At 72.4% G+C, this 53,680-nt stretch carries 42 protein-coding genes (1 of these 42 only partly in view); 23 read left to right on the top strand and 19 right to left on the bottom strand.

What is annotated here, in order from left to right:
- Positions 1 to 306: 306 nt before the first annotated feature.
- The 3 genes from AB0C87_RS13275 to AB0C87_RS13265 form a co-directional block, all read right to left on the bottom strand.
- A complete protein-coding gene (locus AB0C87_RS13275; protein WP_345175961.1) occupies positions 307 to 789 on the bottom strand; it encodes an Asp23/Gls24 family envelope stress response protein in 483 nt (160 codons plus the stop codon).
- A 147-nt stretch (positions 790 to 936) separates the two neighbouring features.
- The gene (locus AB0C87_RS13270) at positions 937 to 2,112 is read right to left on the bottom strand and encodes an FxsB family cyclophane-forming radical SAM/SPASM peptide maturase (protein ID WP_353835935.1); all 1,176 of its coding nucleotides are present in this window, start codon (positions 2,110 to 2,112) and stop codon (positions 937 to 939) included.
- Positions 2,109 to 3,476, bottom strand: coding sequence for an HEXXH motif domain-containing protein (locus AB0C87_RS13265; RefSeq protein ID WP_360577574.1), 1,368 nt, complete (start codon positions 3,474 to 3,476; stop codon positions 2,109 to 2,111). Before AB0C87_RS13265 ends, AB0C87_RS13270 begins: the two co-directional genes overlap by 4 nt.
- A gap of 197 nt (positions 3,477 to 3,673) precedes the next feature.
- Between AB0C87_RS13265 and AB0C87_RS13260 the strand changes: the two genes are divergently transcribed.
- The 3 genes from AB0C87_RS13260 (at position 3,674) to AB0C87_RS13250 (ending at position 8,066) form a co-directional block, all read left to right on the top strand.
- Positions 3,674 to 4,606, top strand: a complete 933-nt coding sequence (locus AB0C87_RS13260) for a hypothetical protein (protein ID WP_360577572.1) — start codon at positions 3,674 to 3,676, stop codon at positions 4,604 to 4,606.
- Positions 4,607 to 4,731: 125 nt separating this feature from the next.
- Positions 4,732 to 5,610: a hypothetical protein gene (locus AB0C87_RS13255; protein ID WP_360577571.1), complete on the top strand. Its 879-nt coding sequence runs from the start codon at positions 4,732 to 4,734 to the stop codon at positions 5,608 to 5,610.
- A gap of 62 nt (positions 5,611 to 5,672) precedes the next feature.
- A complete protein-coding gene (locus AB0C87_RS13250) occupies positions 5,673 to 8,066 on the top strand; it encodes a hypothetical protein (RefSeq protein ID WP_345175952.1) in 2,394 nt (797 codons plus the stop codon).
- 22 nt (positions 8,067 to 8,088) lie between these two features.
- Here AB0C87_RS13250 and AB0C87_RS13245 read toward each other — a convergent pair whose 3' ends face one another.
- From AB0C87_RS13245 to AB0C87_RS13225, 5 genes are all read right to left on the bottom strand, one after another.
- Positions 8,089 to 9,027, bottom strand: coding sequence for a hypothetical protein (locus AB0C87_RS13245; protein WP_345175951.1), 939 nt, complete (start codon positions 9,025 to 9,027; stop codon positions 8,089 to 8,091).
- Positions 9,028 to 9,055: 28 nt separating this feature from the next.
- Positions 9,056 to 12,973 carry an FxSxx-COOH system tetratricopeptide repeat protein gene (fxsT, locus tag AB0C87_RS13240; protein ID WP_353831012.1) on the bottom strand — a complete coding sequence of 1,306 codons (3,918 nt, stop codon included), beginning with the start codon at positions 12,971 to 12,973 and terminating at the stop codon, positions 9,056 to 9,058.
- Between the two features lie 98 nt (positions 12,974 to 13,071).
- Positions 13,072 to 13,242, bottom strand: a complete 171-nt coding sequence (locus AB0C87_RS13235) for a hypothetical protein (RefSeq protein ID WP_345175947.1) — start codon at positions 13,240 to 13,242, stop codon at positions 13,072 to 13,074.
- Positions 13,243 to 13,441: 199 nt separating this feature from the next.
- Complete coding sequence (locus tag AB0C87_RS13230) at positions 13,442 to 14,713, bottom strand: hypothetical protein (RefSeq protein ID WP_360577570.1); 1,272 nt, start codon at positions 14,711 to 14,713, stop codon at positions 13,442 to 13,444.
- Between the two features lie 232 nt (positions 14,714 to 14,945).
- Positions 14,946 to 16,946 (bottom strand): ABC transporter ATP-binding protein, encoded by a 2,001-nt coding sequence (locus AB0C87_RS13225; RefSeq protein ID WP_360577568.1) that lies wholly within the window; start codon positions 16,944 to 16,946, stop codon positions 14,946 to 14,948.
- Positions 16,947 to 17,212: 266 nt separating this feature from the next.
- Here AB0C87_RS13225 and AB0C87_RS13220 point away from each other — a divergent pair, with 266 nt between their 5' ends.
- Positions 17,213 to 19,420 carry a hypothetical protein gene (locus AB0C87_RS13220; RefSeq protein WP_360577565.1) on the top strand — a complete coding sequence of 736 codons (2,208 nt, stop codon included), beginning with the start codon at positions 17,213 to 17,215 and terminating at the stop codon, positions 19,418 to 19,420.
- Here the strand turns inward: AB0C87_RS13220 and AB0C87_RS13215 are convergent.
- Positions 19,393 to 20,199 carry an SAM-dependent methyltransferase gene (locus AB0C87_RS13215; protein ID WP_353831008.1) on the bottom strand — a complete coding sequence of 269 codons (807 nt, stop codon included), beginning with the start codon at positions 20,197 to 20,199 and terminating at the stop codon, positions 19,393 to 19,395. The genes AB0C87_RS13220 and AB0C87_RS13215 overlap by 28 nt on opposite strands.
- Positions 20,200 to 20,341: 142 nt before the next feature.
- On the bottom strand, positions 20,342 to 21,211 hold the full coding sequence (locus AB0C87_RS13210; protein ID WP_360577563.1) for a hypothetical protein: 870 nt from the start codon (positions 21,209 to 21,211) through the stop codon (positions 20,342 to 20,344).
- A gap of 189 nt (positions 21,212 to 21,400) precedes the next feature.
- On the opposite strand from AB0C87_RS13210, the gene AB0C87_RS13205 reads away from it, so the two are divergent.
- A complete protein-coding gene (locus AB0C87_RS13205; RefSeq protein ID WP_345175935.1) occupies positions 21,401 to 21,766 on the top strand; it encodes a hypothetical protein in 366 nt (121 codons plus the stop codon).
- Between the two features lie 38 nt (positions 21,767 to 21,804).
- The gene (locus tag AB0C87_RS13200; protein ID WP_345175933.1) at positions 21,805 to 22,170 is read left to right on the top strand and encodes a roadblock/LC7 domain-containing protein; all 366 of its coding nucleotides are present in this window, start codon (positions 21,805 to 21,807) and stop codon (positions 22,168 to 22,170) included.
- 113 nt (positions 22,171 to 22,283) lie between these two features.
- On the opposite strand, the gene AB0C87_RS13195 is transcribed toward AB0C87_RS13200, so the two are convergent.
- Positions 22,284 to 22,961 (bottom strand): DUF4386 domain-containing protein, encoded by a 678-nt coding sequence (locus AB0C87_RS13195; protein ID WP_345175932.1) that lies wholly within the window; start codon positions 22,959 to 22,961, stop codon positions 22,284 to 22,286.
- Between the two features lie 230 nt (positions 22,962 to 23,191).
- Between AB0C87_RS13195 and AB0C87_RS13190 the strand changes: the two genes are divergently transcribed.
- Positions 23,192 to 23,632 carry an SRPBCC family protein gene (locus tag AB0C87_RS13190; RefSeq protein WP_360577561.1) on the top strand — a complete coding sequence of 147 codons (441 nt, stop codon included), beginning with the start codon at positions 23,192 to 23,194 and terminating at the stop codon, positions 23,630 to 23,632.
- Positions 23,629 to 24,141 carry an NUDIX domain-containing protein gene (locus tag AB0C87_RS13185; RefSeq protein ID WP_345175927.1) on the top strand — a complete coding sequence of 171 codons (513 nt, stop codon included), beginning with the start codon at positions 23,629 to 23,631 and terminating at the stop codon, positions 24,139 to 24,141. Before AB0C87_RS13190 ends, AB0C87_RS13185 begins: the two co-directional genes overlap by 4 nt.
- Positions 24,142 to 24,165: 24 nt before the next feature.
- Here the strand turns inward: AB0C87_RS13185 and AB0C87_RS13180 are convergent, their stop codons facing one another.
- The gene (locus AB0C87_RS13180) at positions 24,166 to 24,654 is read right to left on the bottom strand and encodes a hypothetical protein (RefSeq protein ID WP_345175926.1); all 489 of its coding nucleotides are present in this window, start codon (positions 24,652 to 24,654) and stop codon (positions 24,166 to 24,168) included.
- Positions 24,651 to 26,462 carry a glycoside hydrolase family 15 protein gene (locus tag AB0C87_RS13175; RefSeq protein WP_345175924.1) on the bottom strand — a complete coding sequence of 604 codons (1,812 nt, stop codon included), beginning with the start codon at positions 26,460 to 26,462 and terminating at the stop codon, positions 24,651 to 24,653. Before AB0C87_RS13175 ends, AB0C87_RS13180 begins: the two co-directional genes overlap by 4 nt.
- Positions 26,463 to 26,677: 215 nt before the next feature.
- Here AB0C87_RS13175 and AB0C87_RS13170 point away from each other — a divergent pair, with 215 nt between their 5' ends.
- Positions 26,678 to 27,922 carry an ATP-binding protein gene (locus tag AB0C87_RS13170; RefSeq protein WP_360577558.1) on the top strand — a complete coding sequence of 415 codons (1,245 nt, stop codon included), beginning with the start codon at positions 26,678 to 26,680 and terminating at the stop codon, positions 27,920 to 27,922.
- A gap of 101 nt (positions 27,923 to 28,023) precedes the next feature.
- On the opposite strand, the gene AB0C87_RS13165 is transcribed toward AB0C87_RS13170, so the two are convergent.
- The gene (locus tag AB0C87_RS13165) at positions 28,024 to 28,647 is read right to left on the bottom strand and encodes a glyoxalase (RefSeq protein WP_360577556.1); all 624 of its coding nucleotides are present in this window, start codon (positions 28,645 to 28,647) and stop codon (positions 28,024 to 28,026) included.
- Positions 28,648 to 28,696: 49 nt separating this feature from the next.
- Positions 28,697 to 29,053 (bottom strand): VOC family protein, encoded by a 357-nt coding sequence (locus tag AB0C87_RS13160; protein ID WP_345175917.1) that lies wholly within the window; start codon positions 29,051 to 29,053, stop codon positions 28,697 to 28,699.
- A gap of 236 nt (positions 29,054 to 29,289) precedes the next feature.
- On the opposite strand from AB0C87_RS13160, the gene AB0C87_RS13155 reads away from it, so the two are divergent.
- Positions 29,290 to 32,067 (top strand): LuxR C-terminal-related transcriptional regulator, encoded by a 2,778-nt coding sequence (locus tag AB0C87_RS13155; RefSeq protein ID WP_360577554.1) that lies wholly within the window; start codon positions 29,290 to 29,292, stop codon positions 32,065 to 32,067.
- Positions 32,068 to 32,185: 118 nt separating this feature from the next.
- On the opposite strand, the gene hisD (AB0C87_RS13150) is transcribed toward AB0C87_RS13155, so the two are convergent.
- Positions 32,186 to 33,493 (bottom strand): histidinol dehydrogenase, encoded by a 1,308-nt coding sequence (gene hisD / locus AB0C87_RS13150; RefSeq protein WP_360577552.1) that lies wholly within the window; start codon positions 33,491 to 33,493, stop codon positions 32,186 to 32,188.
- Between the two features lie 272 nt (positions 33,494 to 33,765).
- Between hisD (AB0C87_RS13150) and AB0C87_RS13145 the strand changes: the two genes are divergently transcribed.
- From AB0C87_RS13145 to AB0C87_RS13120, 6 genes are all read left to right on the top strand, one after another.
- Entirely contained in the window at positions 33,766 to 34,692 is a 927-nt protein-coding gene (locus tag AB0C87_RS13145) for a LysR substrate-binding domain-containing protein (RefSeq protein WP_360577550.1), read from the top strand.
- A gap of 267 nt (positions 34,693 to 34,959) precedes the next feature.
- Positions 34,960 to 35,733 carry an ATP-binding cassette domain-containing protein gene (locus tag AB0C87_RS13140; protein WP_353831000.1) on the top strand — a complete coding sequence of 258 codons (774 nt, stop codon included), beginning with the start codon at positions 34,960 to 34,962 and terminating at the stop codon, positions 35,731 to 35,733.
- Positions 35,730 to 36,821 carry an ABC transporter permease gene (locus AB0C87_RS13135; protein ID WP_353830999.1) on the top strand — a complete coding sequence of 364 codons (1,092 nt, stop codon included), beginning with the start codon at positions 35,730 to 35,732 and terminating at the stop codon, positions 36,819 to 36,821. The genes AB0C87_RS13140 and AB0C87_RS13135 overlap by 4 nt, the downstream gene beginning before the upstream one ends.
- 8 nt (positions 36,822 to 36,829) lie before the next feature.
- The gene (locus AB0C87_RS13130) at positions 36,830 to 37,807 is read left to right on the top strand and encodes an ABC transporter substrate-binding protein (RefSeq protein WP_345175904.1); all 978 of its coding nucleotides are present in this window, start codon (positions 36,830 to 36,832) and stop codon (positions 37,805 to 37,807) included.
- A complete protein-coding gene (locus AB0C87_RS13125) occupies positions 37,804 to 38,994 on the top strand; it encodes an ester cyclase (protein ID WP_360577547.1) in 1,191 nt (396 codons plus the stop codon). The genes AB0C87_RS13130 and AB0C87_RS13125 overlap by 4 nt, the downstream gene beginning before the upstream one ends.
- A 43-nt stretch (positions 38,995 to 39,037) precedes the next feature.
- Complete coding sequence (locus AB0C87_RS13120; protein WP_360577545.1) at positions 39,038 to 39,904, top strand: nitrilase-related carbon-nitrogen hydrolase; 867 nt, start codon at positions 39,038 to 39,040, stop codon at positions 39,902 to 39,904.
- Here AB0C87_RS13120 and AB0C87_RS13115 read toward each other — a convergent pair.
- Entirely contained in the window at positions 39,897 to 40,859 is a 963-nt protein-coding gene (locus tag AB0C87_RS13115; RefSeq protein ID WP_345175900.1) for a LysR family transcriptional regulator, read from the bottom strand. The two genes, AB0C87_RS13120 and AB0C87_RS13115, sit on opposite strands and share 8 nt — an antisense overlap.
- A 143-nt stretch (positions 40,860 to 41,002) precedes the next feature.
- On the opposite strand from AB0C87_RS13115, the gene hisD (AB0C87_RS13110) reads away from it, so the two are divergent.
- Genes hisD (AB0C87_RS13110) through AB0C87_RS13100 form a run of 3 tightly spaced genes read left to right on the top strand, consistent with a single transcriptional unit; the run spans position 41,003 to position 43,819 of the window.
- Positions 41,003 to 42,331, top strand: a complete 1,329-nt coding sequence (gene hisD / locus AB0C87_RS13110) for a histidinol dehydrogenase (RefSeq protein ID WP_353830996.1) — start codon at positions 41,003 to 41,005, stop codon at positions 42,329 to 42,331.
- Positions 42,324 to 43,118 (top strand): SDR family oxidoreductase, encoded by a 795-nt coding sequence (locus AB0C87_RS13105; protein WP_345175895.1) that lies wholly within the window; start codon positions 42,324 to 42,326, stop codon positions 43,116 to 43,118. Before hisD (AB0C87_RS13110) ends, AB0C87_RS13105 begins: the two co-directional genes overlap by 8 nt.
- Positions 43,115 to 43,819, top strand: coding sequence for an alpha/beta hydrolase (locus AB0C87_RS13100; protein WP_360577542.1), 705 nt, complete (start codon positions 43,115 to 43,117; stop codon positions 43,817 to 43,819). The genes AB0C87_RS13105 and AB0C87_RS13100 overlap by 4 nt, the downstream gene beginning before the upstream one ends.
- A 17-nt stretch (positions 43,820 to 43,836) precedes the next feature.
- On the opposite strand, the gene AB0C87_RS13095 is transcribed toward AB0C87_RS13100, so the two are convergent.
- Both AB0C87_RS13095 and AB0C87_RS13090 read right to left on the bottom strand, forming a co-directional pair.
- Positions 43,837 to 44,826: a LacI family DNA-binding transcriptional regulator gene (locus tag AB0C87_RS13095; protein ID WP_360577540.1), complete on the bottom strand. Its 990-nt coding sequence runs from the start codon at positions 44,824 to 44,826 to the stop codon at positions 43,837 to 43,839.
- 27 nt (positions 44,827 to 44,853) lie between these two features.
- The gene (locus AB0C87_RS13090; RefSeq protein WP_345175888.1) at positions 44,854 to 45,645 is read right to left on the bottom strand and encodes an aldolase/citrate lyase family protein; all 792 of its coding nucleotides are present in this window, start codon (positions 45,643 to 45,645) and stop codon (positions 44,854 to 44,856) included.
- Between the two features lie 112 nt (positions 45,646 to 45,757).
- On the opposite strand from AB0C87_RS13090, the gene AB0C87_RS13085 reads away from it, so the two are divergent.
- The 4 genes from AB0C87_RS13085 to AB0C87_RS13070 form a co-directional block, all read left to right on the top strand.
- Positions 45,758 to 46,876: a hypothetical protein gene (locus AB0C87_RS13085; RefSeq protein WP_360577538.1), complete on the top strand. Its 1,119-nt coding sequence runs from the start codon at positions 45,758 to 45,760 to the stop codon at positions 46,874 to 46,876.
- Positions 46,877 to 47,002: 126 nt separating this feature from the next.
- On the top strand, positions 47,003 to 48,187 hold the full coding sequence (locus tag AB0C87_RS13080) for a VWA domain-containing protein (RefSeq protein ID WP_360577536.1): 1,185 nt from the start codon (positions 47,003 to 47,005) through the stop codon (positions 48,185 to 48,187).
- Between the two features lie 477 nt (positions 48,188 to 48,664).
- Positions 48,665 to 52,729 carry a LamG-like jellyroll fold domain-containing protein gene (locus AB0C87_RS13075; protein ID WP_360577535.1) on the top strand — a complete coding sequence of 1,355 codons (4,065 nt, stop codon included), beginning with the start codon at positions 48,665 to 48,667 and terminating at the stop codon, positions 52,727 to 52,729.
- Positions 52,730 to 52,849: 120 nt separating this feature from the next.
- Positions 52,850 to 53,680, top strand: partial view of a polymorphic toxin-type HINT domain-containing protein gene (locus AB0C87_RS13070; protein WP_360577533.1) — the start only. It continues 6,222 nt past the right edge of the window; the window shows 831 of its 7,053 coding nt (coding positions 1-831); the start codon lies at positions 52,850 to 52,852; its stop codon lies beyond the right edge, outside the window.

Genomic DNA, 53,680 nt, shown 5'->3' with positions numbered 1-53,680 from the left:
GCGGTGTGGGGCGGGGGGGCGGGGGCGGGGGGGGGGGCCCGGGGGCGGCGGGGGGGTCACGCCGCGTGTGTGTGGGTGGTGGGGGTTGCTGCGCCCGCGGGACACGGGCCGCCCGGGGCGCCGCCGCGCCCGGCGCGCCCGCCGCGCCGGTCCCGGCGGACGTCCCCCCGCCCGGCAGGGCGTCCGGCCGCGACGCCTCGGCGGCGAACGCGGGCTCGCCCGGCCCCGTGCCGCCCGCCGGACCCGGCCGGCCGGCGGGGGCGGGTCCGGGCCGGCGGGACGCGCCCGCCACGTCCGTCCAGGAGATCATCGGACCCGGGACTCCTCGCGCCGCGGCTCCGGAGGCTCCTCGTCGGCCACGTGGACGTCGTCCACGGTGATGTTCACCTCGACGACCTCCAGGCCGCACATGTGCTCGATCTCGTTGGCGACGTTGGTGCGCACGGCGGCGGCCAGGTCCGGGATGGACAGGCCGTACTCCACGACGAGATCGATGTCGACGGCAGCCTGGCGCTCGCCGACCTGGACGGCCACGCCCTGCGTGCTGTCGGACGTGACGCCCGGGATGCGCTCCCGGACCGACCCGATCGTCCGGGACATGCCCGCGCCCATCTCGTGCACGCCGCCGACCTGCCGGGCGGCCATCGTGGCGATCTTCGCCACGACGTCGTCGGCGATCCGGGTGCTGCCGCCGGACGTGATCAGTTCGCTCGACCCCCCGTCGGCGCCCCGCTTGCGCCTCGCTCCGACCGCGGCCTGCTCGGCTCCTCGCCTGTCGTCCTGACTCACGATGCCCCCCATGCCATGCGTCGGCTGACCTGCGGATGATGCTCACGCAGCGTTACCCAAAACGGCTATAGGGCCAAAGAGTGGGTCAATGCCGAACTAAGTTCGGTGAACGGGCGAGGCCGGGCCCGCCGGGCGGCGGAGGCTCCCTCAGGCCGCGGGACCGCGCCCGGCGGGCCGGGTCGCGGCCGCCAGGTCCGCGGCGACCCGGCCGCGCACGTGCTCGATGAGACGGATCATGTCCGGGCAGTAGACCGTGGGGTTGTCGAAGCCCGTCCCGTGCCGGTAGCGATGAGCCTGGAGACCCGCTCCGCACACGGCGACGAGCGGGCACGCCCGGCACCGCTCGCACAGGCCCGCCGCGCCGAGCTGCCGCTCGACCGCGGCCGGGAGGGCGCGCGCCGCGTCCAGGGAGTCGCGCAGGACGTTCAGGCCGGTGCCGGCGGAGGCGGCGGTCATGGGCTTGAGCAGGTCGGAGTGCTCGATCGCGCCGTCGGTCTCGATGACGGCGTACCGCACGGGCGCGAGCCCGAGCCCCTCGTTGCCGACGCTCCCGCCGAGCAGCAGCGTGAGCAGGTCGCTGAACGTCCGGACGTCCGCCGGCGGCTCCGCCGCGCCGTACCAGCGGTCGAAGATCTCGATGAGCCAGTCGGCGTACGGGGTGGCGGGCGACCCCTCGGCGCGTCCCGGGGGAGGCGCCGACCAGTTCCCGTGGGGGAGGAGGAAGTCCACGCGGGGCGGACGGTGGCGCAGCAGCGCCTCGTAGGTCGCGACCGGGTCGTTGCGGAGATCGATCGTGCAGAGGATGCCCGAGAACAGGTGCCGGTACGGGCCGGTGGACAGGGCGTCGAGCGCGGCCGCCACCGCGGCGTGGCTTCCCCGGCCGTCCGGCAGGCGGCGGTGCCGGTCCTGCGCGGAGGCGTCGCCGTCCATGCTCACGCCGATCCGGACGCCGAGCCGGTCGAGCTGGGCGAGGCGGGCCCCGGTCAGGCGGGTGCCGTTCGTCTGCACGAAGAACGACGCGGCCACGCCCTCGGCGCGCACGGAACCGACGACCCGCTCGATGAGGGGCGGCGCCGCCAGCAGCGGCTCGCCCCCGTGCAGCACGACCTCGACCGAGGGGAGCGCGTGCTGGCGGACGTGGTCCCCGATGCGCCGGGCGGCCGCGTCGACCACCTCGGCCGGCATCGCGACCGGGCGGTCGCGCCAGCTCTGGTCGCCCATCTCGTAGACGTAGCAGTAGTCGCAGGCCAGGTTGCAGCGGCTGTGGATCTTGAGGATGAACTCCCGGAAGGGCAGCGCCTCCCGCGGCGCGGGCGGGCTCACGCGACCGGATCCGGCAGGTCGCGGACCGCCCGCAGGCAGCCGGGCAGCGGCCCGTTGGCGGCGATCCAGCGCGCGCGGTGCGCGGCGGACCGCTCCGCCGCCAGCGCGGCGGCCGGCCCCGGGACCGGCTCGGCGCTCCACTGGTCCAGCACGTGCCGCATCCCCCGCACGAACCGCACGGTGAGCGCGGGCAGGCGGTCGTGCGAGCAGAGCTGGACGAGCCCGAGCCGCACCGCCTCCCGCCATTGCGCGTACTCCAGATGCGCCGCCAGCGCCTGTTCGCCCCGCTCCAGCCAGCGCTGCCGCCGCCAGAACCGCGCGACGCCGAGGAAGGCGTACGTGCCGTGCAGCAGGCCGGAGAACGGCCTCGGGTCGGGGCGCCATGGCGCGTAGTAGCGGCGGGCGTCGTCGCCGGGCAGCAGCCTCACCGCGTCCATGATCGCCGCCAGCTTGCCGTGCTGGGCCTCGTGGACGAGCGTGACCGCGAGCTGGGTCGGGTCCACCGGCAGGGACAGCGCGACGCAGCCGAAGTGCTCCCGCGAGGTGGCGCTGCGGAACTCGTCGCCGGAAGTCCGCAGGGGCGTGAGCGTGGACACCGTGCCGGACAGCTCGCGCGCGCTGAAGCGGTGGTGGCGGGACAGCAGGTCCCAGCTCTCGCCGAGCGTGCGCTCCAGCTCGGCCGCGGCCGCCTCGGAGAGGCGCTCGGCTGCGGCGGACGACGCGCGCGGGAAGCGGAACGGGTCCACATCGTCGAGGAGGAGCGCGAACTCGGTTCTCCCGCCGGACCGGGCGCGGAGGGTGCGCAGCCCCCGCCAGCCCGGCGCGTCAGGGGCGCCGTCGATGGGGATCGGTGAGCTCGTCCGCCCGGCGGTGGCGACCGCCTTCCGGCCGTCGTGGACGATCCGCACGGTATCGGCGCCTTCCGGGGCGGTGAGGACGCCCACCGACGGCAGGGTGACCACGCCGCGGGAGACGGGAACGGCGAACGTCCCCGCACAGCGTCCGCGCACCGCCGCCGCCGCGGCCAGCCCCGCGAGCTGCCCGGGGCGCACGCCGGGCGGGTCGCCGGGCGGGGCGCCGCCCAGGACGCGCAGCGCGTGCAGGCCCCAGCCGCCGGTCGAGGGGTGCGTGATGACGGCCGCGGCGGCGTCGGGGGCGCGCCGCTTCAGCTCCATCAGCTGCTCGAAGCCGTGCCGGGCCGCCGCGGCCTCCGGGTGGCCGGTCCGCCGGGCGGCGTCCACCACCGAGCGCAGCAGCAGCAGGTTCCGGCTGTGCTGGATCGCTCCCAGCGATTCGATCGCACCGGACGTGGCCATTCCCGCGGCGAGCGAGTCGAAATCGGCGCCGGAAAAGGAGTGATTCATCAATGTCATAAAGCCCGGCCTTCCGCCGAACGTCCAATCACCAGCATTTTAGGCCGCATACCGTGATCGTTAAACGTCGCCGCCGATCTCGCGTCGGCCGGTCGCGGGCCGGGGCCCCTCGCCGTCCGGTGGCCGGTCCGTGACTCGTCCCCCGGCGGGCGGCGGACGCGCGCTATTCTGACCGCGGAGGACGATCCATGAGCGCTCGCAGGCTGTTCTTCTGCATGGTCGGTCTGCTGATCATCGGATGCGTGAGCCGCCCCTTCGGCGCGGCCGCCGAAATTACGGCCTCGTTATCGGACGCTCCGCCTCTTCGGTCCGCGGCGTCTCCCGGCACGGACGACCGGCGGGAGGCCGCCACCGTGTACTGCCTGTCCCGTCCCGGCCGGATGGTCACGGCCCTCCTGGCGCTCGGGCTCCCCGTCCCCGGCGCCGCACCCGCACCGGCGCCCACCGCGTCACCTGCCCCCCGGACCCCGTCCGGGGCGTCCCCGCGGCCGGCTGCGGCCGCTCGCACTCCGGGCCCCGCCGAACTCCAGGCCTGGGCCGTGCACAACAGAAAGGACTTCGACCGCGCCTGCGATGCCCTGATCGGGGCGCAGACCGTTTCGGGGGAGAAGAAGAAACCGTCGGTCTGGGTGTCCGCCGCAAAGGTTTTCGGTCCGCTCCTGCTGGGCGCTCTGCTCACCCTCTTCACCACCGAATGGAGAGCGTCCGTTGACCGCGGCCGGAAAGAGGGCCTCGAACTCCGGAGGCTGGGCAGGACATTCCTCACCGCGGCGAGCGAATACGCCGAAGGGCGCGGGGACGCCAAGCAGCCGTCCGGCCAGCCGGTGCACGATGCCGCGCGGGAACTGGCGCTCCGACTGGAGGAGATCAAGGCCCGCCGCCCCTGGTGGCGAACGCTCTCCCCGGTGCTCGCCGCACTCGACCCGGAAAGGCCGGGCGCCGCCGTCACCGACGGGTGGCAGGGGCTGACCGAGCAGGGCAGAAAGACCAGGCGCGCGGCGGTCATGGAGGTCGTCCACCGGGTCGACACCCAGGTCGGCAGCACCGCGCGCGCCCTGGAGCACCCGTGGCGTCCGCCGGTCCTCCGCTGGTTCGTGTTCTGGCAGAAGGTGCCCTCGTGACGGGCGACCCCCGGCCGGCGAACGGGCGCCTCTCGCCGGGAAACCCGCTCCGCCTGGTCCGGTACGCCGACAGGCCGCCCTTGGCCCTGGAACCTCACCGCGTCGGCAAGCACGCGGACCACTACGTGGACACCAGTTCGTTCACCGCGTGCTTCGAATCCTTCCAAAGCGAGATGGACGATATCGAGGCGATTCGCGACCGGGGCCATCTCGTCTTCGTGCACGGGGTGGAGGGCACCGGAAAGACGTCCCTGATCTGCAGGTGCGTCCATTTCCTCAAGGAGATCGCCGGGAAGACCGACCTGCAGGTCGTCGACGCCAGGACGCTGAGCGGACCGGTCGGGACGCCGGAACGGCGGATGCTGGGACTCGTCTTCAAGATCTGCTCGCAGCTGATGGAGAGCGCCTATTTCTCGGGCTCGCCGTCCCGCCTGGCGCGCCTGCGCAGCGTGATCAGGGACGTCGACCGGCTCAAGGCGCGGGAGGGCCTCGCCGCGGACCGCGTGCGGGGCGAGGTCGCCACCATGCTCTGGGAGATCGGGCTGGGCTCCGCCGACGACGGGCCGCTGGTCGTCGTCATCCTCCCGCGCTCCGCGAACCTGCTCGACGTGCGGTTCTACGCCGAGATCGCCCAGCCCTGCATGATGTTCTTCGCGGAGCTCGAGGACGAGGACACCGGTCAGAAGCACCCGCCGTTCGGCGGCACCATCTCCGTCATCCCGCTGCGCCCCCGGCCGCTGGCCGCCGAGGACGGCTGGGCATTCGTCGAGCGGCGCCTCTACCGGGAAACGGACCGCCGCGAATCAATGAATATTCAGGAAGGCCATATCAAGGCGATTATGGCCGCATATGACGGGCGCATGACGATAAGGCTTCTGGTGGACGGCTTGGCGGAGGTCTTCGAACAGATCATTAGGGCTGACAGTCCGCGGGATGTGAGTTACAGTGATCTGGCGTCCCAGTTCATCCTGGCTCCGCCGAGCGAAGAAACGGGCTCCTCATGACTGCTGATCATGAGCCGTCACCGGCGGCACGGCGCAATCCCTTCCCTCCCGGGGCGTCCGCCATGCTGGGCGAACTGCCGGGCGAGGTGGTCAGCCTCGACACCCCCGCCATCCTCACCGTGCGGCGCGTGGTCGACGACTACCTCGCGCGGAGCCTCATCCTCTGGCGCGACGTGCGCTCCCAGCAGGGCTCCGGCCCGCGCGGCGGCGAGGCCGGCGCGGCGGACCCGCGGGAACTGACCGACGACGAGGCGGTGCGGGCCTCCTCCACCGGCGCGAACGGCGAGGTCATCGCCGTCTCCGGGGAGGCGGGCACCGGCAAGACGCACCTGCTCAACACCCTGATCCACCGGTTACGCCATCCCCCGCCCGGCGCCGCGATCCCACGCAAGATCATCTCCCTGTCGGCGCAGGCGTCCGACTTCGGGACGCTGTACCGGGCCTCCTTCATCACCAGGTTCCACCCCGACGAGCTCAAGGACGTCGCCCTCGGCTACTACGCCGACGTGGTCGCCGAGCGGCTCCGGATCGACTTCCCCCACCTGGCCGAACAGGCGGCGGCGCTGGAGCGGCGCGACCCCGGGCTCGACCCCCGCGTCCTCGCGCGGCAGGCCGGGCTGGCGGCCAGGGTGCCGAGGCAGCTCCAGGAGCGGCTCTGGCAGGTCACCGGGAACAAGCAGTTCGGCACCGCCTTCGCCCTGCTGGCCGACGTGCAGCTCGCCCTCGCGGTGATGGACTGGCTGGCGAGCGGCGCGCCTCCCGACGCCCGCCTCCAGGAGCAGGGGATCACCGGAGCCCTGGCGTCCAACGCCCAGATGCTGGACTGCATGGGAGCGCTCACGAGCCTCTACGGACGGCAGGGGCTGCACTTCGCGCTCGTCATCGACGACATCGAGAAGCTGCTCGGCCGCCCCGACCCGCTCCTGCCGGACATGACGAACACGGCCGACACCCTGAAGTCGTTTCACAAGCTGCTGCGCACGTTCGTGGAGAGCGGCGGCCTGCTCGTCCTCGGCGGCCTGCCGGAGTACCTCGACCAGCTCCCCGAGGACGCCAAGTCCCGCATACGCACCCGCATCTCGCCGTCGCCCCTGGACGGCGCGCAGATCGCCGAGTACGTCCGGCTCCGCCAGGGCGGCGTGCTCGAACCGTTCGAGCAGTCGGCCTGCGACGCGATCCACCGGCTCACCGGCGGCAGCCCCCGGCAGGTCGTCCGGCTCTGCTACCGCAGCTTCCAGCTCACCGTGCCGCCCGCGCGGGTGGACGCGCCCGCCGTCCACACGGCGGCGCGGCAGGAGAACCTCGGCTACGTGGTGCCGCTGGACGACCTCCTGTCGAACGTCTCGGAGATCCTCAACGCCCGGGGCTGGATGGCCGAGACCAGCTACCCCCTGCTGCCGGAACGCGAGCGGCCCGACTTCTGGATCCCGATGCCCCCCGGGCAGGACCGCGCGGGCTGCGCGATCGTGGTGAGCTCGCCGCTGGTCCAGGCCGACGAGGCCGAGCCGCTGATCCGCCGCGTCCAGGCCATCCGCCGCGACAGCCCGAAGCGCCGCGTCGTCGTGGTGACGGGCTTCCTGAGCGAGGAGATCCGCCCCTCCCTGACCCAGGCGTGCGGAGCGCCGCCGATCGTGTACCTCGCCGACCGGTTCCACGACGTCCTCACCGCCCGCCTGGACGACCTGAACCGGGAGGTCATCGGCCACCGCGCCGGCCCCGCGGCCTCCGACAACGACATCGCGATGATGCACGACTCGATGGAGCGGATCAGGCGGCAGGTGACCGCCTCGCACGACCACCTGCTCAACCTGCAGAGCCAGGTCGAGCAGATCCGCCAGCAGGCCGACCGGCAGCTCCAGGCGATCAGGAGGGACCTGACGCGCCCGCCCCCGGGGCCCGCCGGAGCCGCCGCCGGGCCGGAGCGCCCCGGCCGCGACCTGCCGGACGCCGTGGCCCGGCCCTTCACCCTCGCGCTCGAATCCCTCGCCGCGATCGACGAGGTCGACGCCTACATCGGGCGCTCCTTCGACCTGTCCCGCGACGACGCGGCCACCGCCGGCGCCATGCTGAGCTACCGGCTGCGCCGCTACGAGGTCTTCGAGGCGATCGGGGTGAGCATCGTGCTGCGCCGGCTCGTGACCTCGTTCGAGGAGTCCGTCGCGGGCTGGCTCGCCGGCGTGCGGTCCCGGCCGGGCCCCACCGCCGAGGACCGGGCCCGGCTGGACCGGCTCTGCGAGGCGTTCGACGCCAGCTACGACGCCGTCCCGCTGTCGGCGCTGAGCCAGCTCGGCAGCCTGTCCGAGGACGCGGTCCCCGGCCTGAGCGGCTCGGTCGCCCAGGTCGCGATCGTCGACAGCCTGGACGGGCTGAGCGGTCACGTCAAGAGCACCGTCCTGCGCGCCGCCGAGGACGCGGACGGCGGTTCCGGCCCGCCGCTCGGACCCGCGCCCGTCTGAGACCTCCGCCGTCGGCCGCCCCTCACGGAGCGGAACCGCCGCCGAGGTAGTCGTCGATGATCGACTCCAGGCGCCGGTCGGCGTCCCACACGTTCTTCTGCCGCAGGGTGACGCCGAAGAGCGCCAGGTCGTCGGGCAGGCACCGGTAGTACAGCGCCCCCTGCTCGACGTCCATGACGAGCCGGGACGGCCGCCCGCGCAGCGCGGGTCCGAGCCGGTACGCCAGGGACCGCACGAGCTGCCGCGAGGCGAGGTAGATCTCCTCGTAGCGCTTCCTGTGCTCGGCGACCGACACCTTGCGGAAGTACGTGCCGAGGCTCTCGTCGGCGAGGACGTCGGTGCTGAAGAGGTGGTCGCCGCCGCGATGGCCCGAGAGGTAGTGCAGGTCGAGCGGGGAGACGCGCCGCCGGCCGAGTTCCACCAGGCGGGGGTCGGCGCCCGGGGCCTCGAACTGGACGGGCGCCGGTTCGGGCACGTCCGGGAGCGCCGGGGCGGACGTGCTGTAGCCGCCGAGGTTCTCGGGGCCCAGCGAGTAGAGCTCGCGCACCCGGTCGGAGATCTTCGCCATCTGCCGGTCGCCGCTCTCGACCGCCGCGCCCTCCCGCGCGATGCCGAACTGGGTCTCCCCGGGACGGAGCGAGATGTAGTAGACGCCGCCGGTGGGGCAGGACAGGACCAGGCGGATGAGCCGCCCGCTGTCCAGCGACGACGTCCACGAGTCGATCTTGGCGAAGGTGGGGCCGAGCCTGCCGCCGACCTGGGCGTGGAGCCTCGCGTCCTCCGGCGTCAGATCCGCGTCCTCCACCGCGAACCGGAACATGCCGTCGATGAAGTTCGCGGTGTGCGCCAGCCCGTCGGCGCCCTCGAAGACCTCCCTGACCGTGTCCTCCAGCAGCAGCGTTCCGGCGTTCGCGTCGATGTGCCCCGCACGCCGCGTGATGGTCATCGGGGTCTGGCTCACTCGGTCTCCTCTCCGGGTCGGGCCGGTCTCAGATCTGCGGCGCGTCCCACTGGAACGCTCGGCGCTCGGTGCCCGGCGCCTCGTTCCGCAGCCGCGCCCGGGTGTGGGCGAGGTTGCCGCGCACGGCGACGGCCCAGGGATGCTCGTCGTCGGGATGGCCGGACGGGAGACGCTCCTCGGCCTGCTCGTCGAGGTCGAGGGCCTCGTCGTAGCGGCCGAGGGCCATCAGCGCGTTGGCGTGGTCGACCAGCGCCCCCACCACGTACGGGTGGTCGTCGTCCAGCCTCTCGCGCAGCAGGTCCAGGGCGGTGGCGCTCTGCTCCCCGGCGAGGTCGGCGTCGCCGAGGGCGAGGGTGTAGACCGACAGGTTGCAGCGGGCGAGCTGGACGAACGGATGCCTGTCGTCGTACAGGGCGAGGTAGCCCATGACGGCCCGCCCCGCCTCGTCGCGCGCGGCCTCGTACGCGCCGCAGGCGTGCTCGGCCGCGGCGACGGCCAGCCGGCAGGCGAGCGTCTCGTAGTTCTCGCCCGGATGGAAGTCCAGGTGGATCTTCAGCAGCCGGCGCAGCTCGTCCCGGTCGTCGGCGCGCGCCCCGGGGGCGCCGGGCCGGTGCCGGCGGGTGATGCGCTGCTGGCGCTGGGCGCACAGCAGATGCAGGTTGGCGGGGTCGTCCCGGTGCAGCTCGCGGAGGATGACGACCGAGTGGGTCAGCTCCCGCGCCGAGTCGTCGTACCGGCCGAGCCGGCGCAGGAGCGCGCCGATCTTGTAGGCGGAGATCGCGAGCGACTGCCGGTCGCCGGGCTCCACCCGCCGCTGCCGCTCCCGGTTGTCCCGTTCGATCGCCAGCGCCTCCCGGACGGAGGCGTCCTGCCCGTCCAGGCTCAGCGACAGCGTGAGGTTCATGGCGGCGCTCCGGGTCAGCTCGTGGTCGCCGCCCAGCTCGCGGCGCAACCCGATGAGCGTCGCGCGGTCGCGGACCAGCGCGGTGCCGAAGTCGCCGGCCTGCCGCAGGTCGGCGGCGTATCCCCGCGCGGCCATCAGCGTCCGGATGTCGGCGTACCCGAGGCGCATCTGCCGGTTCAGCGCGTCCTCGGAGATGCGCGCCGCCTCCTCCAGACGGCCGAGCGCTCTCAGGAGGTTGGCGCGCTGCACCTCGACGCGCAGCAGCAGCGGGTCGTCGGCGCCCAGGCGCGCGCGCCAGTCGGCCGACAGCCGCTCGGCGACGCCGAGGCCGATCGCGCGGTCGCTCTTGTCGCCGGCCAGGTACAGGTGGCGCACGTGGCAGGCCAGCCAGCGGCGGACGGGCCGCTCCCCGCTCGCGAGCGCCTCGCTGACGAACAGGTGCCGCCGCAGCTCGGCGAACGTCGCGGCGTGGTAGGGCCTGTCGACCTCGGCGTCGGCGGGCGCGAACGCGGCGAGGACGCGGTGGACCTCGGCGGTCACCCGCTCCCGCTCGCCGTCCCGCAGCGAATCCCGGATGATCTTCTGGACCATCCGGTGGACGCGCAGTTCCCCGCCGAGCTCGTAGTCCACCTCGGCCAGGCCGTACCGGGTCAGCCGGACGAGCAGCGCCTCCAGGCGCACGGAGTCTTCGGCGAGGTCGGGCCAGTGCGCCTCCAGCGCGGCGAGCATGGCGGGGGAGAACAGCAGCCGGCGCCCCACGCCGTCGGGCGACAGGAAGGCCGCCATCCGCATCAGGTGCACGGCGGCCTCGCCGGAGTCGATCTGGCGCAGGGCGTCGAGGGTCAGCCCGAGGACGATCCGGGCGGTCAGCAGGTCCGCCTCTTCCCGGCGGGCCGCGTCGTCGCGCGCGCCCGCCCCGTCCTCCGGAGCCCCGGGAGCGCGCTGCGCGGCCGCGACGCCCTCGGCGAAGAGGCCGGTGAACGTCTCGACCGCGTCCTCGACCGCCTCCATCTCGCGGAAGGCGCCCGCGGACTCCGCCGCCCCGGCTCCGGGCGCCGCGGGACCGGCGGCGCCGCGCTGCCTCCAGTCGGCGTGGCGTTCCACCCACGCCGCGGCCAGCGCCACGTTCAGGGGGAGGTCGCGCATGTGGCGCGAGAGCCGGTCGACGTGCTCGTCGGAGAGCGCGGGGACCCTCCTGCGGAACAGCTCGCGGCTCTCGTCCCTGGTGAACGGCCCCGCCCGGGTGGACTTCTCGACCCGTCGGACCAGCGTCCCGCTCCTGAGGGCCCCGACGTCCGCGCCCGTGATGACGACGTGGTTCCCGCGGGTGGTCTCGGGCACGAGGTCGGTCAGGTCCTCGGCCCGCTCGACGTTGTCGTAGATCAGCAGCCAGGTTCCGGTGCGGTTCACCTCCTCCCGGACGAACTGCGCGACGGGGTCGCCCGCGGCGGTCGCGGGCCGGTGCCCGCCGCCGCGGGCCTCGACCGCCTCGTGCATGGCGGTGAGGCCGGCCCGCACGCTCCCGGCCGACGCCGCGGTGATCCACCAGATCGCGTCGTAGTCGCCCGAGAACCGGAGGGCGTACTCCAGGGCGAGCCTGCTCTTCCCGGTGCCCGCCGCGCCGTTGATCGAGTAGATGCCGTCGCGGTCCGAGCCGAGCAGCGCGTCGCGCATCCGCTCGATCTCCGCGCCCCGCTCGACGAAGGCGCCCGCGGACGGGGGCAGCCGGCGGAACTCGGGCGTCCGGCCCGGGAAGCGCGGGTCGCCCGGGGCGCTCCTGGGGGCGGGCGCCGTGCGCGAGGGCATCAGCCGCTGGAACAGCTCGTCGCGGGCGGCCTGCTCGTTCATGGCGAACAGGTCGATCCGGGTGGACGGCGGAACGCCCGGGGCCGGGTCCTCGGGGGACAGCCGGAGGTACCAGTGGGCGCCGGGCACGGGCGTCCCGGACGGGGCGGACCTCACCGCCTCGGGGCCGACGACGATGACGACGTCGTCGTCGCGGACCGGGCCCTCCCCGGCGGGACGCAGGTGCGTCGAGCGCAGCTGGACGCCGAGCCAGTCGGCCCACGCGCGCTGGGCGGGCTCGTAGACCACCCGGTAGTGGCGCGTCCGCGGCACGTCGTCCGCGCCGATGCGCATCCGGTACGCATCGACCGCCTCGGCCGTGGCCCGCGGCGGATCGAACCCCTCGTCGTCGAGGATCGTGCGGAGCACGTCCCGGTAGGCCGTGAGGAGCCCGGAGGCGGCCCGGTCCCCGGCGAACACGGCGATCCTCTCGGCGACGGCCGCGTCGGCGACCTTGGGAATCGCCATCCGCCGCCAGTACGCGTCCCGCGCCGAGGGCGGCGTCGTGCCGGGGAAGAGCCAGGCGAACGCCACGCCCGCCCTGCCGCGCACGCTGAGGGACGACGCGTCCTCCACCTGCATGAGCACCGGCAGGAGCCGGGGGAGCGCCGTCGCCTTCAGCTCCCGGGCGAGCGCCTCCGCGGCCGCGATGCCGCCGGCGTCGGCCCGGACCCCGACGGCCACGGTGTCGGCGAGCCTCGCCAGGGCCTCCGCCGGGAGGCCGGCGGCGTCGACGAGCACATGGTCGTAGGAGGTGCGGCGCAGCGCGTCGCGGAGGGCGGCGGCGAAGCGGTGGAGGTCGGGGGTCTCCAGCTCGGTCCAGTGGCCGCGGGCGCCGCCGGAGCCCTGCGCGGGGAGGAGGTCCACCCGTCCGGAGATCGGCGGGCCGGGGGGCTCCCGGTGCCGCAGGAGGGGCGGCAGGTCGAAGCCGTGGGGAGCGCTCCGGCCTCCGGAGCCGAAGCCGCGCACGAGGTCGAGGAGGCCGGCCTCATCGGAGCCGTCGCCGGCGAACCTCTTCGCGTGGTCCTCCAGGGCGGGCGACGCGAGGTCGCCGTCGATCAGCAGCACGGCGCGGCCCGCGAGGGCCAGCATCCAGGCGAGGTCGGCGAGGGCGGTGGTGCAGCCCGCGCCGCGCTCGGGCGAAGTGAGGGCGATGACGTTCGGCGGGCCGCTGCGCGGCGGAACGTGGGGGACCAACGCGGCTCCTTCGGGACCTCGCGTCCGGCGGCGGGCCGTCGCCGGCGCCGCGGACGCCGCTCACAACTGCAACATTCGCGACCGTTCGCACAACCCTTTCATATTCGCGCATTGAACGTGAGATACAAGGCCGATTCCCGGAGGTTCTCGTAATAGATGCGGTTGACGGCTCTGCGGAGGGCCTCGCTCGGCAGGGCGTCCATTTGATCGAGATCGAAGTCGGTCACGTCGATGATGGTGGTGGGGAGTTCCTCACTCGCATCTTCCATCGATCACTCTATTCGGCTGGTCCGACCGTTTTTGGGGCTGACCGAATTCGGCGCACGGAGCAAGGCCACTTCCGTCATCCCGCATGGGCATGGTCGAGGCTAGCCTCATCCCGCAATGACGACTATGTCCCATGGCGCGTTTTCCGTGTTCGGCCAGAACCGAATCATGGGGCGTCCGCGCGCGGCGTCCCGGCGGGGGTCACTTTTCCGAGTCGGCGGCGCACGCGTCGGTCTCGGGGGACGGCCCGGGAACCGGCGGGCCGGACGGCGCGGCGCCGGACAGCGCACCGGGCCGAAGCGGGACCGTCCCGGACGGGCCCGGCTCGTCGGGATGCGGCGGATCGCCGGCGAACCTGTTCAGCACCCCGTTGGAGGCGTAGTGCAGGACGTTCACGACCAGGATCGCCGGCGCGACGATCCCGACGGTGCCGCGGAAGTCGGGTTCCAGCGCCAGCGCCAGAATGATCGCGGTGATCCCGTTCTGCTGGCCGAGGGCCAGGTGGACGCGGTCGCGACCGCTCAGCCCGCGCTCCAGCACGGGCACCACGAGCAGCGAGATCAGCGCCTGGGCGCCGAACGCCGCGACGCCCAGCACCACCGCGGGAAGCAGGTCGGCGCCGTTCACCAGCAGCAGGCCGATGGCGAAGGAGGCGATCAGGAAGGCGGTCGCCACGGCGCGGTCGATCACCTTCGCGTACGTCCCGAGTCTGAGGAAGAGACCGATCACCGCCACGGCGAGCATCAGCATCCAGTGGGCCGCGACGAGGAAGACGCCCAGGAGCACCGCCATGGAGAGCAGGTCGGCGAACCGCCCGCCCGTCTGCGCTCGCCGCCGCCCGGAGGCGGGGCCCTCGGGCTTCCGCAGGCCCCGCAGCGCGACGAAGACCAGATAGGCCGCGGCCGCCAGCGCGAGGTTCAGCCCCAGGTCGGCCAGATAGGCGCCGAGCCCGTCCCCCGAGGGGCCGGCCTGCGGCGATCCGTCCCGCCCCGAAAGCCGGAACGCGAGGATCGAGAAGTAGAGGGAGAGGAGCACCGTCACGGGGTCGTCGAACGAGGCCCAGGCGAACAGGAGCGCCTTCGCCCGCGACGACATCCGGCTGTTGGCCCGCATCGCGGCCACCGAGAGGGGGTCGATCTGCGCGACGGCGATGCCGAGGACCAGGTAGCGGGCGTCGTGGAACACCAGCAGCATCACGCCGGCGATCAGGACCGCCTTGATGACCACGCCCAGCGTGACGGCGACCAGCACGCCCCGGGCGTCCTGCCGGAGCGCCTTGAGATCGATCTCGTGCGTGCTCCCGTACAGGCCGATGGCCAGCAGGAACCCGGCGAGGAAGGAGTACCAGGCCGACCCCGCGAGATCACCCGGATGGACGAGGGCCCCCACGCCGAGCCCCGCCGCCGTGGCGAGCAGTGCCCCCACGACGATGAGGGGAACGATCCGCGACAGCCGCGATACGCGCGCACCCAAAAGGCGTTCTCCGTTCCACGGGCCGGTCGCGCCTCTCGACGGAGCACCGGCGTCCGGATCGACGGACCCCCTCAGCCAAGAACATCATAAAAAAAGATCAGGTGCCGCCGAAAGCCCGACCCGATATCCGCCGACTTACCGCCTGACCGAATCCGGCAACCATGGTAAGGCCGGATATGGCCATGGCGTCGAGACGATGGCCCGCTCTAAGTCAATCGGTGGACTCAAGGCGTCAGAAGGCCGGGCCGCGGGGGGAGGGGGCTGCCGGATTGGCGGCGAAAGCGTCTTCCTCGTCGCCTTGGCGGTAGGCCGATGCCTGTAGTTCGTACAGTTCGGCGTAGAGGCCGTTCAGGGTCATGAGGTCGTGGTGGGTGCCGTGCTCGGTGACGCGGCCGCCGTCGAGGACGTAGATGCGGTCGGCGTGGCGGACGCTCGCGAGGCGGTGGGTGATCAGCAGGACGGTGCGGCCGTGCTGGGCGGCGTGCCGGCGGATCTGGTCGAACAGGTGGTGTTCGGCGCGGGCGTCGAGCGCGGCGGTGGGCTCGTCGCAGATCAGCAGGGGCGCGTCCCGGTAGAAGCCGCGCGCGGCCGCCAGCCGCTGCCACTGGCCGCCCGACAGCTCGCACCCGTTGGCGAAGCGCTTGTCCAGGAGGGTGTCGAGACCGAGAGGGAGGGCGGCGATGACCTGGTCGGCGCCCGCGTGGGCCGCGGCCTCGTCGACGTTCGCCCGGACGCCGGCGGCGGACAGGTCGTCGCCCATGGTGATGTTGTCGGCCGCGGTCATCGGCCAGTGGGTGTGGTCCTGGGCGACCACCGCGATGGCCCGCCGCAGGGCCTCGGGGTCCAGGTCGCTCGCGCGGGTGTCGTCCCAGCGGACCACGCCGCCCTGCGGGGCGTAGAGGCCGGCGAGGATCTTGGCGAGGGTCGTCTTTCCCGATCCGTTCTCCCCGACCAGCGCGACGATCTCCCCGCGGCCGAGCCGCACCGACACCTCGCGCAGGGAGGGCTTGTCGCTGTCGGGATAGGTGAAGGTCACCTTCTCGGCATGAATGTCCTGGAACCCGCGCAGCGCAGCGAGCTGCCTCTCGATGTCGCCCGGTTCGCCGGTGCGAGCCCGCTGGACACGCTGCTCGGCGTCCTGGCAGTAGGCCATGTAGTCGCTGAAGTACAGGCCGTCCTCGTAGCAGCGGTTCAGGGCGTAGACGAGGTTGACGAGGGACGTCTGCCCGGCGCGGATCGCCAGGACGGCCGTCCCCGCCACCGCGAGCGGCATCACGCCCCGCCACAGGAGCAGCCCCAGCGCCGTGTACATCAGCGCGGTCGCGACACCCTTGAGGACGTCGCCCCAGACCTGGGACATCGTCTGCCGGCGCGCCAGGTCGAGCAGGACGCGACGGACGTGGGCGGCCAGTGCGGAGTACTGGCGCAGCAGGAAGGCGCGGACGGTGAAGGAGCGGACCTCGGCGGCGTGGCGCCGCTCGGTCATCAGGTCCGACATGATCCAGCTCCGCCGCCGCACCTCCACCAGGTCCAGCTGGGTCAGGTATCCCAGCCGGGCCGCGCGGACCGCCGCCCACCCCTCGGGCAGGGCCGTCAGCAGCAGCAGCGGCAGCAGCACCGGGTGCAGCACGCCGAGCGCGCCGGCCGCCGCCGCGACGCCGACGGCGGCGGTGAACAGGTCCACCGCGTTGTCGACCATGGACGGGGCCGAGTCCATGCCCCGCATCCGGGCCCGGTGCAGGTCGTCCTGGAACTCGGCGTCGTCGAACGCCGCCAGCTCGATCGCGGTCGTCAGCTCGTACAACCGCTGCTCGACGATCTGCTCGACCTGCGGGCGCAGCCGGGCCTGCGCCCACTGCGCCGCCGCCGCGAACGCCGCGCGGACCGTGACCGCGGCCCCGACCAGCGCCAGCTGCGGCGCGGCGGCCCGCACCCGGTCCGGGGTCGGGCCCACCGAGAACAGCGCGGTCAGCACTCCGGTGGTGGCCAGCAGGCCGAACGCGGTGAACACGCCCGCGGCCACGTTGAACGCGATGGTCGCGGCCAGGTCCCGCGGGTTCGCCCGCCACGCGAGCCGCATCACCTGCCCGATCAGGGGCGGCAGCCGCCGAGCCATGGTGAGGGTCCCGGTGCCCGACAGCTCGGCGGCCTTGCGGTACCACTTGTGCTCGCTCAAAGCCGGTCCCATGGGCGCCTCGACCGGCGCGGCGGCGCGGCGACGACGCAGCCTCATCGGCCCACCTCCGGGGTCGGCGACGTCTCGCGATCACCAGAGCGGGCGACACTGGTCATGGAACCGGCCTCCAGGCAGGGGACGGGCACCACCCTCTGCGCCGCGCCCGGGTGCGAGGAAGGGGTGCGGCGGTCTCTGGCCCCGCGCTCCCACGGCACAGTTCTCCACCCGTCGGGTAAGCCTCCGATGCCGCGCATAATGTGATCGTTCACTGTGGGAGCGTGCCGTGCGGCTCGTGCCGGACGGCGGTCGGGACTCGGGACGGGATGAGCGGGAGACGCGAGGTCGACTCGGCGGCAGCGGACTACGTGCGCGGCGGTTCCGGGCCCTTCTCCGTCTTCCATCTGCTCCTGGGCATCGCCGTGCTGGTGTCCGGGACCTTCGCCTTCAACGCCATGGTGGACGAGATCGGGGCCACCCGGCGTGCCGCCAGAGGTGACGGAGTCCAGGGCGTCTTCACGGCGGAGACGAAGGTGTGCCCGCGAGGCGGATGCCTCTGGTACGGCCCCTTCCGGGACGGTCGCGACGGGCACGTGGTCATCGACCGGGTCGAGCTGCGGGGCGATGACGACCGTGCCGTCTCCGCCGGCGACGCCGTCCCCGCCCTCGACGTCGGTTCGCCGGACTTCGTCCAGGCGGTCGGCGGAGCCCCGAAGTGGGGCGAGGCGTTCGGCGCGGGAGTCCTCGCCGTCATCGCCGCAGGCTTCGGCGCGTGCTCGATCGCCTGGGCGCTGCGGGGCGTGTACTGGTCGCGGCCTCCGCGCGCGTCGCGCAGAGCGGAGGCGCGACGCCGCGGCCGTTCCGTGCTGCGCGACCTCGCCGGCCGGGACCGCTGGGGGTGGACGGCCCGGCCTGGACGGTCCCTGGTCCGGGTGAAGGTGGCCAGATCATGGGGGAGGACCGTAGCGGCGGCGGTCGTCCTCGTCCCGGCGGGTGCGGCGGCGCCGCTTCTCCTCGCCGGGTGGTTCGCCCGCCAGGAGGGGGCCACGTTGAGCGAGTCGATCGCCGGCCTGTGGGGGCCGGTCCTCACGGCCGTGACGGTGACCGTGGCGATCCAGGCGCTGAGGCTCGTCCTGGTGCGCCCCCGGATGTGGGTGAGCGAAGAAGAGATCGTCATCTGGGACGGGCCGCTGCTGTGGAAGGCGCTGCGGATTCCGCGCTCCGCGATGGTGGCGGTCCGCCAGGGCACCGAGCCGGATCGGCGCCGTGAGAAGGAATCTGCTCTCATGACGCCGTTCAGGGAGGAGGTGAATCTCCTCCTGCGGACGCGGGACGCCATCCGACTCCCCGCCCGGCGTCTGCGATGGGGAAACTGGTTGTGGGTCATGCTGACCTCGGACGACGGCCCGTCGCGTCCGACGATCCCTCAGCGAGGACGTCCGGTCCGCTCCCTGTGGCTGCGGGTCGAGGAGCCCCGCAGGGTCGCCACCGACCTCGACCGCTGGCTGGCGACAGAGGAGGCGGACCGGCCGGTACCTCCATCGGCCGATCACGCCTATCAGGGCAGGCATCGGACGCATCGCGGAGCCGGTGCCACACGCCTCAAGATCAACGGACGGCTTCCCCAGCCGCTGCTCGCCGAGTTCGTCAACGAGGGGCCCGGGGCGCTGGAGGCCTCCCTGCGGCGCACCGAGTTCGGCCGGGGGATCCCGGTGGTGTCGTGCGGGCCCGGCGCTCCGCCCGCCACCACCGTCCTGGACGACCTCTGGGTGGCACAGGAAGAGCTCACCCGCCGCTTTCTGCACATCGAGGCGGCAGGGGTCTGGACCGTGACCATCAGCGGACCGGAGCGGTCACGCTCGTTCGCCGGCTCGGCCACGGGGCACGGAGCTGAGGTGCTCACATACGAAGGACCGCCCGGAGTCGCCGTCCTGTCGTGCCCGGACGGGGCGTTCTACGAGGTGCATCTGCGCGGCCCCGACCTGACCGGGCTCTACGGCCGCAGGGCCGTGGCATCCGCGGGCGCGCCCGGGCCGGGGACGGCGGACGGGTTCTCAGGACCGAGCCGGAGCACATTCGCCGTTCCTACTGGAGCCGTACTCCAAGTGCGAACCGACAGCACCGAATGGCGCATCGACGTGACTCCGCTGGAGCAGGCAGATGTGAATTCCGCGGCGGGAGACAGCGGTGCCGTGCCGCCCACCGGCCATGTCAGGCCGTTCGAAAACCTCATCGCGGGCGATCGAGCCGCAGTCGTGCGGTATCTGGGACCGCCGGGGCGCGTGCTGTTCCGAGGCGAGGGCGACTTCGGCCTCGTGCAGCTCGGTGACACCCTCGCCCCGTTGCGGACGCTCGGGGTCCCGGCCGGCGAACAAGCGCTGGAACTCCGGGCGCACACGCTCCTCCAGGTCACCGGCGGCTCCGGGACCTGGTCCATGGAAGAGGCGGCGCCGCGACCGCAGGCCCCCACGCCTCGACTCCCGCGCCTGCCCCGTCAGGGCCGGCGTCAGCCTATGCGGCCGACGCCCCCGTAAAGCCATTTGCCGACTTCGGCGGCCGGTTCATCCGTCTTGTCGTTTTCTGGATTCCACGCGTCGATGGTGACCAGACCGGGATCGACGAACTCGAAGCCGTCGAAGAAGAGCTCGATGTCCGACTTGTCGCGGAAATAGATGGGGGTGGGAGTGGCCGCGTAGGCCCCCTCGATCTGCTCGACGGCCTCCGCGGAGTGCCCTTCCGTCGTCACATGCGTCGCGGCGAGGTGGCTGCCCGGCGCGAGGGCCTCCCGCAGGGGCGCCATGACGTCCTCCCGCTCCTCCAGGGTGAGGAAGTGCGTCATGGCGATCATCAGGACGCCGACCGGAGCGGAGAAGTCGATCAGCCCGGTGCTCCGGGCGTGGTCGAGGACCTCGGCGGGCCGGCGCATGTCGGCCTGCGCGACGGTGGTGAACTCGTTGGTGGCGAGCAGGGCGCGCCCGTGCACCAGGACCACAGGATCGCTGTCGACGTACACGACGCGGGCGTCCGGGACGATCTCATGGGCTATCTCGTGCGTGTTGCCGACGGTCGGCAGCCCGGAGCCGATGTCGAGGAACTGCCGGATTCCCCGGCGCGCCATGTAACGCACGGAGCGGCGCAGGAACGAGCGGTTCTCCAGGGCGAGCTCGCCGATCTCCGGCATGGCCTGCGCGACCCGGTCCGCCGCGTCCCGGTCCACCTGGAAGTTGTCTTTTCCATGCAGGTAGTAGTCGTACATGCGGGCGACGCTCGGTCGGGTGAGATCGATTTCCGGGGACAGGCCATCCTCGGCCACGTACGACCTCCACCCAAGATCAAGTTATTGCCGGAGCAAGACTAGCCCGACCGGGACACGGTGGCCAAGTTCGGCCGGATGATCGGGTTGACTTCTTTTTCCCGGCATTGCGCGAGGCGGCGTCGCCGGAAAAGGCGCGGAGTCAGGCGGGCGGCTTCCGCTGGAATCGCGGTTCGTGGCCGGTGCTCCGCTGCCTGCGCCGAGGCAGCCCGGCCGGCTCCCCGGAGGGAGCGTTCGGGGGCGGGGGAGGCGCGGCCGTCCGCGATCGGATGCCTTCGCCCGGGGGTTCCGGCGTCCGGGCGACGGGCTCGCTCCGCGGCGCCGGAGGAAGGGCGGCCTCGGTCCGTTCGATGAGGGGCGGTTCGAAGGTGGCCAGCCCGTCGGCGATGAGGGTGGCGAGGTCGCTCATGACCGGGAACAGGCCGCGTCCGAGGGCGAAGGCGATGTCGCGGGGCGTCCGGCGGCCGTTGATCTTGGCGAGCAGTTCCCGCCGCTGGGCGTTGACGGGCACGGACCCCGGGGGCCGGCCGCTCCGCGGCCTCGACCGCACGGTCAGGCCGAGCACGGCCCAGGACTGGGCGAGGTCGAGCCGGCGGCGGATCTCGCGGGTGGCCCGTTCGGCGTCCAGGCCGGGATCGGACGCGAGCAGCGGGACGGCGTCGTCGGGGTCGGCGGTGCAGGTGCGGACCCCGCACAGGGCCATGGCGAACAGCGCGTCGGCGACCGCGGCGCGGGTGATGACCTGCACGCCGGCGTCGCCGAGGAGCCCGCGCACCACCAGTTCGCGCTCCAGCCGGCCCTCGGGGGCGCCGGCGGTGAAGGCGGCGGTCCAGTCGGCTTCGCTGATCCGCCCCGACCGCAGCAGCAGCGGCTCGGGTCCCGGCGCGGCAGGGGTGGAGGCGGCCACCACCAGGCCGTCGCGCATGCTCACCGAGCCTCCCGGGGACCCGTCCATCCGCAGGGTTCCGGTGAACCGCTGCCGGCCGCGCCGGGTCAGTGCCGAGATCAGCACGCCCGCGTGGTCACGCCCACGTTCTGCCGGAAGCTGCGCTTCTGATGCCATCTGTCCCTTCTCGCCTTCTCTGATGCCCCTTTGAGTGTGGCCACGGCGCCGCTTCGGCGTAATCCGAGGCTTCCCGGTTGTGGAAGCCCGTTCGCGGGATATATTAGCGTCCGAAATAAGCAATTCGTCGGGAGTGGTATGAACATCGAAACGGCGCTCAAGGAAGCCATGGCGATCGAGGGCGCTATGGGCGCGGCCCTGGTCGACTATGACAGCGGCATGTCCCTCGGGTCGCTCGGAGGCGGCCCCGATCTCGACCTGGAGATCGCGGCCGCCGGCAGCACGGAGGTCGTGCGCGCCGAGGTCCGGACCCTGGAATCGCTGGCCATCGACGACTCCGTCGAGGACATCCTGATCACCTTGAACCGGCAGTACAATCTGATCCGCGTCCTCGGGCGAGGCCACGGTCGCCTGTTCCTCTACCTCGCTCTCAACCGGGAACGCGCCAACCTGGCGCTCGCCAGGCACCACCTGCGGCGCATCGAAGCCGAACTCAGCGTCTGACCGCGTCTCCGTCTCGGGGCGAATTGGGGGGAACGGGTATGCGCGAAGCCGTGCTGGCGGAACTGCAGGCACTCCGTGGCCAGGTCGTGGGCGTCACGGACGCCGCCGTGGCGTCGGTCGACGGGATGCTGGTGGCCTCCGACACCGACGAGGTCCGGCCCGACGTCCTGGCGGCGCTCGCCGCCGCCTCGCTGGGCCTCGGCCGAAGCGCGGGGAACGAGGTCGGCATGGGCGAGCTGCGCGAGGTGGTGACCCGCTGCCAGAGCGGTCACATCGTGGTCTACGCCGTCCAGCGCACAGGACTGCTCGTCGTGCTGGGCGACGAGGGACTGGACGTCGCCGACCTGCACCTGCAGTCCCGGGCCACCGTCGACCGCCTCGGCGCCATTCTCGCCCAGAACTGACCGCCGAACGTGCTTCGCGGCGCGGGGACGTCTTCTGCGAGCGGCGAGCGCGAACGCCGCCCGCAATGGCGGGAGAAGGCTCTGACTAATGGCGAATACGAGGATGTCCCACCTCAATTGATGAGGGGGCAGGGGCGGAATCCCTTGGTGACGAGCCAGATCCCCAGTGACGCTTCCCAGACGATCTCCGGCGCCGTGAACAGGAAGTTCACAGGGGACTGCTGCTCGTAGGCGCCGAACAGGACGGCGGTCGCGGTGGCGCAGGCGATGGGGCCCCCGATGAGCCCGATGAGCGCCATGGGGCGCGGCACCAGGCCCGACCGGTACATCAGGTGGCCCAGCAGCAGTCCGTTGCCGAAGCCCGCGCAGAAGGCGGGGCCGAGCAGGAACGTCTGATCCTTCAACGTCACCAGTGACCGGCCGACCAGAGCGGCGTCGGCGCCGCCTCCGCCCGACAGGTCCTGCCGCAACGCCACGACGGCGAGCACGCAGACGACCCCCACCACGATGACGGTCGATTCGAGGATCCGCGAGCCGACGTAGCCGAGGGAGACGCTCTCGCTCTGCCGCTTCAGGATCGGGAACAGCACGACCGCCGTCGCGATGTTCGCGACGGCGGTCAGGATCTCCAGGAGTGCTCCGACCCGCACCTGCGTGTCCGCGCCCGCTCCCACGATGTAGTCCGCGTCGTTGAGGACCGGGTCGTACAGCAGCACCGCCGGGATCGACAGGACGAAGGTGAGGATGAACCAGACACCGGCGATTCTGGCTCTTCGCTGAACGGCGTCCACCGAGGTTTCCGGAGTCCGAGATGTGCTCGTGTCCACGCGACTCTCCAAGACGTGCGCCGGTCCGCGTCCGGTTGCCGGGATAGTCGTAGGGAACCACGGCGAACGGCCCTTGTCCCCACCCTCCGGTGGCCGGATCCGGAGCACCGGGCGGTACCGGGTCGTAGTCTCGGAAGGGGCGTGAAAGCCCGGCGATGCGCTCGTCAGTCCGGTGCGGTGAAAGGATGATCGGCATGGGACAAGTCGTGGTTGACGCGGAGAGCACGTTGCAGGCGAGCCCGGACCAGGTCCTCGGAGCGCTCAGCGACTACACGGGGGTCCGTTCCCGCATGCTGACGGAGCACTTCAGCGAGTACGAGGTGCGGGAAGGCGGCCAGGGCGAGGGCACGGTGGTGCACTGGAAGCTGGCGGCCACCAGCAAGCGGGTGCGCGACTGCCTCTTCACCGTGAGCGCCCCCGCGGGCGACCGGTTGGTGGAGCGGGACGCCAACTCCTCGATGGTCACCACGTGGACGGTCACCCCCGCCGACGGAGGCGCGCGCGTCCACGTCACCACCACCTGGGACGGAGCGGGCGGCATCGGAGGCTTCTTCGAGCGGACGTTCGCTCCCAAGGGCCTGCAGCGCATCTACGACGCCCAGCTGGCCAAGCTGGCCTCCGCGCTGGGCACGTGACCGCCCCGCCCGACGAGGTCTACCGGCGGCGCTCCGCCCGTGTGCTGCTGGTGGACGACACCGACCGCGTCCTGCTGTTCCGCTGGCCGAAGGCCGCCGGCGACCCCGAGGCGGGCCACTGCTGGATCACTCCGGGCGGAGGCGTCGAGCAGGGCGAGACCCTGCGCGTGGCCGCCGCCCGCGAGCTGCGCGAGGAGACCGGCCTGATCGTCTCCCCGGAGGAGCTCGGCCCGCAGGTCGCCCTGGCCTCCGGCTACGCCGATCTCGGCTGGGCCCGAGGCGTGTTCCGGGACGACTTCTTCCTGTTCCGCACGCGGGCCCTCGACATCGACACCACGGGCTTCACCCGGATCGAGCGCGAGCACGTCAGCGCCCACCGCTGGTGGCGGATCGAGGAGCTGGCGAGCGTGGAAGAGCCGGTCTACCCCCTCATGCTCGCGGAACTCCTCACCGACCTCCTGGCGGGCCGCACCCCCACCGAGCCGATCCGCCTCCCCTGGCACCACTGAACAACCCACCGAACGTTGGCGGGGTCATCCGTGGGGGGTGAGGGAGGTGAAGCCTCCGACTATGGCTCCGTAGCCGACGTGGGCGAGGACGGTGACCAGTGGTGTGCTGGGTCCGTAGTTGAGCATCAGGAACCCGGGGGGTTCCAGGAGGGCGACCTTGGGGGCGCTGGTCAACGGGCTGCCCATTCGGGGGTGGACCAGCGGCAGCAGGATGTTGACCAGCGCGGTGCCGGCGAACATCCCGTGCACCAGACCGAAGAGAGCCCCGAGCCCCCAGCCGGCGTGGCCGATGGCGAGGAAGACGGCGTAGTAGACGAACGCGAACACCTCGCCGCTGACGAAGTGCAGGAGGTAGCCGATCGCCTTGGCGCGGGCCCGGTTGGCGGTCAGGGCGGTGCCGAGCAGGAACGGCAGGTCCGCGCGGGTGAGCTTGAACTCGCTGGCGGCCCGCAGGACGGTGGTCAGGACCAGGGTGGCGACGAAGGCGCCCGCGGCGGTTCCCCAGGCGCTCACCCGACCGCCTCCCCGGCGACCGAGCCGATGGCGCACGCGGCGTTGATCAACGCCAGGTGGCTCAGGCCCTGGGGCAGGTTCCCGAGGAAGGCGCCAGTGTCCGGATCGATCTCCTCGCCGTAGAGGCCGACATCGTTGGCCAGGCCGACCAGGTCGTCCATGAGGGCGACGGCCTGGTCGAGGCGCCCGGTTCGGGCGAGGCACTCGGCCAGCCAGAACGAGCACGCGAGGAACGCGCCTTCGGTACCGCTCAACCCGTCCTCGCCGGAGTACCGGTCGACGAACGGTCCGTGCCGCAGCTCGCGGCCCACGGCGTCGACCGTGGCGCGCATGCGCGGATCGTCGGGCGGTGCGTAGCCGTGGAGGAGACCGAGCAGCACGGCGGCGTCCAGCTCCGAACTATCGGCGGAGCGCGTGTAGCAGCGGCGGCGGGGCGAGAAGCAACGCGTCTCGACGAAGTCGCGCACCTGGGTGCGGGCGAGGCGCCAGCGGGCCGAACCGCGGTCCTGGATCAGTCCGCGCTCGCTCAGGTCGACGGCCCGGTCGAGCGCGACCCAGCACATCATCTTCGAGTGCGTGAAGTGCAGGGGCTCGCTGCGGACCTCCCAGATCCCCGAGTCGGGACGCCGCCAGGCGGCGCAGACGAAGTCGGCCAGCTCGGCCAGGCGCCGGGCGAGGTCCGCGTCCAGCCGTCCGGCGGCGCCTGCGTACAGCCAGCCGGTCTGCAGCAGCTCACCGTAGGTGTCCAGCTGGACTTGGGCGCCCGCCGCGTTGCCGATCCGAACCGGCCTGGAGCCCCGGTAGCCCGCCAGGGGGAGCGTCCGTTCCGGGGCGTGGCCGCCCCCGTCCAGGCGGTAGAGCACCCGCAGCCGCGGATGTGTGAGCTGGGTGGCGTGCATGAGCCACCAGAAGTAGGCGTCCGCCTCGGCGGGGCACCCCAGCCGGAGAAGCGCGTCGAGGGTGAACACCGAGTCGCGGACCCAGGAGAAGCGGTAGTCCCAGTTGCGTCCGCCTCCGACCTGCTCCGGCAGCGAGGAGGTGACCGCGGCCGCGATCGCCCCCGAGGGAGCGAAGATCAGGAGCTTGAGCGCCAGCGCGCTGCGCAGCACGGCGTCCCGCCACATGCCTTCGTACGAACGTTCCCGCGTCCAGCCGCGCCAGGCCGCGATGGTGTGCTCCATACGGGCGTCGCATTCGGACCGGGTCGGCAGGACGAGCGGTTCCTGGTGCGCGAACGGCATCGTCACCAGGGCCTGCCGCCCCGCCGCCAGTTCGAGGCGGCCACTGATCGCCCGGTCGGAGCACACCGGCTCGCCCGCGTCCCAGGCGCAGACCGCGAGCGCGTCCCCGCCGGCCACCACCACCGGAACACCGGCGCGCCGTGTGATCCGCGGACGGCGGGCACCGTAACCGAACCGCGGCTGCACGCTCCACCGCAACGGCACGACGCCGGTCACGCCGTCGAGGCGCCGTTGCAACTCCCGCATCGGCCCCAGCGTTTCGCCGCCTTCCAGCGTCATGGAGTCGGTGACCCGCACACTGCCGCGGCCGGTGGTGAACGTGGTCTCCAGCACGTTGGTGCCCGGAAGGTACCGCCGGACGACTGTGAACGGTTCCTCCGGCTCCAGCAGGAAACGGCCGCCTCGCACGGGATCCAGGACGGCGGCGAACACCGAGGGGGAGTCCAGGTACGGCAGCCCCAGCCAGTCCACCGACCCGTCGACGGCGACCAGCGCGGCGCTGCGCCCGTCCCCGATCACCGCGTAGTCGCGCAGCGGGACGTGGCCGTCGCTCCGCCCGATCGCCATGAGTCAGGGCCTCACTCGGTCACGGCCCATCGCTTCCTCCCTATGACTCCAGGAATTCCCGCAGTTCACCGCCCTGAAGCGCTCAGACGGCGAGTCGCTCGGCGCCGCGGCTTTGAGGCGTGTGGGAGGCGACCTGGATTCTCCCCAACCGGTGTTAGAGGCAAATTGACCCTCTATTGAGTGCTAAATACTGGTTTGAGACGTATGTGTGGGAGATGGCCGATGTGGACTTCTCGGCGCTGTTCCAGGCGTTGCCCGTAGCGTGCTCGATCCTGTCGCGGGAGTGGGAGTACGTGACGGTCAACTGCGCGTACGAGCGGGCGTCGGGGCGGTCGCGCGAGCAGTTGATCGGCCGGTACGTGTTCCACGTGTTCCCCGGCGGGCCGGAGGGGGACAGCGCCCGCCGGCTGAAGGACTCGCTGGAACGGGTGGTGAACGAGGGCGAGGCCGACCGGATGGGCCTGCAACGCTACGACGTCGAGGAACCGGCGGGGTCGGGGGTGTTCCAGGAGCGTCACTGGACCATCGTCAACACGCCGCTGCTGGGGCCGGACGGGCGGGTGGCGTGGGTGGTCAACCAGGTGGAGGACGTCACCGGGTTCGTCCAGCGACTGCGTGAGGCCGACGCCGGTGCCGAGCCGGTACGGCAGGCGCTGGCGGCGGGAACGCAGGCGGTGGAGGCCGAGCTGTTCACGCGGGCCCGTGAGCTGCAGGAGGTCAACCAGCGGCTGCGGCGCGCCCAGGCGCGAGAGCGCCACGCCGCGGAGGCGGCGCGCCGGGCCCTGGAGATCCAGCAGCAGGCCATCGCCGACACCTCGCATGACCTGCGCGGCCCCGTCTCCGGCCTGCGAACCCGCCTGGAGGTCGCGCTGAGCGACCCCGAGGCCGACTCCCGCCTGGTCCTGGACGCCGCGCTGCACGACGCCGAACGCATCGGCGACATCGTCGCCGACCTGCTGGAGCTGGCCCGGCTGGAGGCCCGCACCCCGCTGGACACCAGGTCGGTCGACCTTGCGCGCCTGGTGCGGGCCGAAGTGGACCGCCGAGACGAAGCACACCGGACGCCGGGCGTGCGGGTCACCGTCGACGCCGAGCCGGGCGTCATCGTGGACGTCTCGCCCGTCCGGCTGACACGCCTGCTGAACAACCTGCTCGACAACGCCGAACGCCACGCCCGAAGCCGCATCGAGGTGACGGTCGCCCGCGAGCGAGGGGAGGCGGTCCTGAACGTCACCGACGACGGGCCCGGCATCCCCGCCGACGAGCGCGAGAGCGTCTTCCGCCGATTCTTCCGGCGCGCCGACGCCCGCCGGTTCGATCCCGAGGGCAGCGGACTGGGCCTGCCCATAGCCCGCCAGATCGCCCAGGCCCACGACGGCAGCCTGCACATCGCCGACCACTCGCCCGGCACTCGCTTCACGCTGCGACTGCCCCTCCAGGAGCCTCACGACGGCTTCTAGGCTCGCTGTACGGTGCTCCGGCAGCACCGCCACCGAGGCGCCGGGCCTGGCCGGCCTCGGCTCCGCCCGAGCCTGGGCGGAGCGGCGAGGTCCACGCGGCTTCAGGCCAGGGTCCGGGCGGGCGCGGCCTCCCAGGCGAAGCCGTCCGGGTCGGTGAAGGCCTCGTCGCCGCCGGCGAGCACGAGCCGGTGCGAGCCGGTGCCGTCCTGGGGGACTCCGATGTCCTTGGCCAGGGCGCGGAGCGGGTAGAGCGCCAGCGTGACGGCCGAGGACGGGGTGTCGAACTCGGCGTACTTGCCCCCGAAGCTCTTGGCGACGGCCAGACCGCGGTCGACGTAGAACCGCTTGCTCGCCTTGACGTCCGCGACCCCCAGCAGCAACGCGATCTGGTCGAACTCCCGGGCGGGGGGCGCGGAGTCCTTCTTCTTGGAGGACGCGACCTTGCAGATCGTCCCGTCCGGGGCCTGGACGACGCCGCCGTAGCCCCAGAAGGACTTCGTGGCGGGCTTCAGCGTCGTGGCGCCGGCGTCGACGGCGGCGCCGATGAGGGCGTCGACGTTGCCGGGCTGGGACGCGACGAGCGACAGCGCGAAGCCGCGGAATCCCATGGCCGGCTCGTCCGAGGCGCGGACGTTCACGCGGTCGGCGATGCCGAAGGCCTCGTAGAAGGCCTCCGCGGCCGCGGGGTCGGAGACTTCCAGGGTGACGGATGCGAAGGAGATCATGATGCTTCTTTCTCGTTAGGTGGTCTTCGTCCGGTGGCGACGGTCGTGCTCAGCGGTCCTGGATCAGCCCGAGGACGTTGCCGTCCTGGTCGGTGACGGTGGCGACCAGCCGTCCGGCGCCGACGTCGTGCGCGGCCTCCTTGACGGCCGCGCCGGCGGCGGTCAGCTCGGCGAGCTTCGCCTCGATGTCCGGCACGTGCCAGTAGGCCACCGGCGAGGTCATGCCCTGCGGGCCGCCGTCCGGGACCAGCCCGATGTGCTGGCCCCCGACCTCGAATCCGACGTAGTAGGACGAGTCCGTCTGCGGGGCCTGGCCGAGAAGGGCGGTGTACACCGCCTTGGCCTTGGTCAGGTCGCTCACGGGATGCAGCACGGTCCTGATCCCGCGGACGGGGGAGCCGTTCATGGTCACTCCTGGAGTCGGGGGCCGCGTCGACCCGCTGTTCAACTGCACACAGCCTCGCGCCGAGGCCGCCCCGGCCACATCCGTGGCGACTACGGAACCGGCTACGCACCCGCCCCTACGCACCCCGCCCCTACGCACCCGCCCCTACGCACCCGCCTACGCACTCGCCCTCACGCAACGCGGGCACGGAACGGGGAGCGGGGCGCTTGCGACAGAATGGGACAGTGGTAGCGACAGTGGATATCTCGCCCCGGGAAGCCGAGGTGCTGGAGCTGGTCGGGGAGCATCTCAGCAACGCCGAGATCGCGGCGCGGCTGTTCATCTCCGTCCGCACCGCCGAGAGCCACGTCTCCGCCCTGCTGCGGAAGCTGGACGTCCCGGACCGGCGGGCGCTCGCCGGGCGGGCCGCCGCGGGCGGCCGCGCCGCCGGCGCGTCGCGGCCGGCGCCCGTCCTGCCGGCCCCGCTCACCTCGTTCGTCGGGCGGGCGAGCGAGCGCGCCGAGCTGGCCGAGGTGATCGGGAAGCATCGGCAGGTGACCGCGGTGGGACCGGGAGGCGTGGGCAAGACCCGGCTCGCACTGGCCGTCGCGGCGGACGCCGCGGGCGCGTTCGCGGACGGGGTCTGGTTCGTCGATCTGGTGCCCGTCACCGACCCGGGCATGGTCGCGGACGCGGTCGCCGGCGCCCTCGGTCTCGGCGAGCAGCCCGGCCGCGGCATGACCGAGTCGGTGGCCGCCGCGCTGGCCGACCGGCGCGCCCTGCTCGTCCTGGACAACTGCGAGCAGGTGCGGGACGGCGTGGCGCTGTTCCTGGAGCGGCTGCTCGCGGCGTGCCCCCAGGTGACGGTGCTGGCGACGAGCCGGGCCCGGCTGATGGTGCCGTTCGAGCGGGTGTACGCCGTCCCGCCGCTGTCGCTGTCCGACGGGGAGTCGGACGCGGTCGCGCTGTTCAAGGAGCGGGCGACGGCGATCGGCTGGCCGCTGGATCCTCCGCTGCACGAGCACATCCGCTCGATCTGCGAGCGGCTCGACGGCATGGCGCTGTCGATCGAGCTGGCCGCCGCCCGGTACCCCACGCTCGGGCTGGACGGTCTCACCGCGGCCCTGTCCCACCCCCTGCGGACGCTCGCCGGAGGCCCCCGCGCCGACGACCGGCACCGCTCGGTGCGGGCGGCGGTGGACTGGAGCCACACCCTGCTCGAACCGGCCGACCGGGAGCTCCTGCGCCGGGTGTCGGTGTTCGTCGCGCCGTTCACCGCCGCGGCGGCGGCGGAAGTGGCCGGGGCCGAGCAGGGGGTGGTGGTCGAAGGGCTGGCCCGCCTGGCGGAACAGAGCCTGCTGCTGGTGCGGGCGTCCGCGGGCGCGACCGAGTACCGGGCGCTGGAGACGATCCGCCAGTACGGGGTCGAGCGGCTCACCGAAGCCGGTGAGCTGGACGGCGTCCGCGCCCGGCACCTCCGCTGGTGCCTGGCGACGGCCGCGAGCCTCACCGGCGCCGCCGGAACGGACTGGCGGCCCCGCTTCGACGCCGCCGCCGACGACCTCCGCTCCGCCCTCGCCTGGGCGGCCGAACAGCCGGACCACCGCGCGGACGCGCACGATCTCGCGCTCCGCCTGGCGGAACTCGCCTTCACCCGCAACCTGGTCGGGGAGTCCCAGCAGCGGTACGAGCAGGCCGCCGCGCTGGCCGGGGAACCGGCCGGGGCCGCGGCGGCGCTCCGGCACGCCGCCGCCGTCGCCGGGTGCCGCATGCACGGAGACGACATGTACCGGCTGCACCGGGCCGCCGCGGACGCCGCCCGCCGGTCCGGCGACACCGCCCGCGCCGCCGCCGACCTGGCGACCGCCGCGACCACCGTGTTCCGCTTCTCGGGCACGTTCGTCCGGACGCCGCCCCCGGAGGAGACGCTCGCGCTGATCGCCGAGGCGCGCGAGCACGCCGGAGACGACCCCGTCGCGCGGGCGGCCGTCGCGCTGGCCGAGGCCGCGTCGGTCGCCGACGCGTTCGGCGCCGACCAGGACCCGCACGACGAGGCTGTCGCGCGGACGCTCGCGCGCGCCGAGGACGCGGTCGGGCTCGCCCACCGCACCCGCGTCCCGTCCGCCGAGTCCGCCGCGCTCGACGCGCTCTCCGCCGTCCAGAGCTGGGTCGGCGACGCGTTCGCCGCCGCGGCCACGGCCCGCCGCCGCGTCACCCTCCTGTCGTCCGCGCCGACCACGCCCGCTGTCGCCCACGAGCTCGTCCAGGCCCTCGGCGAGGCCGCCCAGACCGGCATCGGTGTCGGGGACCTGCCCGACGCCCGGCACTGGGCGAGACTCCTCGCGGATCACCCGTCGCTCGCCGAGGTGGGACACCGCGCGACGAGCTGGCAGCTGGTCGCCGACGCGCTGGCGGGCGACGCCGAGGGCGTGCTCACCGGCGCCGTCCGGTTCCTGGACGGGTGGCGGCGGAGCGGCAGCCCCGTGTGGCCGGAGCTCGAACCGGCGGTGACCGCCGTCGCGATGATCCACGGCCTCCGCGGAGATCAGGACGCCCGGAACGAGTGGAACACGATCCTGGGGCGGTTCGGCACGTCACCGAACCGGACCCATGGCCACGGCGCGGTGTTCGACGCGATGCTGCTGCTCCACAACGGGCAGGCGCCGGAGGCGATGGAGCGGCTGGCTCCCGGCCCCGGCGAGGTGTGGAGGTGGGTCACCTGGATCTGGCTCCACTGGTACGTGGCCCTGCGCGCGGAGGCCACGGTCCTCGCGGGAGGACCCGACGCACGCGAACGCCTGGCCGACGCCCGCGAGATCACCGCCGGTGACCCGGTCGCCGGGGCGATCGTGGAACGCGCCGGGGCGCTCCTCGACGGCGCCCGGGAGCGGTTGCTCGCCACGGTGGACGCCTTCGACGCCGCGGGCTGCCGCTACCAGTCGGCCCGCACCCTGCTGCTCGCGGGCGGCGACCACGCCGTCCAGGGAACGCGCGCCCTCACCGCTCTCGGCCTCGCCCCCGCGGCCGTCCGCTGACCGGACGGAACCCGAACGGGCGCCGCAGCTCTTCCCCGTCCGGCCAGGCGGGGTGGTTCTGCCCGGTGCAGAACCACCCCTCCATGTGGATCCGGCCTCGTCGGGGCCTGCGGCGGCCTCAGTCGCGGGGCAGGCGCTCCAGCCGCTTGGCGGCGGTGGCCTCGTGCGCGGGCATGAGGTCGGCCTGCGAGATGGTGACGACGTGCGGCGCGACCGTGCGGATCCCCTCGTCGGTGTCGATCCGCTGCCAGGTCACCGTCTTCAGGAAGGACGCGACGGACAGGCCGCCCGTGTAGCGGCCCGCGCCGGCGGTGGGGAGCACGTGGTTCGTGCCGATCACCTTGTCGCTGAAGGCGACGGTCGCGCGCTGCCCGACGAACAGCGAACCGTAGTTGCGCAGGTTCTTCAGGTACCAGTCGTCGCGGTCGGTGTGCACCTCCAGATGCTCGGCCGCGAGGAGGTCGCTCAGCCGGACGGCGTCCTCGTGGTCGGCGGCGAGCAGCACGAAGCCGTAGTCGCGCCAGGCCGCGCCCGGAACCTCCGCCCCTCCGGCCTTCTCCAGGTCGACGAGCTGGCGGTCGATCTCGGCGACGACCGCCTCCGCCATGGCGAGGCTGGTCGTGATCAGGGCGGCGGGCGAGGTCGGGCCGTGCTCGGCCTGGCCGAGCAGGTCCGCGGCGACCAGTTCGGGGTCGGCCGAGTCGTCGGCGATCACCGCGACCTCGGACGGTCCGGCGATCATGTCGATGCCGACCTGGCCGTACAGCTGCCGCTTGGCCTCGGCGACGAAGGCGTTGCCGGGGCCGACGAGCTTGTCCACCGGGCCGGCGCCGTCCAGCAGGCCGAACGCCATCGCCGCGACGGCCTGGACCCCGCCGAGGCAGTAGACGGCGTCCGCGCCGGACGCGGTGAGGCTGTACAGCGTCGGCGCGTGCACGCCGCGGCCGGCGCGCGGCGGGGTGCACGCGATGACACGGTCCACTCCGGCGACCTTGGGAACCTTCACCGTCATGAACGGGCTGGCCAGCATCGGGACCCGCCCGGCGGGCGCGTAGGCGCCGACGTGGGCGAGCGGGATCTGCCGCTGCCCGAGAACCACCCCGGGCAGCGTCTCGGCCTCGAAGTCGGTGAGGGTGGCGAGCTGGCGGGCCGCGAACCCGGCGACCTGCTCGATGCCGAAGTCGATGCTCTCCCGCAGCTTCGGGTCGAGGTCGGCCCTCGCCCGGGCCTCGTCGGCGGTGACCTCGAAGGATTCGGGGTCCCAGTCGTCCAGTTCGCGGGAGTACCGGCGGACGGCGTCCATGCCGTCCCTCTCGATCGTCGACAGCATCTCGCTCACCCGGTCGCGGACCTGCGGGTCGACGGCGCTGGAGGCGACCTTCAGCGGCTTCTTGATCAGGGTCACGTCGCCGGCGGGAACACGCACGGTGGAACTCCTTAAACGAGAGGGTCGGAGGGGAAGGCTGGCGGCCCGCCCGTCATGGGCCGGACTTTCACGCGGGGCGGACGGCCCTCGCGCGAAGCCGGGGCGGGTCGAAGGGCGTGGTCGGCCCCGGTGGTCCAGGCGAGGAGCGGGGGGCGGGGACGCCGAGCCGAGCACGGCCGCCGCACGCGACTGCCCGGTTGCCGCGAGGTTAGCCGACCTGCTTTGCGAAGGGGTAGCCTCTCTTTCCTTAGGAAGCGGAAGGCAATTCCTTAATGACGCTGATCCAGTTGCTGTACTTCGTCTCCGCGGTGGAAGCGGGCTCGTTCTCCGCCGCGGCCGAGCGGCTGCGCCTGGCGACGCCGTCGGTCTCGGAGCAGATCCGTCGCCTGGAGCGGCATGTGGGCACGGCCCTGTTCGAGCGCGGGCGCGTGCTGCAGCTCACCGACGCGGGCCGGGCGCTGCTGCCCCAGGCCCGCGCGACCCTGCGGGCGGCCGAGGAGGCGGAGCGGGCGGTGGCCGACGTCCGCGGCCTCAGGGGCGGGCTCGCGAGCTTCGGCCTGTTCCGCAACGCGGACTACTACCTGGTGGGCCCCCTGGTCGAGACCTTCCTGCGGGAGCATCCGCGGGTGCGCCTCCGTCTCCCGGGGCAGAACAGCGCCGAGGTCGCCGACGCCGTCCGGGCCGGACGGCTGGAGGCGGGACTGGTCGTCCTGCCGGTCGACGACGAGAGCCTGACCGTCGACTCGATCCTGCGGGACGAGGTGCGCTACGTCAGCGCCGACCCGCGGCGGGCGGGCGGTCCGGTGCCGCTGGAACGGCTGGCCCGGGAGCGGTTGATCCTCTACGACGCCGCATGGGCCGCGGTGGACCCGACCCGGCGCCAGCTCGCGACGCGGATGCAGACGCGCGGGTTGACCATGGCGCCGTACGTCGAGGTCGAGCGGGTGGAGGGCGCGCTGGAGCTCGTCCGGAGGGGGCTCGGCGACACCATCGCGGCGAGCACCGTCCTGCGCACGCTCGATCCCGGCCTCCACAGCGCTTCGCTGGAGGAGCCGCTGCACGACGAGATCGCGGTGATCCAGCGGCGCGGCGCGCGCCTGTCGGCGGCGACCGCCGAGTTCATCCGGCTCGCGCGCGCCCACCTGCACCGTCTCGCGCAGGACGGCCCGCACGCCCGGATCCTCGGCCCGCGGGACTGACCGGGGGCGCGGCAGCCCTTACGCCACAGGGCTTTTCGAGGACGCACAGGATAGTCCTGTGGAAGGTAGAGGATCATTCGGCGTTGTCCTTCGGATCCGGCGGCTCGTAGATTTCGCGCCAAGCCACTCGATGTGGGCCGGCGCACACGCCGGCCCTCCCCGCCGGCTCGGCGACCCGCCGGCGGCGACCGGGTCGGCGCGGCGCGACCGCCGCCCCGCCGAGGGGAGCGGAGGTCGGTCCGCGGCCCCGGACCGAAGGAAAGGTCGGTGAGATCACAGATGGCGGACCCGCTACTCCAGGCCCGCGGCATCGGCAAGAGCTACGGGCACGTGGAGGTGCTCCGGGGAGTCGACTTCGCCGTCGCCCGCGGTGAGGTGACGGCCCTGATCGGGGACAACGGAGCCGGCAAGAGCACCCTGGTCAAGATCCTCTCAGGTGCGCTCGGCCCGGACGCGGGGGAGATCCTGCTGGACGGTGAGCGGGTGACCTTCAGCTCGCCGGAGAGCGCCCACGACATGGGCATCGAGACCGTCTACCAGGACCTCGCCCTCGCTCCGGAACTCGGCTCGGCCGAGAACGTCTTCGCCGGGCGGGAGCTGCTCAGACCCGGCCTCCTCGGACGGCTCGGCGTTCTCGACCGCAGGACCATGCGGGACCGGGCCCGCCAGGCGTTCGTCGACATGGGCACCGACGTCAAGGACATCGAGGCGCCGGTCGCCGCGCTGTCGGGCGGCCAGCGGCAGAGCGTCGCGATCTGCCGGTCGGTGATGTGGGCCGACAAGGTGATCTTCATGGACGAGCCGACCGCGGCCCTCGGCGTCCGGCAGACCGGCAAGGTCCTGGAGCTGATCCGGCGGGTCGCGGACAAGGGGATCGCGGTCGTGCTGATCAGCCACAACATGCCCGAGGTGCTCCAGGTCGCCGACAGCGTCCAGGTGCTGCGGCTCGGCCGGCGCGTCGCCGAGTACCGGGCGGCGGAGACGACCGTGGAACAGCTGGTCGGCGCGATGACCGGCGCTCTGGAAGGGAAGGCCGCATGACCGAGACCCCCGCGCCGGCCACCCCGGCGGAAGCCGCCGACGAGACGGCCCTGGACCCCTCGAACGGCACGGACGCGACCGGCGCGGACGACGCGAGCGGCGCTCTGAAGATCGCTCACCGGTCTCCGCTGCGCAGGTTCCTGTCCACCTCGCCGGCCTACATGGGCCTGGTGCTGGCGCTGCTCGTCCTGCTGTTCTCCATGCTGCGACCGGAGGCGTTCCCCACCGCCGCGACGGGCCGCAACGTCTCGCTGGACATCTCGGTGCTGCTGGTCATGGCCGTCGGCATGACGTACGTGATGGTGGCGGGCGGCTTCGACCTGTCGATCGGGTCGGTGCTGGTGTTCTCCGGCGTGGTGATGGCCAAGACGATGTCCGCGATCGGCGGCGACGGCGCCCTCGTCGTGGTCGCCGGTATGGCGGCGGCGGTGCTCGCCGGCATCGCCTGGGGCGTGCTGAACGGCGCGTGCATCGCGCTGCTGAAGGTCCCCGCCCTGATCACCACGCTCGGCACGATGGGCGCCGCGCTCGGCGCGTCCCAGATCATGACGGGCGGCAACGACGTCACCACCGTGCCGGACGCGCTGCTGAAGATCACCACGTCCCGGCCGCTCGGCTTCAGCTGGCTGGTCTACGTCGCCGCGATCACCGCACTGGTCGGCGGCCTGATCCTCGCCTACACCCGGTTCGGCCGCCACACCTACCTCGTCGGCTCCAACGCGGAGTCGGCCCGCCGCGCCGGCATCAACGTGAACCGGCACCTGATCAAGCTGTACGCCGTCAGCGGCGGCCTCGCCGGGGTGGCGGGCGCGATGTCGCTCACCCGCTTCGCCACCACCACGATCTCCGGCCACGCCACCGACGCGCTGCAGGTCATCACCGGGGTCGTGCTCGGCGGGACGAGCCTGTTCGGCGGCATCGGCACCATCCTCGGCACCGTCGTCGGCATCTTCATCCCCGCCGTCCTCCAGAACGGCTTCGTCGTCACCCACGTCCAGCCCTACTGGCAGCAGGTCGTCATCGGCTTCGTGCTGATCGCGGCCGTCTACGTCGACCACCTCAAGCGCGCCCGTCGCGATCGCAGCTAGGAGACCTCATGAGAAACAGCACCGCGTTGCGGCTGTCCGCGGCGGCCGGGGTGGCCGCCCTGGCCCTCACCGCCTGCGGCTCCGGGGCGGACGCGGCCTCGGGCCAGAAGCGGATCGTCTACGTCCCGGCCGTGACCGGCATCCCCTTCTACAACACCGTCGCGTGCGGGGCGCAGGAGAAGGCGAAGGAACTCGGCGCCAAGCTGGACGTGCAGGGCCCGCCCGAGTTCGACCCCGCGAAGCAGTCGGCGATCGTCAACGCGCTGGTGGCGGACAAGCCGGACGCGATCATGATCTCGGTGGCCGACTCCAAGGCGCTGATCCCGCCGCTGAAGCTCGCCAAGGCCGCCGGCATCAAGATCATCGGCGTGGACGGCGACGTGGACGACCGTTCGATCATGACGACCAACATCATCTCCAACAACCTCAAGGGCGGCGCGCTCGCCGCGGACGAGATGGCGAAGGCCACCGGCGGCAAGGGCGAGGTCATGGGGCTGAACAACGACCCGGGCAACCCGCTCGGCGAGGCGCGCGCCAAGGGGTTCACCGACCAGCTGAAGAAGTACCCGGGGATGAAGTACCTCGGCACCCAGTACAGCAAGAACGAGACCGCCAAGGCGTCCTCGATCGCCTCCAGCGCCAGTTCGTCCAACCCGAGGCTCACCGGCATCTACGCCATGTCGACCACCAACTCGGAGGGCGCCGTCACCGGCCTGCGTGAATCGGGACGGACGGGGAAGGTCAAGCTCATCGGCTTCGACATCTCCGGGCCCATCGAGACGGCGCTCAACGGCAAGCAGATGGCCGGGACCATCGTCCAGCACCCCTACCAGGAGGGCCAGATCGGCGTGCAGTCGGCTCTGGACGCGGTGGCGGGCAAGCCGGTGCCGCGCGACCAGAACTCCGACCTCGTCTTCGCGACCCCCGAGAACCTGGCCACGCCGGAAGTGCAGAAGTACGTGTACAAGAAAGAGTGCGGCAAGTGACGGAGACCGGCAGGGACGTGCCCATCGAGTCCGGGGAGCCGCGCGGTGGGGAGAAGTCCCCGCGGCCCGCGCCGGAGGTGTCCTCCACCGGACGCGTCATGCCCGCGGACTTCTCGATCGCCCTGTCGGAGGGCCGGGGCGCCACCCTTCCCGACGGCGACTACAGCCGGCGGAAGCAGTCGCTGCGCGGGTTCGAGGACCACTACACCGACATCGTCGACTACATCGTCCGGATCACGCACCGCATCTGGGAAGACCAGGACATCGGCTACATCTACGACACCTACGCGCCGGGCTGCCGCGTGTTCGACGACAGCGGCCCGCGGCACGGCATCGAGGAGATGGTCGCTGGAACGATCCAGGCGATCGCCGCCTTCCCCAACATGCGGCACTACGCCGACGAGGTGATCTGGGCGGGCGACGACGAGCAGGGCTTCGTCACGTCCCACCGCGCGCTGAACATCGGCGACCACACCGGCCACTGGCGGTGGGGCCCGCCGACCCACCGCCGCCTCAACACCTGGGTCATCGCCAACTGCGTCATCAGGGACAACGAGATCTACGAGGAGTGGGTCCTCTACAACACCGCGGCCAAGCTGCAGCAGCTCGGCCTCGACGTGGCGGCCTGCGCGCGGGAGTTCGGCAACGCCGGCGCGCTGCGGCCGTACACCGAACGCGAGCAGACCGAGGTGGAACGGCTGCGGGGCGGGCGCAAGCCCGTCGCCGTCGCCGAGCCCGACACCTCCGGCCCGTTCGACGTGGAGGAGTGGGTCCGCGCCCTCTTCCACAACACCTACAACCGCCGCGACCTGAGCACCGTCGACCGGTTCTACGCGCAGAACGTCCGCTGGTACGGCGCCACCAACCGGCAGGGGTACGGCAGGGCGCAGGTGAGGTCGATGGCCCGCGCGCTGCTGGCGACGTTCCCGGACCTCGGCGTCCACGTGGACGAGGTCTACTGGATGGGCAATCCGGACGAGGGCTACAGGGTCAGTGTGCGCTGGGGCGGCGCGGGCACCCACAAGGGCTACTCGCTGTACGGCGCGCCGACGGGCCGCCAGGTGCACATCTGGGGCATGTCGCAGCTGTACGTCCGGAACGGTGAGATCGTTGAGGAGTGGGCGCTGTTCAACGAGTTCGACGTGATGGCGCAACTCCTCCGGGACGAGCCCGCCGCGCTGCTCTGACCCGGCGATCGGGGGACATGGAGGGCGATCGGGGGACATGGAGATGGCATCGACGGTGACCCGGGTGACGTGCGTGCAGCTCGCGCCCGTCCTCGGCGACCTGGCCGGCAACATCCGGCGCGCCCGTTCGGCGATCCGCGCCGCCGTCGCGAACGGCGCGCGGATCGTCGTGCTTCCCGAGCTGGCGACCTCCGGCTACCTGTTCGCGAGCGCGGATGAGGCCCGGGCCGCGTCCATCGGTGCGGACGATCCGCGGCTCGCGGCGTGGTCGGACGAAGCGGCCCAGGGTGACGCCGTGGTCGTCGCCGGATTCTGCGAGAGGGGCCCGGACGGCCTCGTCCACAACAGCGCCATGGTGCTGGACGGAACGGGGGTGCGCGCCGTCTACCGAAAGGTCCACCTGTGGGACCGCGAGAAGACGCTGTTCACGCCCGGCCGTGCGGAACCGCCCGTGCTCGACACCGCGTACGGCCGGATCGGCGTGCTGATCTGCTACGACCTGGAGTTCCCCGAGATGCCCCGCGCCCTGGCGCTGCGGGGCGCCGACCTCGTCGCGGTGCCGACGAACTGGCCGGTGGTGCCGCGCCCGGACGGCGAGCGCCCGCCGGAGGTGGTGGCCGCGATGGCCGCCGCCCGGGCCAGCCGCGTCTTCGTCGCCTGCTGCGACCGCTCCGGGCTGGAGCGCGGGGAGCGGTGGACGCGGGGCACCTCCCTCGTCGACCCGGACGGCTGGGTCCGGGCGAGCACCGACGCGCAGGACGGCCACGCGACGGCCGACCTCGACCTCCCCGCGGCACGAGCCAAGCGGCTCACCGACCTGGCCGACGTCATCGCCGACCGGCGGCCCGAGCTGTACGGGGAGATCGTGCGGCCAGGTCACGCGTCGCCCGGCGGCGCCGAGGTCAGCTGACGCCGGGGCGGCGCCTGGCCGTCCCTCCCGTCGCCGGGTAGACGCGCTGGGCCGGGTCGTTGATCCCGGCCAGCAGGGTGCTCCGCGCGCGCCGCGCCAGCTCCCGGGCCCCCGGCGACAGCACCGACGAGGTGCGCTGGATGAAGGCGATGGTGTCGTACAGCGGTTCGGCGAACGGGACGGTCCCGACCTCGGGCGGGCAGAACGGGCTGTCGGCGACGGCCCGGGAGATGAACGTGTCCCCGACGCCCCGGGCGACCAGGGCCAGCGCCGCCTCCACGTGCTCCACCTCGATGATCGGGTCGATCCGCAGCCCCTCCAGCTGGGCCCGTTCGGCGATCTGGCGGCGGGTCGGGTCGGACCAGCCGTACCGGGCGTCGTACATGACCAGGTCGGCCTCCGCCATGCGGCGGATCGTCATGGGCGCCGCGAGCCGCTCGGGGTCGGCGCTGGCGTAGAAGACCTCGTCGCGGATGAGCGGCGTCACCCGCAGCCCCGCGTCGTCCACCGGCAGCACGACCAGGCCGGCCTCCAGCTCTCCCTTGGAGACGGCCGCGGCGACCTCGCTGGAGTTCTGCCCGACGAGCCGGAGCCGGACGTTCGGGAACGCCTCGTGGAACTGCTGGGCCAGGTCGGGCAGCAGGTAGAAGGAGGCGTTGCGCAGCAGGCCGAAGGTCACCTCGCCGCCGTCCAGGGAGCCGATGGACCGCAGCGCCGCGCGCCCCTCGTCCACCGAGGAGACGGCCTGCTCGGCGAACGGCAGCAGCTCCGCGCCGGCCGAGGTCAGCACGAGGCGGCGGCCGCCCCGGATGAACAGCGCCAGCCCGGCCTCCTCCTCCATCCGGCGGATGAGCTCCGACACCGACGCCTGCGCCATCTTCAGCTCCGCCGCGGCGGCGGTGAAGGATCCCGTCCGGACGGTGAGCAGGAACGCGCGCAGCTGGTTCAGAGTCACAGGGGAACCCTATGGCAAATGTGGGATAAGTCGGTCTAGTCCTGTTCTGTCGCGCTCCCTAGCCTGTCCATGGGACGCATTCCCCGCCGGGCGCCCGCGGACGAGTCCCTCCCGTCTCCACCCCCCTCCGCCCGAAGGACGAAATGATCACCTTTCTGAAGGAGGCCGTCGCCTCCGAGCAGATCGCCGCCGACAACGGCCGCGTCGCGCAGACCGTCCGCGGCATCCTCGACGACGTCCGCGCCCGCGGGGACGCGGCGGTCCGCGAGTACTCCGCCCGCTTCGACGACTGGACCCCCGCCGCCTTCCGGCTGACCCCGGGCCAGATCGACGAGATCGTCGCGCGGGTGCCCCAGCAGGTCATCGAGGACATCGAGTGGGTCCAGGGGCAGGTCCGCGCCTTCGCCGAGCGGCAGCGCGCCTCCATCACCGACTTCGAGATGGAGACGCTGCCCGGGGTGCGCCTCGGCCAGCGCAACCTGCCGGTCCGCGCGGTCGGCGCCTACGTGCCCGGCGGGCGGTACCCGCTCACCGCGTCCGCGCACATGACGATCGTGACCGCGAAGGTCGCCGGGGTCTCGCGGGTGGCGGCCTGCACACCGCCGATCCGCGGCGAGGTGCCCGCCGCCACCGTCGCCGCGATGCACCTCGCCGGAGCGGACGAGATCCACCTGCTGGGCGGCGTCCAGGCGATGGCGGCGCTGGCGATCGGCACCGAGTCCATGGAGCGGGTCGACATGATCGCCGGACCGGGCAACGCCTATGTCGCCGAGGCCAAGCGGCAGCTGTTCGGCGAGGTCGGCATCGACCTGTTCGCCGGGCCCACCGAGATCCTCGTGATCGCCGACGACGCCGCCGACCCGTTCGTCGTGGCCGTCGACCTGCTGAGCCAGGCCGAGCACGGACCCGACTCGCCGGCGGTGCTCGTCACCACCAGCGAGCAGGTGGCGCGCAGGGCGATGGCGCACGTGGAGCGGCTCCTCGGCGACATGCCCACCCGCGACTTCGCCGCCCCGGCCTGGCGCGACCACGGGCAGGTCCTCGTGGTGGACGACCTGGACGAGGCCTTCGCCGTCGCCGACACCTTCGCCTCCGAGCACGTCCAGGTCCTCACCCGCGAACCGCGCCAGGCCCTGGCGAAGATGCACGACTACGGCGCGCTCTTCCTCGGCGAGGGCACCTGCGTGTCGTACGGGGACAAGGTGATCGGCACCAACCACGTGCTGCCCACCAGGGGCAGCGCCCGGTTCACCGGCGGCCTGTGGGTCGGCAAGTACCTCAAGACCGTCACCTACCAGGAGGTGACCGACACCGAGTCCAGCGCGACGCTCGGCGAGGTGTGCGGCCGCGCCGCCCGGGTGGAGCTGTTCGAGGGGCACGCCCGCTCCGGTGACGTCCGCACGGCGAAGTACCGGGGCGGAACGCTGCCGTGGAGCGACCACGCCTTCACCGGGGTGCGCGCCGATGCCTGACGTCCCGGGCGACGTGCTCGACGGCGTGCGCGGCCGGACGGCGCTGGTCACCGGCGCCGGCAACGGCCTCGGCCGCGCCATCGCCCTCGCCCTCGGCGACGCCGGGGTCCGGGTGGTCGGCGCCGGGCGCACGCGGGCGAACCTGGAGGAGACGGCCCGGCTGCTGACCGCCCGCGGCGCCGGCGCCCGCGTCGTCGAGGCCGACGTCGCCGACGCCGGCTCGGTGGCGGACCTGGCGTCGGCGGTCGCCGGCGAGGACGTGTCCATCGTGGTGAACTGCGCGGGCGTCGCCGGACCGGTCAGGCCGCTCACCGAGATCGAGCCGGACGAGTGGGACGCGGTGTTCGCCGCCAACGTGCGCGGCACCTACCTCGTCTGCCGCGCGCTGATCCCCGCCCTGCTCGCCCGCGGCTCCGGCGACATCATCAACATCGCGTCGGTCAGCGGCAAGCGCCCGCTGGCGATGCGCACTCCCTACACCGCCTCGAAGATGGCCGTGATCGGCCTCACCACCACCCTCGGCGCGGAGGTGGGCCCGCTCGGCATCCGGGTCAACTCGCTGTCGCCGGGGCCCGTCCGCGGCCCCCGCATGGAGCGCAACTTCCGGCTGGAGGCCGCCCGTCTCGGCATCACCGAGCAGGAGGCCGAGACGGCGTTCGCCTCCCGCGCCGCGCTCGGCCGCCTCCTCGAAGAGGAGGAGGTCGGGCGCGCCGTGGTGGCGATGCTGATGATGTCGGGCCTGCACTGCGCCGACATCGACCTGTCCGCCGGGATGGTCGCGCGGTGAGCGGCGGCGCCGGCCCGCTGGTGCTGCTTCCCGGCATGCTCGGCGACGCCACGGTGTGGGACGGCGTGGTCGCGGCGCTCGGACCGGAGACGAACGTCCTGCGCACGCGCGTCGACCTCGACGACTCGATCGCCGGGCTCGCCTCGCGGGTGCTCGACCGGTCGCCCGCGCGGTTCGCGCTGGCCGGCCATTCGCTCGGCGGCATCGTCGCTCTGGAGGTCGTGCGGCGGGCCCCCGCCCGCGTCACCCGGCTGGCGCTGCTCAACACCAGCGCCGGCGCGGGCTCGCCCGCCCAGCGCGCCGGATGGGCGCGGCTCGCCGAGCGCGTCGGGCGAGGCGAGTTCGCGGCGGTCGCCGCCGAGCTGGCGAGGGCCACGCTGCCCGCCGTCCGCCGCGCCGACCCCCGCCTGGTCTCCCGCAACGAGAGCATGGCCGGGACCGTGGGGCCGGACGGCCTGCTGCGGCAGCTCCGCGCCCAGGAGTCGCGGATCGACCTCCACCCCTCGCTGGCCGCGATCGACGTCCCGGTGCTGGTGCTGAGCGGTGAGCTGGACGAGGTGAGCCCGCCGGCCCTCCAGCGGGACCTCGCCGAGCCGATCCGCACGGCGCGGCACGAGGTCGTCCCGGGCTGCGGGCACATGTCCCCTCTGGAGTGCCCCGGCGAGGTCGCCGCCCACCTCCGCGGCTGGCTCGCGAGGTGACGCGGCGGCCCGCCCGGTCAGCCGCGCGTGTGCGAGGTGCGCAGGACCGGCTCCACGGGGTGGACGACGCGCCGCGGCCCGCCGTCGTCCCCCGCGATCCTCTCCAGGAGCCGGTCCACGGCGCTGCGCAGCATGTCGTCGAACGGCACGCGCAGCGTGGTCAGCCCGACCAGCGGCCACGCCGCCTGCTCCAGATCGTCGAAGCCCACGAGGGCGAGATCGCCCGGCACCCGCAGCCCGAGCTCGTGCGCGCCGTTCATCGCCCCCAGGGCGATCGTGTCGTTGGCGCAGAACAGCGCCTGCGGGAGCCGCCCCTCCGCGGCCATCGCCGCCACCGCCGAACGGCCGTGCTCGAAGTCGAACCCGCCGTGCCGGACCCACGCCGGGTCGGGGGCGATCCCGGCGTCCGCGAGCGCGGACCGGTAGCCGTCCTCCCGCTCCCGCGCCGTGCTCGCCGTGCGCGGCCCGAGCAGCGCGCCGACCTCGCGGTGACCCGCCTCCAGCAGGATCCGGGTGCCGAGCCGCGCGCCGAGCCGGTCGTCGGCGACGCAGGCGTCGAGCGGAACGTCCTCGGCGTAGCGGTGCAGCAGCACCGCCGGCACCCCGCGCTCGCGCAGCACGCCCGGGAGCCGCGAGTCCCGCGACGCGGTGGAGACGATCACGCCGTCCACCGTGCCGCCGAGCAGCTGCGACTCGATGTCGTCCGGATCGCCGTGCTCGGCGATCAGGGAGAGCCGGTAGTGGCGCCGGTCCAGCTCGTCGCACAGCCGCCCCACCAGCAGCGACCACAGCGGATTGTCGAGATCGACGACCATGGCGATGCGGCGGCTGCTGCGCGTGACCAGGTCGCGGGCCCGGTCGCTCGGGACGTAGCGCAACCGTGCCGCCGCCTCCCGGACGCGCCGTGCGGTCTCGGGTGGAATGCCCGGATGGCCGCGTAGCGCCCGCGAGACCGTGGACTGCGACACCCCGGCGGCGCGCGCCACGTCCAGGCTCGTCACCCGCATCCGTTCCTCCCTCCGCCGCCCTGCGGGTCAGTATCCGCCGGACGGCGCCGTGGTCGCCGCCGTCCCCCGCACGGCCGCGACGGCCTCCGACGCAGCCCGCCGCAGGAGGGCCATGTCGCCGCCCGGCGTCACGAAAGCGTAGCCCCGCTCGGTGAGCCGCAGCGCGGCCTCGGTGCCGGCGGCGAAGGCGCCCGCGATCACACCGGCCGCGTGCGCGGCCTCGGCGATCCGCCCCAGCGCCGCGTCGACCTCGGGCGGCGGAACGGCCAGCCCGGGCTCGACGCCCAGCGCGAGAGCGAGATCGTTCGGACCGACGAAGACCCCGTCCAGGCCGGGCGTGGCCGCGATCGCCTCCACCTGGTCGAGGGCGGCCCGCGACTCGATCATCGCCCAGGTCAGGATCCGCTCGTCGGCCCGCTCGACGTATCCGGGGACCTGGGCGAGGTTCGCGCGGGCCGGCCCGTAACTGCGCACGCCCCTCGGCGGGTACCGGCACATCGCGACGAACCGCGCCGCCTGGTCGGGATCGTCCACGGCCGGGCAGATGATCCCGTACGCGCCCGCGTCCAGCAGCTTGCCGATCACGGCGGCGTCGAGCGCCGGGGTGCGCGCCAGGGGGACGGCGGGCCCCGCGGAGACGGCCTGGATCAGGTGGACGGCGGTGTCCAGCCCGAACATGCCGTGCTGGAGGTCCACGGTCACCGAGTCGAACCCCGAGTACGAGAGGGTCTCGGCAAGATAGGCGCTGCCGGCCGACACCCACGCGTTGACCACGGTCTCGCCCGCGCCGAAGAGCTCCTTGAGCCGGTTGTCGCGCATGTGCTCCGCCTCTCTGTGAAAGCTGTGCATACGTTAGCACGCTGTTGACAACGTACTTCCTCGCTGCAATCGTAAAGTTCTACGCATACGTTTGCATGAAAGGATCAAGGCCATGCCCCCCGAGGTGTCCGCCGCCGAACTCGCCTCCCGGACGATCCTGCGCAAGGACCTCACCGCCGACACCGCCGCCTTCATCGACACGAAGATCCCCGGCTCCGAAGGCAAGATCAACTATCCGATGATCGGGCCGGGCGTCTCCGAGAACGCCGAGCAGGCCGTCCCGGTCACCGCGCCGCACGGCTTCAACCTGGGCGCGGCGGCGATGCCGGCCGGCGTCACCAACAACCTGCACCTCCACTTCACCGCCGAGGTCTTCGTCTGCATGGCGGGCGAATGGCGGTTCCGCTGGGGCGTCCACGGCGACGACGGCGAGGTGACCGTCCGTCCCGGCGACGTCATCTCGATCCCGACCTGGGTGTTCCGAGGCTTCACCAGCGTCGGCACCGACGACGCGTTCCTGTTCACCGCCCTCGGCCGCGACCGCTCCGGCGGCCTGATCTGGGCGCCGTCCGTCCTGGAGAAGGCCGCCGAGTACGGCCTGCACCTCACCTCGGACAACCGGCTCATCGAGACCGAACCGGGCGAGTACCCGCAAGGGGTGGAGCTGAAGCGCCCCTTGACCGACGCCCAGCTCGCCACGCTCCGCAGGATCGGCGTCGAGGAGATGCGCACGCGCCTGGCCCGCCCGTCCGACCTGCGCTGGTCGACGGCCCCGTTCCTCGACTCCGCCCTGGAGACCGGCGGCGCCGAACTGGCCGCCGTCGTCGGCTACGGGATCACCGAGGACCGCGACCAGCATCCGCGCCTCGCCGACCCCCACGGCTTCAGCCTCGCCCGCCTGCGCGCGGCCACCGGACGCGGCATGTCGACCCACGCGGTGGACGAGTCCCAGGTGCTGATCGTCACCGGCGGCCGCTGGCGGATCACCCTGAACCGGGAGAACCCGGTCTCCACGGAGCTCGGCCCCTACGACACCCTCTCGATCCCGGTCGGAGCCTGGCGGCGCTTCGAGAGCATCGCCCCCGAAACGGGGGAGATGGTCGTCATCACCGGCGGCGAGGGCCGCACCCGCCTCCGCTGGGATCCCGCCGTCGCCTCCCTGGCCGAGCAGCAGGGCACCGTGATCGACCCGAACGGCTACACGGCCGCCGTCGACCTCCTGCACGCCTGAGCCGGCGGACCGGGCGCATATCCGGTGCTTCCCCGGGACTCGGGAGCCGGTTGCCAACCCCGCATCAGCGGCCGGCGTCGGACGTTATGAGGGTTCCGGGCGTAGGGCGGGGGGAGGGAGCGGGCGATGCTGCGCAAGGGGGAGAACGCCGCGCTGGACGGCGGCCGTGTCAGGGTCGCCGTGTCCGCCGCCGGAACGCCGATCGACGTTTCGGCGGTCCTCCTGGGCGATGACCGGCGGGTCCGGTCGGACGACGACCTGGTCTTCTTCAACCATCCCGCTCAGGACGGGGTCCGGTTGGAGGGCGCCGAGATCGTCATCGACCCGGACGCGGTCCCCGATGACGTCTCGACCATCGCGCTCGTCGCCAGCGTGGACGGCCCGGGGACGTTCGACGGCGTCACCCTGCGCGCCGGTGTGCACGGAGGCCCCCGGTTCGAGGCCCCGGCGATGGCGGAGGGGGAGACGGTGGCGGTCGTCGTCGAGGTGTACCGGCGCGCGGGCGCGTGGAAGCTCAGGGCGGTCGGGCAGGGATGGGCGAGCGGCCTCGCCGGCCTCGCCACCGACCTCGGCGTGGACGTGACCGGCGAACCGCCGGTCGAGGCCGACCTGCCGGAGCGGATCTCGCTGCGCAAGGAGACCGTCCGCGTCTCGCTGGAGAAGAAGGGCATCGGCGGGCTGCGGGCCCGCGTCGCCGTCGCGCTGGACGCCTCCGGTTCCATGCGCAGGCTCTTCAAGGAGGGCGTGGTCGCCGAGATCGTCGAGCGGATGGCGGCGATCGCCCTGCAGGTGGACGACGACGGCGCCCTGGACGCGTGGATCTTCGCGACGGAGTTCGCCCGGCTCCCCCCGCTGCGGGTCGCCGAGATCGGCGCGTGGACGCGGGACAACGTGCGCCTGCACGAGGCCGTCGCCGCCGACGGGAGCCGGGTCAGCCTCGGCGGCCGCAACAACGAGCCCCAGGTGATCGAGGACATCCTCGCCTACTACGAGACCCGTCCGGGCGAACCGGTCCTGGTGCTGTTCTTCTCCGACGGCGGCGTGGCCAAGAGCGCCCAGATCGCCCGCCTCCTGCGCGAGGCGTCGGACCGGGCGGTCTTCTGGCAGTTCATCGGCCTCGGCCACGGCAGGTACGGAATTCTGGAAAAGCTGGACACCCTCGACGGCCGCCTCGTCGACAACGCCGGCTTCTTCGCGGTGGACGACATAGCCACCATCACCGACACAGAGCTCTACCAGCGCATCCTCTCCGAGTTCCCCACCTGGCTGAACGCAGCAAAAACCCAAGGCATCCCCCTAGGCTCAAACTGAGGCCAGGCCCCCGAATCCGGCGTCAGAGAATGCCATATCGAACCCGATCAGATTCCTTTCTCACCGCCAAGTCGTGCCGATCTCCTTGTTCCGGAACGGCCCCATAAGGCTGTAGTGCTCCACCGTTCTCAAACAGAACCAACCATCACTCTCGGTAGTGGCCCGCAAGCGTCAGCATAAGTCGCCTTGGCGGGGACGCGCAGGTGGTGGGGTCGGGTTACCGAATCAGTCGTGACGTAGATCGCAATACCTTGATCGTTCCGCTTCTTCCGAAGCGTGATCGGTCACGTTACGTTAAAGCGACTTTATTGGGACTTTATGTGCGCGGAGGTCTCCGTGAGCTTTTGGGGTCGTTTTCTGCCACAGAAGTCCAGCTCGCATCGCGTGAGGAGTCGGCCGTTCTCCGCGACCAGTGCGGCCACGGCGTTCGCCCTGGTAGTGCCGTTGTCGCTGGTAAATATTCCCTGGGGCGCGTCCATGACCGCAGCCCATGCAGATGAGGCGCCCAAGGCGGCGCCCTCTCAGCCTGAAGCGGTGGCGGCCGCGCTGAAGTCGAAGCGGCCCGTCACCGTCACCTCGATGACCGGTCCGCAACGCGAGGTGCGTGCGCTGCCGGACGGCCGCCTGGAGGCCACGGTGAGCGCCCGGCCGGTCCGCACCTTGCGTGATGGCAAGTGGGTGCGGATCGACACCAAGCTGCGGCTGCGCGCCGATGGCATGCTCGCACCAGGTGCGACGACCGTCGGTCTGGCGTTCTCCGCCGGGGGCGACGGGCCGTTCGCGACGATGAGCCGGGCCGGGCGCACCATGTCCCTGACCTGGCCGCATGGCAGACTGCCGGCGCCGGTCGTCGATGGCGAATCGGCGACGTACCAGAACGTCCTCCCGGACGTGGATTTGGTGGTGCGGGCCAAGCCCAGTGGATTCAGCCACGTTCTGGTCGTCAAGACCCCGACCGCTGCACAGGACCCGAGGCTGGCCACGGTCCGCATGGGCTTGAAATCCGACCGGATGAAGGTGGAGGCCGACAAGGCCGGTGGTATGCGGGTGGTGGACGAGGCCGCCGGGGGGACGGTCTTCAGAGCCGCCGAGCCGATCATGTGGGACTCCTCCGGGAAGGCCGCCGGCGGCGTCCGGAAGACGACTCTCGCCGAGAGGGCCATGGCCGCCGAGACCCCGGCTGACGGTGTGAAGCGGGGCCGCATCAAGTCGTCAGTGGGAGGGGGAAACCTGACCCTGGTTCCCGATCCGGGTCTGCTGACCGGGGCGGGTACGACGTTTCCGCTGTACATCGACCCGGACTGGCAGGGACCGGGGGAGTCGGCCGCGGTCATGGTGTCGACCAAGTACACCGACTCCGCCTGGGAAGACGAGGGGATGGGTTACTGCTCGGACTCCGACCCCTACATGGGGGGACAGTGCGGCGGCACCATCACCAAGCGGCTGTTCTACAAGTTCGTCCTTCCCTCGGCCGTGATGCGGACCAACGTTCTGTGGGCGGAGTTCAAGCCGTACCAGACCGGCGCCTACAACTGCACTGCGGCCGCGGCACAGGTCTGGAAGACCAAGGGGGTCGGCGGCTCGACGAGTTGGGGGACGCAGGCATCCTCCGGATTCTGGCAGCGCAAGCTGGTGGAGAAAAGCTTCAACTATGGCAACGAGGGCGTCGGCTGCGCGAACAACACGGTGGTGCTGTCCAGCGAGACCCTCAAGACCGAGGTCGACAACACGGCCAAAGGCAGCGGCACTCTCTGGCTCGGCCTGAAGGCGACCAACGAGGGAAGCACCACTGGCTGGAAGCGATTCAACAACGACGCCGTCCTTCGCGTCCTGTACAACCTCCCGCCCAAGACTCCGTCCGGCGTTCATCTGGAGGGAGAAGGCGGCACTTACCCGTGCGGGCTGAACGACGCGTCCATGCCCCGGCTGCGGGTCTGGCCCACCATGGCCGCCAAGATCACCGACCCGCAGGGCAGTGACCGCGTTCAGGGCGAGTTCATGATCGGCTGGGGTGACGCGAACGGGGCCGGCTTCTCCTGGAGGATCGGGGCGGAACCAGCCCCGGACTCGACGCCCGTCTACTCCGGGGGCGGCAACTCCGGACAGGTGTTCACCAAGGCAATGAGCGCCCTGGCGTCGTCTCGCGGCATCCCCAGGAACGTCCCGCTCGCCTGGACCGTCCGCGGGCACGATTTCAAGGACGGGCTGGAGAACGACGACTGGCACAACTGGCTCGGCGCGGGCCCTTGGGCCGACGCCCCGACCAGTGCCGGTGGCCTGGGGCACAAGTGCTGGTTCGTCTACGACGACGCCGCTCCACCGCCGCCGACCGTCACCTCCGCCAAGTACCCCGCCAACGCCATCGAGCATGACGGGGTGGGGCAGCCCGGCGACTTCACGGTCACCGCGGCGCCCGGCAGTGAACCGATCGTCAAGTTCGGCTACCAGTTCACGCCTCCCGGCCGCCCGGCCGAACCGATCACCTGGCTCGTGCTCGGGCAGACGCCCGGCTGCACCACGACGGCCTGCACGTTCACCAGGACACCGGATGTTCGCGGCGACTGGAAGCTGAACGTGCACGCCGTCGACCGGGCCGGCCGCTCCGGCACCGCTCCCGACTACGGCTTCCGTGTCCGCCGCGTCGCCAGCGAAGAGGCGCACTGGAAACTCGACGACCCCGCCGGGACGGTCAGGCTCCGAGAAGAGATCGCGGCGAACAACACCTTCACCGCCGTCAACGTCAAGACCGGCAAATGCCTGAACGTCGAAGGCGGCCAGACGACGCCCGGCGCGCACATCATGCAGTGGGACTGCGACGGCGTCGACTGGGAACGCTGGAAGCTCAACGAGGTCGGCACCAACACCTACACCTTTGTCAGCAAGAAGAGCGACAAATGCCTCGACATCGATGGGACACCCGCGTCCACCGCCGACGGCGCCCACAGCATCCAGTCCGACTGCGCGGAGGTGCCGAGCCAGCGGATCCAGCGCGTCGAGCAGGCGGACGGCGTCTTCCAGCTGAAACCCGCACATAGCAATAAATGCCTGACCATCGATGGCGAATCGATGGACAACCGCGCGCATGTCCTTCAGCAGACCTGCACCGGTTCGCAGTGGGAGCAGTGGCGCCTCCTCTCGGTCAACGAGGCCCGCATGGTCGGAACCGACTACGCGCTGGGTACTCCGGCGAGGGTCGGGTCGTCGTCGCTGAAGCTGAACGCCGACGCCGACCCGGCGACCACGGGCTACGCCGAGACCAGGCTGCCCGTGCTGGACCCGACGAAGAACTATGCGATCTCGGCGTGGGCGAAGCTGGCGGCCAAGGGCGGTGTCTCCACCATCGCCTCCCAGGACGCCGACGTCGCAAGCTCGATGTACCTTCAGTACTCGCCCGTCGACGATCGGTGGGCATTCTCCGGGGTGCTCGGAGACAAGACCGATGCGGCCGGCGTCCGAGCCCTGTCGGCGCAGGCCCCGGTAGTCGGGCAGTGGACCCACCTGGTCGGCGTCTACGACGCGGCGGCCAAGACGATCAGCCTGTACGTGGACGGCAGGCTCGAACAGACCACGTCCTACGACGGGGGCCAGTGGGCCGGCGTGAATCGCGGCGCCTTCGCGGTCGGTCGCGCCAAGTACAACGGGATCAAAACCGACTTCTTCCGGGGCGAGATCGATGACGTTCGGGTGTTCGACCGGGCCGTCACCGCCCAGGATGTCGCCGGGTGGTACCGCTCCACTGTCCAGGCCCGCTGGAGACTCTCGACCGCTCCGGCCAACGGCGTGGTCCCGGACGACTCCGGCGCCGGCCACGATCTCACCCTGTACGGCGGTGCGGAGATCAAGACCGACGGGGAGACCTGCGACCAACTCGACGGCGGCTGTCTGGTGCTCCACGGTGCCAACACCTCCGGCGGCGGCCAATGGGCCAGGACGGCACTGCCCGTAGTCCGCACCGACGGAAGCTTCTCGATCGCCGGCTGGGTGGACGCTGTGAAACCGACCGTTCCGATGACGGTCTTCTCCTTGGCTGGGATCACCCAGAACGCCTTCACCGTGCGCTTCAATCCGAAGGCGGCCAAGAATCCGAACTGGGACCCCGACCGGGACGACCCCGCTGACGAATGGGTCGGCCGCTGGGAGATCGAGGCCTCCGTCTCCGACGCTCTCGGAACCACCCGGGTCACCGCCTACCAGTCGCAGTCCTGCAACATCTGCACCGACTCCGGCCCTGACCATCTCGCGCTGGTCTACGACGCGGAGACCGACACGATGACCCTCTACGTCAACGGCAACACCAGTGCCGAATCGGCGAGGACCGGCGTCATCGGGTTCAACGCACCGGGTCCCGTGCAGATCGGCCGCCGCTTCGCCGATGGCAAGACCGGCGACAACGACCCCACTCGCGAGTACTTCGCCGGGCTGATCCGCGATGTATGGCTGGTCAAGGGCGCCCTCACCCCAAATGAGGTGTTGCCGTTGGCCAACCTTCAGCAGATCGAGACTCCTTACGGAAACCCGCCTCTGCCCGAGTCCTACGACTGACGGCGGTGGTCGGGCGAGGAACACCCACTTTGGCCTGCCCGGTCGAATGGCCGACATCCATTTCCTGCTGACCACTTCGTCGGCCCTCAAGGATGAGGGCAGCGTCGCCTGGAGGGCGTTGTGAGCAAGCGCGGTACCCGGATGCTGCTGGGAGGCCACGGCCGGGCGCGGTCGAAGATCGCGCTGGGCATGGCCGCCGTGCTGGCGATCGGACTGGCGTCGCCGCTGCCCGCACGGGCCGAGCCGGTGCCGAGTCGCCAGTTCAAGGACGCCAAGCCGGTCAAGGGGCGGGCGCTGAAGGCGCGGCCGCGCAAGGCCGGGAACAAGCACCTGACCACCAAGGCGGCCCCGGCGCCGAGCTGGCCGAAGGCCGGCACGGCGACCAGCAAGGTCCCCGGCAAGGGACGCTGGGCCCGGGCCGGTGAGCTCCCCGTCTGGGTAACCGCTCCGAACGATGCGACGCACCTCGGTTCGCGTCCGGGGTCACGAGGTCTACCGGCGGCCGAGCAGGTCCGGGTCCAGGTCGTCGACCGCAAAGTGAGTCAACGCGCCGGCGTCCAAGGCGTCATGATCTCGGTTGCCCGCACTGACACGACGGCACCGGGACAGGTCGGGGTCGGGCTGAACTACGCGTCGTTCGCGTCGGCGTTCGGTGGTGCTTACGCCGACCGGCTTCGTCTCGTGCAGTATCCGGCGTGCGTCCTGACCGCGCCGGAGCGGGCCGAATGCCGGAGGCCTACTCCGGTGGCGACGACCCACGACAGCAAGAACAAAACGCTGATCGCGCAGGTACAGGCCGCGTCGGAACCGGCCGCCCGGCAGGCGCCACCGCAGCAGCCGACGGCCACGGCGGGGCCGACGGTCCTGGCCACCGCCGCGGGAACCGCCGGTGAACAGGGTGACTTCAAGGCCACCAAGCTGTCGCCGTCGTCGACCTGGAACGTGAACCTG

Source organism: Actinomadura sp. NPDC048021 (assembly GCF_040653135.1).
Classification (GTDB): Bacteria; Actinomycetota; Actinomycetes; order Streptosporangiales; family Streptosporangiaceae; genus Spirillospora; species Spirillospora verrucosospora.
Note: the sequence above shows the minus strand (reverse complement) of the source record. Positions and strands in the feature narration are given on the sequence as shown.

What these genes read in the sequence shown, in the direction of transcription:
- AB0C87_RS13265 (WP_360577574.1), bottom strand. Translation starts at nt 3,476, where the DNA reads ATGAATCACTCCTTTTCCGGCGCCGATTTCGACTCGCTCGCCGCGGGA.
- AB0C87_RS13260 (WP_360577572.1), top strand. Translation starts at nt 3,674, where the DNA reads ATGAGCGCTCGCAGGCTGTTCTTCTGCATGGTCGGTCTGCTGATCATC.
- AB0C87_RS13250 (WP_345175952.1), top strand. Translation starts at nt 5,673, where the DNA reads ATGCTGGGCGAACTGCCGGGCGAGGTGGTCAGCCTCGACACCCCCGCC.
- AB0C87_RS13235 (WP_345175947.1), bottom strand. Translation starts at nt 13,242, where the DNA reads ATGGAAGATGCGAGTGAGGAACTCCCCACCACCATCATCGACGTGACC.
- AB0C87_RS13225 (WP_360577568.1), bottom strand. Translation starts at nt 16,946, where the DNA reads ATGAGGCTGCGTCGTCGCCGCGCCGCCGCGCCGGTCGAGGCGCCCATG.
- AB0C87_RS13220 (WP_360577565.1), top strand. Translation starts at nt 17,213, where the DNA reads ATGAGCGGGAGACGCGAGGTCGACTCGGCGGCAGCGGACTACGTGCGC.
- AB0C87_RS13205 (WP_345175935.1), top strand. Translation starts at nt 21,401, where the DNA reads ATGAACATCGAAACGGCGCTCAAGGAAGCCATGGCGATCGAGGGCGCT.
- AB0C87_RS13200 (WP_345175933.1), top strand. Translation starts at nt 21,805, where the DNA reads ATGCGCGAAGCCGTGCTGGCGGAACTGCAGGCACTCCGTGGCCAGGTC.
- AB0C87_RS13190 (WP_360577561.1), top strand. Translation starts at nt 23,192, where the DNA reads ATGGGACAAGTCGTGGTTGACGCGGAGAGCACGTTGCAGGCGAGCCCG.
- AB0C87_RS13175 (WP_345175924.1), bottom strand. Translation starts at nt 26,462, where the DNA reads ATGGCGATCGGGCGGAGCGACGGCCACGTCCCGCTGCGCGACTACGCG.
- AB0C87_RS13170 (WP_360577558.1), top strand. Translation starts at nt 26,678, where the DNA reads ATGGCCGATGTGGACTTCTCGGCGCTGTTCCAGGCGTTGCCCGTAGCG.
- AB0C87_RS13165 (WP_360577556.1), bottom strand. Translation starts at nt 28,647, where the DNA reads ATGATCTCCTTCGCATCCGTCACCCTGGAAGTCTCCGACCCCGCGGCC.
- AB0C87_RS13160 (WP_345175917.1), bottom strand. Translation starts at nt 29,053, where the DNA reads ATGAACGGCTCCCCCGTCCGCGGGATCAGGACCGTGCTGCATCCCGTG.
- AB0C87_RS13145 (WP_360577550.1), top strand. Translation starts at nt 33,766, where the DNA reads ATGACGCTGATCCAGTTGCTGTACTTCGTCTCCGCGGTGGAAGCGGGC.
- AB0C87_RS13135 (WP_353830999.1), top strand. Translation starts at nt 35,730, where the DNA reads ATGACCGAGACCCCCGCGCCGGCCACCCCGGCGGAAGCCGCCGACGAG.
- AB0C87_RS13130 (WP_345175904.1), top strand. Translation starts at nt 36,830, where the DNA reads ATGAGAAACAGCACCGCGTTGCGGCTGTCCGCGGCGGCCGGGGTGGCC.
- AB0C87_RS13120 (WP_360577545.1), top strand. Translation starts at nt 39,038, where the DNA reads ATGGCATCGACGGTGACCCGGGTGACGTGCGTGCAGCTCGCGCCCGTC.
- hisD (WP_353830996.1), top strand. Translation starts at nt 41,003, where the DNA reads ATGATCACCTTTCTGAAGGAGGCCGTCGCCTCCGAGCAGATCGCCGCC.
- AB0C87_RS13105 (WP_345175895.1), top strand. Translation starts at nt 42,324, where the DNA reads ATGCCTGACGTCCCGGGCGACGTGCTCGACGGCGTGCGCGGCCGGACG.
- AB0C87_RS13095 (WP_360577540.1), bottom strand. Translation starts at nt 44,826, where the DNA reads ATGCGGGTGACGAGCCTGGACGTGGCGCGCGCCGCCGGGGTGTCGCAG.
- AB0C87_RS13090 (WP_345175888.1), bottom strand. Translation starts at nt 45,645, where the DNA reads ATGCGCGACAACCGGCTCAAGGAGCTCTTCGGCGCGGGCGAGACCGTG.
- AB0C87_RS13085 (WP_360577538.1), top strand. Translation starts at nt 45,758, where the DNA reads ATGCCCCCCGAGGTGTCCGCCGCCGAACTCGCCTCCCGGACGATCCTG.
- AB0C87_RS13080 (WP_360577536.1), top strand. Translation starts at nt 47,003, where the DNA reads ATGCTGCGCAAGGGGGAGAACGCCGCGCTGGACGGCGGCCGTGTCAGG.
- AB0C87_RS13075 (WP_360577535.1), top strand. Translation starts at nt 48,665, where the DNA reads ATGACCGCAGCCCATGCAGATGAGGCGCCCAAGGCGGCGCCCTCTCAG.